This window comes from Caldalkalibacillus salinus, from assembly GCF_016745835.1.
GTDB classification, from domain to species: Bacteria; Bacillota; Bacilli; order Caldalkalibacillales; family JCM-10596; genus Caldalkalibacillus_A; species Caldalkalibacillus_A salinus.
In genome coordinates this window covers 1-42,601 of sequence record NZ_JAERVL010000022.1, presented here as the reverse complement: position 1 = coordinate 42,601, position 42,601 = coordinate 1, and the positions used below count along the sequence as shown (strand labels likewise).

The 42,601-nt window shown below is 44.7% G+C and carries 42 protein-coding genes; 26 read left to right on the top strand and 16 right to left on the bottom strand.

The features are described 5' to 3' along the window. Positions 1-42: 42 nt before the first annotated feature. Positions 43-1,041, top strand: coding sequence for an MFS transporter (locus tag JKM87_RS13450; protein ID WP_202080891.1), 999 nt, complete (start codon positions 43-45; stop codon positions 1,039-1,041). A gap of 281 nt (positions 1,042-1,322) precedes the next feature. After that, a complete protein-coding gene (locus tag JKM87_RS13445; RefSeq protein WP_202080890.1) occupies positions 1,323-1,505 on the top strand; it encodes a helix-turn-helix domain-containing protein in 183 nt (60 codons plus the stop codon). Between the two features lie 246 nt (positions 1,506-1,751). Here JKM87_RS13445 and JKM87_RS13440 read toward each other — a convergent pair whose 3' ends face one another. Then, positions 1,752-2,270, bottom strand: coding sequence for a DJ-1/PfpI family protein (locus JKM87_RS13440; RefSeq protein WP_202080889.1), 519 nt, complete (start codon positions 2,268-2,270; stop codon positions 1,752-1,754). Between the two features lie 244 nt (positions 2,271-2,514). On the opposite strand from JKM87_RS13440, the gene JKM87_RS13435 reads away from it, so the two are divergent. Then, positions 2,515-2,907, top strand: a complete 393-nt coding sequence (locus tag JKM87_RS13435) for a winged helix-turn-helix transcriptional regulator (protein WP_202080888.1) — start codon at positions 2,515-2,517, stop codon at positions 2,905-2,907. A 108-nt stretch (positions 2,908-3,015) separates the two neighbouring features. Here JKM87_RS13435 and JKM87_RS13430 read toward each other — a convergent pair whose 3' ends face one another. Further along, a complete protein-coding gene (locus tag JKM87_RS13430) occupies positions 3,016-3,846 on the bottom strand; it encodes a cytochrome c oxidase assembly protein (RefSeq protein ID WP_202080887.1) in 831 nt (276 codons plus the stop codon). Further along, the gene (locus JKM87_RS13425) at positions 3,827-4,342 is read right to left on the bottom strand and encodes a DUF2243 domain-containing protein (RefSeq protein WP_202080886.1); all 516 of its coding nucleotides are present in this window, start codon (positions 4,340-4,342) and stop codon (positions 3,827-3,829) included. The genes JKM87_RS13430 and JKM87_RS13425 overlap by 20 nt, the downstream gene beginning before the upstream one ends. 246 nt (positions 4,343-4,588) lie before the next feature. On the opposite strand from JKM87_RS13425, the gene JKM87_RS13420 reads away from it, so the two are divergent. Next, positions 4,589-5,254, top strand: a complete 666-nt coding sequence (locus JKM87_RS13420; RefSeq protein WP_202080885.1) for an NAD(P)H-dependent oxidoreductase — start codon at positions 4,589-4,591, stop codon at positions 5,252-5,254. Positions 5,255-5,332: 78 nt separating this feature from the next. On the opposite strand, the gene JKM87_RS13415 is transcribed toward JKM87_RS13420, so the two are convergent. Further along, positions 5,333-5,947 (bottom strand): LysE/ArgO family amino acid transporter, encoded by a 615-nt coding sequence (locus JKM87_RS13415; protein ID WP_202080884.1) that lies wholly within the window; start codon positions 5,945-5,947, stop codon positions 5,333-5,335. Between the two features lie 254 nt (positions 5,948-6,201). Here JKM87_RS13415 and JKM87_RS13410 point away from each other — a divergent pair, with 254 nt between their 5' ends. From JKM87_RS13410 to garD, 10 genes are all read left to right on the top strand, one after another. Further along, positions 6,202-7,215, top strand: a complete 1,014-nt coding sequence (locus JKM87_RS13410) for a DUF3231 family protein (protein ID WP_202080883.1) — start codon at positions 6,202-6,204, stop codon at positions 7,213-7,215. A 110-nt stretch (positions 7,216-7,325) separates the two neighbouring features. Then, a complete protein-coding gene (locus JKM87_RS13405) occupies positions 7,326-8,033 on the top strand; it encodes a FadR/GntR family transcriptional regulator (RefSeq protein WP_336885182.1) in 708 nt (235 codons plus the stop codon). 303 nt (positions 8,034-8,336) lie between these two features. Then, positions 8,337-9,350 (top strand): mannonate dehydratase, encoded by a 1,014-nt coding sequence (locus JKM87_RS13400; RefSeq protein WP_202080882.1) that lies wholly within the window; start codon positions 8,337-8,339, stop codon positions 9,348-9,350. A gap of 32 nt (positions 9,351-9,382) precedes the next feature. Continuing rightward, positions 9,383-9,907, top strand: a complete 525-nt coding sequence (locus JKM87_RS13395; RefSeq protein ID WP_202080881.1) for a tripartite tricarboxylate transporter TctB family protein — start codon at positions 9,383-9,385, stop codon at positions 9,905-9,907. A gap of 13 nt (positions 9,908-9,920) precedes the next feature. After that, positions 9,921-11,432: a tripartite tricarboxylate transporter permease gene (locus JKM87_RS13390; RefSeq protein ID WP_202080880.1), complete on the top strand. Its 1,512-nt coding sequence runs from the start codon at positions 9,921-9,923 to the stop codon at positions 11,430-11,432. 60 nt (positions 11,433-11,492) lie between these two features. Next, positions 11,493-12,500: a tripartite tricarboxylate transporter substrate binding protein gene (locus JKM87_RS13385; RefSeq protein WP_202080879.1), complete on the top strand. Its 1,008-nt coding sequence runs from the start codon at positions 11,493-11,495 to the stop codon at positions 12,498-12,500. A gap of 172 nt (positions 12,501-12,672) precedes the next feature. Next, positions 12,673-13,611: a 5-dehydro-4-deoxyglucarate dehydratase gene (gene kdgD, locus JKM87_RS13380; protein ID WP_202080878.1), complete on the top strand. Its 939-nt coding sequence runs from the start codon at positions 12,673-12,675 to the stop codon at positions 13,609-13,611. Positions 13,612-13,720: 109 nt separating this feature from the next. Next, a complete protein-coding gene (gene gucD / locus JKM87_RS13375; protein WP_202080877.1) occupies positions 13,721-15,184 on the top strand; it encodes an alpha-ketoglutaric semialdehyde dehydrogenase GucD in 1,464 nt (487 codons plus the stop codon). Between the two features lie 99 nt (positions 15,185-15,283). Continuing rightward, positions 15,284-16,654 carry a glucarate dehydratase gene (gene gudD / locus JKM87_RS13370; protein ID WP_419761865.1) on the top strand — a complete coding sequence of 457 codons (1,371 nt, stop codon included), beginning with the start codon at positions 15,284-15,286 and terminating at the stop codon, positions 16,652-16,654. 43 nt (positions 16,655-16,697) lie between these two features. Then, positions 16,698-18,230, top strand: a complete 1,533-nt coding sequence (gene garD / locus JKM87_RS13365; RefSeq protein WP_202080875.1) for a galactarate dehydratase — start codon at positions 16,698-16,700, stop codon at positions 18,228-18,230. A gap of 198 nt (positions 18,231-18,428) precedes the next feature. On the opposite strand, the gene JKM87_RS13360 is transcribed toward garD, so the two are convergent. Continuing rightward, positions 18,429-18,746 carry a winged helix-turn-helix transcriptional regulator gene (locus JKM87_RS13360; protein WP_202080874.1) on the bottom strand — a complete coding sequence of 106 codons (318 nt, stop codon included), beginning with the start codon at positions 18,744-18,746 and terminating at the stop codon, positions 18,429-18,431. A gap of 207 nt (positions 18,747-18,953) precedes the next feature. On the opposite strand from JKM87_RS13360, the gene JKM87_RS13355 reads away from it, so the two are divergent. The 6 genes from JKM87_RS13355 to JKM87_RS13330 all read left to right on the top strand — a co-directional run bounded on the left by JKM87_RS13355 (position 18,954) and on the right by JKM87_RS13330 (position 25,168). Beyond that, positions 18,954-19,808: a VOC family protein gene (locus tag JKM87_RS13355; protein WP_202080873.1), complete on the top strand. Its 855-nt coding sequence runs from the start codon at positions 18,954-18,956 to the stop codon at positions 19,806-19,808. A gap of 140 nt (positions 19,809-19,948) precedes the next feature. Next, on the top strand, positions 19,949-20,365 hold the full coding sequence (locus JKM87_RS13350) for a DoxX family protein (protein ID WP_202080872.1): 417 nt from the start codon (positions 19,949-19,951) through the stop codon (positions 20,363-20,365). 237 nt (positions 20,366-20,602) lie between these two features. Beyond that, positions 20,603-21,586 carry a galactose-1-phosphate uridylyltransferase gene (gene galT / locus JKM87_RS13345; protein WP_202080871.1) on the top strand — a complete coding sequence of 328 codons (984 nt, stop codon included), beginning with the start codon at positions 20,603-20,605 and terminating at the stop codon, positions 21,584-21,586. Further along, positions 21,583-22,788 carry a galactokinase gene (locus JKM87_RS13340; protein WP_202080870.1) on the top strand — a complete coding sequence of 402 codons (1,206 nt, stop codon included), beginning with the start codon at positions 21,583-21,585 and terminating at the stop codon, positions 22,786-22,788. The genes galT and JKM87_RS13340 overlap by 4 nt, the downstream gene beginning before the upstream one ends. After that, the gene (gene galE / locus JKM87_RS13335) at positions 22,776-23,774 is read left to right on the top strand and encodes a UDP-glucose 4-epimerase GalE (RefSeq protein WP_202080869.1); all 999 of its coding nucleotides are present in this window, start codon (positions 22,776-22,778) and stop codon (positions 23,772-23,774) included. Before JKM87_RS13340 ends, galE begins: the two co-directional genes overlap by 13 nt. Before the next feature lie 176 nt (positions 23,775-23,950). After that, positions 23,951-25,168 (top strand): ROK family transcriptional regulator, encoded by a 1,218-nt coding sequence (locus tag JKM87_RS13330; protein WP_202080868.1) that lies wholly within the window; start codon positions 23,951-23,953, stop codon positions 25,166-25,168. 272 nt (positions 25,169-25,440) lie between these two features. Here JKM87_RS13330 and JKM87_RS17935 read toward each other — a convergent pair whose 3' ends face one another. The 7 genes from JKM87_RS17935 to JKM87_RS13300 form a co-directional block, all read right to left on the bottom strand. Beyond that, positions 25,441-25,581 carry a S4 domain-containing protein gene (locus tag JKM87_RS17935; RefSeq protein WP_336885181.1) on the bottom strand — a complete coding sequence of 47 codons (141 nt, stop codon included), beginning with the start codon at positions 25,579-25,581 and terminating at the stop codon, positions 25,441-25,443. A gap of 63 nt (positions 25,582-25,644) precedes the next feature. Further along, a complete protein-coding gene (locus JKM87_RS17930; protein WP_236838827.1) occupies positions 25,645-25,938 on the bottom strand; it encodes a DUF1062 domain-containing protein in 294 nt (97 codons plus the stop codon). 632 nt (positions 25,939-26,570) lie between these two features. Beyond that, positions 26,571-26,954 (bottom strand): Rieske (2Fe-2S) protein, encoded by a 384-nt coding sequence (locus tag JKM87_RS13320; RefSeq protein ID WP_202080867.1) that lies wholly within the window; start codon positions 26,952-26,954, stop codon positions 26,571-26,573. Further along, complete coding sequence (locus JKM87_RS13315; RefSeq protein ID WP_202080866.1) at positions 26,947-28,065, bottom strand: amidohydrolase family protein; 1,119 nt, start codon at positions 28,063-28,065, stop codon at positions 26,947-26,949. Before JKM87_RS13315 ends, JKM87_RS13320 begins: the two co-directional genes overlap by 8 nt. A 177-nt stretch (positions 28,066-28,242) precedes the next feature. Next, on the bottom strand, positions 28,243-28,620 hold the full coding sequence (locus JKM87_RS13310; protein ID WP_202080865.1) for a VOC family protein: 378 nt from the start codon (positions 28,618-28,620) through the stop codon (positions 28,243-28,245). 221 nt (positions 28,621-28,841) lie between these two features. Continuing rightward, complete coding sequence (locus tag JKM87_RS13305; protein ID WP_202080864.1) at positions 28,842-29,393, bottom strand: hypothetical protein; 552 nt, start codon at positions 29,391-29,393, stop codon at positions 28,842-28,844. A gap of 172 nt (positions 29,394-29,565) precedes the next feature. Continuing rightward, positions 29,566-30,003, bottom strand: coding sequence for a helix-turn-helix transcriptional regulator (locus tag JKM87_RS13300; RefSeq protein ID WP_202080863.1), 438 nt, complete (start codon positions 30,001-30,003; stop codon positions 29,566-29,568). Between the two features lie 366 nt (positions 30,004-30,369). On the opposite strand from JKM87_RS13300, the gene JKM87_RS13295 reads away from it, so the two are divergent. From JKM87_RS13295 to JKM87_RS13275, 5 genes are all read left to right on the top strand, one after another. Continuing rightward, the gene (locus JKM87_RS13295; RefSeq protein ID WP_202080862.1) at positions 30,370-31,296 is read left to right on the top strand and encodes an EamA family transporter; all 927 of its coding nucleotides are present in this window, start codon (positions 30,370-30,372) and stop codon (positions 31,294-31,296) included. 314 nt (positions 31,297-31,610) lie between these two features. After that, positions 31,611-33,113: a PTS mannitol transporter subunit IIBC gene (locus JKM87_RS13290; RefSeq protein ID WP_202080861.1), complete on the top strand. Its 1,503-nt coding sequence runs from the start codon at positions 31,611-31,613 to the stop codon at positions 33,111-33,113. Between the two features lie 73 nt (positions 33,114-33,186). Next, positions 33,187-35,274, top strand: coding sequence for a BglG family transcription antiterminator (locus tag JKM87_RS13285; RefSeq protein WP_202080860.1), 2,088 nt, complete (start codon positions 33,187-33,189; stop codon positions 35,272-35,274). A 116-nt stretch (positions 35,275-35,390) separates the two neighbouring features. Next, on the top strand, positions 35,391-35,828 hold the full coding sequence (locus JKM87_RS13280; RefSeq protein ID WP_202080859.1) for a PTS mannitol transporter subunit IIA: 438 nt from the start codon (positions 35,391-35,393) through the stop codon (positions 35,826-35,828). A gap of 1 nt (position 35,829) precedes the next feature. After that, positions 35,830-36,990 carry a mannitol-1-phosphate 5-dehydrogenase gene (locus tag JKM87_RS13275; RefSeq protein ID WP_202080858.1) on the top strand — a complete coding sequence of 387 codons (1,161 nt, stop codon included), beginning with the start codon at positions 35,830-35,832 and terminating at the stop codon, positions 36,988-36,990. Between the two features lie 298 nt (positions 36,991-37,288). On the opposite strand, the gene fhuF is transcribed toward JKM87_RS13275, so the two are convergent. From fhuF to JKM87_RS13255, 4 genes are read right to left on the bottom strand one after another with little or no spacing between them, the layout of a single operon-like run. After that, positions 37,289-38,095, bottom strand: a complete 807-nt coding sequence (gene fhuF / locus JKM87_RS13270) for a siderophore-iron reductase FhuF (protein WP_202080857.1) — start codon at positions 38,093-38,095, stop codon at positions 37,289-37,291. 39 nt (positions 38,096-38,134) lie between these two features. After that, entirely contained in the window at positions 38,135-38,920 is a 786-nt protein-coding gene (locus tag JKM87_RS13265) for an ABC transporter ATP-binding protein (RefSeq protein ID WP_202080856.1), read from the bottom strand. A 19-nt stretch (positions 38,921-38,939) separates the two neighbouring features. Then, positions 38,940-39,995: a FecCD family ABC transporter permease gene (locus JKM87_RS13260; protein ID WP_202080855.1), complete on the bottom strand. Its 1,056-nt coding sequence runs from the start codon at positions 39,993-39,995 to the stop codon at positions 38,940-38,942. After that, a complete protein-coding gene (locus tag JKM87_RS13255) occupies positions 39,992-41,002 on the bottom strand; it encodes a FecCD family ABC transporter permease (protein WP_202080854.1) in 1,011 nt (336 codons plus the stop codon). Before JKM87_RS13255 ends, JKM87_RS13260 begins: the two co-directional genes overlap by 4 nt. Positions 41,003-41,203: 201 nt before the next feature. Between JKM87_RS13255 and JKM87_RS13250 the strand changes: the two genes are divergently transcribed. Next, the gene (locus tag JKM87_RS13250; protein WP_202080853.1) at positions 41,204-42,196 is read left to right on the top strand and encodes an ABC transporter substrate-binding protein; all 993 of its coding nucleotides are present in this window, start codon (positions 41,204-41,206) and stop codon (positions 42,194-42,196) included. Positions 42,197-42,601 lie beyond the last annotated feature (405 nt).

Below are 42,601 nucleotides of genomic sequence, written 5' to 3'. Positions count from 1 at the left end.
TGGGCTTTTTTACACTGTCTACTCTAAGGGGATAATACCAAATTGACTAGAGCCTTAGCCTTTGTTTTTTTATTGTTCGTGTACCCGAGTGGCTGGCTAGCACTGTGGCATGTGTTTGCGGTGACGATGATCATAGGAGCTGTTGAACCGCTTTTCAGACCTACAAGTATGGCTTATATTGCCCATATCCTGCCTAAAGATTTGCTACAAAAAGCCAATGCCTTGCTCGAGGGTACGTTACAAACATTAATGTTATTAGGGCCAGGTTTAGGTGGTTTATTGATCTCTACTTTTGATGTCTCCGTCGTCGTAATGATTTTAGTTGTTGCACTGGGGAGTTCTAGTATTATACTGTTGCTTATACCGAGTCATTATGGGCATAAAGAGGATGAAAGAAAAACATGGCTAAGGGATTTTACCGAAGGCCTACATTTCTTTAAAGAGTATCGTGTGTTACTATGGCTCGGACTATTACTTCTGGTCATTAATTTTGCAGTGGGTGCAGCAATGCCATTGTTTTTACCCTATGTCATCGAAAATTTAGGTGGAACAGAGACAAATTATGGCTTATTTGTTTCCGCTTTTTCAATAGGCATGGTTTTAGGTTCTTTCATCACCGGGCTCACGGGCACGCCGAAAGACCTCAGACTGACTTTTTTAAGCTGTATGTTTGCTAACGGGACCCTGTTTGTCTTTTTAGGATACACGAGTGTGTTTGCTGTTGCTTTTATCATTAGCGTCCTCCAAGGTCTAGCGGCCTCTTTGATTAACATTAATAACACAACCTACTACCAGAAACGTGTGCCTGAGTATATTAGAGGGCGTGTCTTTAGCGTCCGTTTTTTGTTAGCCCAAATCGGCATTCCAATAGGAGCAGGCTTAGGTGGGTTTTTAGCGGAGACCTTTAGTATTAAGCTATTGTTTATATCCATTGGGTGTCTCATTGTCACGACGAGTTTAATGGCATTAAGTCTGCGTGCGTTGCACGATCTTAACGACAAAACCCTAGATAAACCTGTTGAAATGAGTCACAACCTCTAATGCCTCAATCACTAAACCTTATACCCATTTTTTGTCCTTTTAAAGGAATAATTTGAATGTGGAACTCATTAACTTTTGAGCTACACCTTTGGTCCCCGTTATTTGTATTTTGTTTTTTTAGATCAAATTTTCAAAAAAAGTTGCACGTAACAATACCTTTAGATATGATTATTTAAAGAGGTTTGGCAAAAAGACTTTTGACAAACGCTTAGAAAAAAGTGAATAGTCTACATATATAACGAAGGGTACTATGGGTTTAATAAGTCCAGGGGGTGACAACGTTGTCTGAAGATAAAGATATACTGACTGCAAATGAAGTAGCCGAGGCGCTTGAAATCAGCCCAGATAAAGTGAAAGAGTGGGCTAAGAATGGCGATATACCAGGGGCTAAGATTGGCAAGGAGTGGCGTTTTTCTAAGAGAAAACTCGTTGAATGGTTTGAACAACATCAAAGTGAAGAGTAAGTAATAGGAACTCATATATTTTTCTTTAGTGATGAGGCGTCAGTACAGTGACGTCTTTTTTCTGTTCCAATGATAACGGATACGCGCTAGTTGTTACTCTATCATTACTTTGTGGTAAGGTAAAAAAGAAGAGTGATGTGATGAATCATGATCAGTCATGACAACGTTAGCCTTAGCTTTCCTAAGAAAAAAAAAGAAGCCAAGATGAGTGTGACTTGATCTTGACTTCACTTCTTTTCTACAGCTTTATTTTAATGCCTCAACAAGCGCATTCCCGAATGCTTTTGCGCCATCTGGTCCGTTACTTGTGATGATATCGCTGTGAACAACAACCTCTTCAACCACATAATTGACGTCATTCTCTTTCAGTTGATTAATCATGACGTCAACAGGGAAACATGTGGCTTGGCGTTCCGTGAGTAACCCTGTTTTGGCCACGGAGACGGAACCTGCACAGATGCCTGTGAGTAGAACTTTTTGATTATGCGTTTGCTTCAAGAATTGGTTTAACTCATTGTTTTCCCATAGATGGTCGATTGTACCGGAACCACCAATAACGGCCACCACGTCAAAGTCAGTGGCAGAAATATCAGAGAAGGCAACATCAACATTGATTTTACCCTGATAGTCTCCTGTTACTTCACCTGTTTTGGTACTGGCAATCGTAACCTCTACGCCTGCCTCTTCTAACGCTAGCTTTGGATGAAAGAGCTCAACTTCATTGAACCGTTCAGGTGGTATAATGAATAAAGCCTTTTTGCTCATAATAGGTGACCTCCTAAAAATATATTTCAATATCTCAGTATCGTACATGTCATATTCTAACTGAGGTCCTATACACTTGAGAAGTATGCACTTTTTTGTACGCAGGTTACCCATAGGTTACTTTTTATAGAGGAGCAGGGCATATAAAAGCTAATGTTTAGCACCAATATCAACGCTGGATAAAATACTGAGGGTATATGCCCCTTCACCTCGTTTAGACATTAGCTATAGGGAGGTCGACAACATGTCCGAAACACTACGAGAAGATATTAAGCAGAAGATACAAAATGGTGACTTTAATTGTGAGAAAGAATTGACACTGTCCATAATAAGTGGAAAGTGGAAGGTCGTTATTCTATGGCACTTAGGCGTAGAGGGGCCCCATCGATTTAGTGACCTACAGAGACTTTTTCCTAAGATTTCACATAAAATATTAACCAATCAGCTGCGGGAGCTAATAGAAGACGGGATTGTGCATCGAGAGGTGTACCCTGAAGTGCCGCCTAAGGTAGAGTACTCCATGACGGAGCTTGGTATGACCTTGTTACCAATCATAGACATGATGTACGACTGGGGAAAAATGCGCATCAACCAAATCAAACAAAACAATGAAGAGTGGTCGAATGAAAAGAATTAATGACCCTCGTTCAGCAGGGGCGCTTAGTAAAATATGTTACGGACACGTGTTGTGTCTAAACGTCTTGTCGCTCCTTTTTACTTTTAAACGAGCTGCGATGGCCACATGTTATAAGGGCCTCGGCCCATTTGTGGTAGGGGTAAGGGAGTCCAGAGCTGTTCTAGGACGCACGGACCGATACCATTGATAACAAAAAATATAGAGGAGCCACGCATCGATCAAATCACCACCGTAGTACATGACTTTTGCCCCTAACTCTGCTTGCGATGCTGAAACACCAGCTGGGGGATAGGCGTAGATATACTTTGCTAGTATGCCGTGTCCTGTCAGAGCGAGGAGGAAGACAATGGCGCGGTACACGTTGTTTGGCTTATGCGGCTTAGGATCGATATCGATCATGGCCACTGTAAAAAGATACCCCGCTAGAAACACGTGGACGTGCACCACGACATGTAAAAACGTGTACGTCTGCATCGCTGAATATAAGGGTGTGGCATAGAGCACCCACAAACCGCCGATGTTAAGGACAGAAGCGACAAGCGGATCTTGTAAACGATGAGCCAGCTGGCTCTTCAAAATGGACGTGAGATGGCGAGCCGTCTGCACCTCTACATATCTTAAGGTAAGGGTCATCGGAGCTGCAAGAGCTAGGAGTAAAGGGCCGAGCATACCGATGAGCAAATGCCCGACCATATGAAAAGTAAAATCATGGTGGGCGCGCGTGGCCATCGGACCAACGAGAGCACTAGCCACACAAAGCACACCCGTATACCAAGACATATAACGAACAAAGGGCCACTGCTTATACTTTTCGTTCGTACGGTAAGCCATGACCGGATAGCCCAAGATTGCACCAACAACGATACATAAAGCGAGTACATCTACGTGTGATGCGTTTGCAAGCACATCAGTGCCGAGGCTAGTATGATGATTCGCCATTGGCCAACATCCCTTCTTGCTGGGCTTCATCACGTTTGGAGCGGGTTATAAGAACCAGGCCAGCGACAATTATTGCGAGGGCAGTCGCATTCCATACGACATCGTAGATGAAGACATCCTCGACATAGCGAACCTGGTGGACGCCCATTAGTTTATGATGTATGATGCCGTCGTACAGCTGGAACCCTCCAGCCCCTAAGAGTACGCCGCCCAACCATCGCTTGGGTAACCATGCTTGTCGCCGTCGCAAGTCAGCAAATATGAACAGCCCGCCAATCGTGGCAAACCAACTGAGGGCGTGGAACAGACCATCAGATACAAGGCCCACTTCCGTTGTCGATCGATCGTAAAAATGATGCCAATGTAGAAGCTGGTGGAAGACCGCTTCATCGATAAAAGCGATCAAACCGATACCAAATAGGACACCTGACCATAAATTGCGTTTACGCCACAGCAATGTGTGGTTGAGATGAGACTTTAATGGTTGACTAGACATAACGTTCTCCTTCTTATAACATTTCATAACATCGCTACTTTACCTATCTTTTGTTTTAACCCAAACTTGCCCTCGATATAAGCCCATCATAAAATTTGACACTGCAATAGGGCCATGATACTTTTAAAAATATAGTAACTTTATCTTGCTAATCTACAGCCAATATCGTTGGTGTTGGTCCCACACCTCGTCTATTGAGCACACGATGTACACCATACAAGTGAAATAAAAGGAGTGCGGAGAGAAATGGATAGAGAACAATTAAAACAAGACATTATCAGTGCTTATGAGTTTAGACACGCAACAAAGGCATTCGATCCAGATAAAAAAATCGCGCAAGAAGATATTGATTTCATCCTAGAAACTGGAAGACTATCACCAAGTTCTGTCGGACTCGAACCGTGGAAGTTTGTCGTTGTTCAAAACTCTGATTTGAGAGAGAAACTTCGTAACGTTTCATGGGGCGCCCAAGGGCAGCTACCGACCGCTAGTCACTTCGTTCTCATATTAGCGCGGAAGAACGTGAAGTATGATTCAGATTATGTGATTAATCATCTGAGACACGTGAAGAAGATGCCAGAGGATGTGATTGAAGGTTTCTTCGACCGTTATAAGAGCTTCCAAGAGGAATTCCAAATTCTAGAGAATGAAAAAACAATGTTTGATTGGTCCTGTAAGCAAACCTACATCGCTTTAGGTAACATGATGACTGCTGCTGCCCAAATCGGGATCGACTCTTGTCCTATCGAAGGCTTTGATATCACAGCAGTTGATCAGATCTTAGAAGAAGAAGGATTAACAGAAGACGGCGAGTATGGTATCTCTGTGATGGTTGCCTTTGGCCACCGCGTAGAAGAGCCACGTCCAAAAACGAGAAAGACGAAAGAAGAAGTTGTTCAGTGGATTAAGTAGTCTTGTCGTATGATCAGTTTGATTCGGGTGCTTAAAAGGAATTTGTCCTTTTGAGCACCCTTTTTTTGTACGGAGATTTTACATATGGAGTAATTGTCTAATCATATAAAAGGCCACACCCCAAATGATGATGGCCGACAAGACATTAATCCTCCGCATCCATTGCCCGGTAGCATCGAGCTTTCCTATATTCCGACCCGCCACTGCGAGGAGTAAGAACCATATCCAAGAGACCAGTATGGTCATGATGCTAAACATCACTTTTTCTTCCCCTGTATAGGAGAGGGAGTTCGTGCCTATGACCCCGATCGTATCCATGATAGCGTGTGGATTTAATAGGGATACCGAAGCCGCGAAAGCCACTTGCTTTTTAATCGACATCCCTTCATCCGTCCGACTTTGCACCGATGGATCCGTCCGCCATATGACCCAGCCCATATAACCTAAGAATAGCACGCCAATGATATAGATCGTCACCTTTAACCAAGCAAAAGTCAACACAATAACGGATACACCTAGAACGGCAAGTAAGATCAGTAGCGTGTCACAGAGTGAAGCCGTGATGACGGCAGGAAGCGCTCTGAAAAACGTTTTTTGTGTCGCCCCCTGATTAAATATAAATACATTCTGCACGCCTAAGGGGAGTATCAGCCCCAATGCAAGAATGGCGCCATGTATACTCGCTTGTAACAATAGATGTTCCTCCTTTCCCTTCATGACGTCACTATTGTATACCGAGCAAATGTGCATGTCTTCAACCATTCGTTTAATTTCAACCCAACCACATTGATCATACGTTCACCAACTGAACCTGTTGACACATTTATCTCACAACATGACTTGCCATGACGGCAGAAGAGGGCAGAATGCTTCCAGTTAACATGCATGTTCTCCATGACTATTGGCAAAATAAAAGTAACACTTTTCTGCAAGGAGCGACCACAAATATGGCTAAAACAGAGCATAACATTCGCTTAACGTCATCGGAAATAGGAACGTTATGGACAACTTATATGATGGAAACTATGTCGGTCTGTACACTCACGTATTTTTTAGAGAAGGTAGAAGATGTACAGATCGAAGAAAACCTCAAACAGGCTTTAAGTATGTCCAAGGATCACGTACAGACCATCGCAGATATATTCCATCATGAGAACCATCCTCTACCGCACGGGTTCACAGAGGATGATGTCATTCCCACTGCCCCCCGACTTTTTTCTGATACGTATTTCTTATACTATATCCATCACATGACCAAAATTGCACTACACAATTATGGCATGATACTGCCCAATATGGCTCGTTCAGACGTGGCCAATTTTATTAGTACATGTATCGCCGATTCCACACAACTCTATAACACAGTAAGAAAGCTGTTATTAAACAAAGGCTTATATATTCGTCCGCCGTATATTTCAACGCCTGAAGACATTGACTTTGTGCAAAAGCCAGGTTTCTTAACAGGCTGGCTAGGAGACCGTCGACCTTTACATGCCATAGAGATTAACCATTTATTCACCAATATACAAACGAATGTCATTGGTCGTATGACACTGATTGGGTTTAGCCAGGTGTGTCAATCCGAAGATGTGCGAGAATATTTCATTAGAGGGCGGGACATATCAGGTAAACATGCAGAAGTGATGAGTTCTATTTTGATTGAAGACAAACTACCCGCTCCAAAGCTGTGGGATGATTCGGTGATGGATTCTAGATCCGCACCTTTTTCAGATAAGCTGATGGCTGTCCACACAGGCATTTTAACTTATGGTGGCATTGGAAATTACGGAGATGGTATGGCCGGGAGTACGCGCCGTGACATTATAGCACAGTATACACGGTTAATGGGGGAAGTTATGAAATATGCAGAGGATGGTGCTAACCTGCTTATTCAACATGCCTGGATGGAGCAGGTGCCCCAAGCGGACGATCGAGACGAACTGGCACGCAAGAAGGACTGATTACCCATTACTGTGTCAGTCCCTCACCTTGACAAATGCGTCCGAATGCATTAAAATTTTCTGCAAATTGTCCTACAAATTGATTTGTATGATATAGAGTGTAGGGAGGCATATTTGTGGGGAACAAAGAAGTCGAAATAAAATCCGTAAGCCGAAAAACATTATCAAATCAGGTCATGGATGAAATTATAAATCTGCTTCTAACGGGGCAGTTTAAATCCGGTGATCGCCTACCTTCAGAATTGGAGTTAATGGAGATATGCAATGTCAGCCGTCCCGTCATACGTGAAGCGATGACTTCCCTTGAAGTATTAGGTATTGTCAACCGTAGAACACGTAACGGCACCTTCTTTTCTGAGAAGATTGGCAGCAAGCCTTTTGCTATGATGCTAGCTTTATCAGCAACAGATATTCCTTCAATTATAGAAACGAGAGTGGCTCTAGAACTGGGGTTGGTCACGTTGGCGGCTGAGAAGATTACAGAGAAAGATTTGGCGAAATTAAGGGAAACAATGGACGTGATGAGAGCGTTACCGACGAATGATTCCTCCGAACAAGATAAAGAGTTCCACAAAATTATTGCTTTAAGTGCTAAGAATCCACTTTTTGAAGGCATTATCGAACCTCTTCAGGACTTTCATAACAAAGTACTAGAACAGATTCCTCTTGAAGATCGCGATCTTGGAACAACGCTAAATCACCATGTGGACATATATGAAGCATTGGAACAACGCGATCCTATTGCAGCCTACAACAGGATGTTTCATCATCTCGATTATGTACGTAAAAAAGCCATGCGCCATTACGAAGGTCAATAAGATCTCGGTTTGTTTTAACCCGATTGTTGGAAGTTATGAATCCGACGTCGGGTTTTTTACTTTGGAGAATATTTTCAATTTTTATTATTGACCTACTATTTATATTGTCTTACAATTATAAAAAATAAATGTAACACGAGTCATATTGATAAAGCATAAGTGGACACACCTCACTAAGATATTATGAAAGCGGATACTTAAGTGGTGAGAGGTTAAATACACCACGAGAATATCGTTACATTTGAACGAAACGCTACTAATCTATTACTTCGTTACAACTTAAAGATATGGGAGGGAGTCATGATGATGAAGGTATCAATTACGACCACAACGTGTGATTTAACGGATGGTGATTTAAAGCAATTATGTCAGCTTGGGGTAGATTGTATTGATTTTGGCTCAGGATCTTCTTTCCCTGGGGTGAAAGAACAGGGTTATCCGGATCTGGACGCGTTATTGAAGTTGAAAAAGAGAATCCGTTCATTTGGACTAGATGTGAATAGAGTGACCTTACCCGATTTGTCTATGAATTATATGCAACGTGCTGAAGGCAGTGAAGAGGAAATTGAACACGCAGTAAAGGCAGCCAAAGTTTTCGGTGAAGCGGGTATTCCGATCGTGAGACAAAGGTTTGCAGGAGATACGTTTAATGAGATGACTAAGAGTTATCAAGCTCGACAGAGAGGAGGGGCCATCGCCCGGGGTGAAAGTCTTGGTTTTAACAAACAAAAACATGAAACGCCAACTTTAGAAGAGCATGAACGCTGGTGGGCACGTTTTCGAGAAGCGTATGCGCAATTGGTCCCCGTTTGTGAGGAGTATGGTGTCAAGCTTGGCATGCATCCGTCTGATTCACCTCTTCATGATACGCCGTTTGGGGGATTGGGTTATCGGAGGATCATGGATGAATTTCCGAATCAGAACGTCGGGTATATATACTGTGTCGGCACCCGTGCGGAGGAAGGTGGAAGTCCGTTAGTCCTTAACGAGATCAACCATTATGGCAGAAAGGATCGTCTTTTCCTTATACATTTCCGTAATGTACGAGGAAGTTTACCAACAGCAGGCGCTTTTGAAGAAGCGTTACTTGATGATGGCGACATGAACATGTTTAAGGTCCTGCTGGAACTGAGGAAGGTTGGGTTTAACGGTTGCTTGAACCCTGATCATGTCCCTGTGATGGAGGGAGATACACCAGATTTAGACGGAAACTGGGCACACTCTAATATCGCTTGGCGTTACGGTAGTATTGGCTTTGCCTATTCTATCGGCTATATCAAAGCCTTACTCGCTGCCTTAGTAGAGTTTGAAGGGTAATGAACAGAGGATGGAAAGGAGGTTATGAGCTGGTGACAAAATATCAAGATGTGGTGGCGAGTATCAGTTTACTTCTATTTTCAATCGTTTTATTCTCGGCTACATTTCATATCCAACAGCTAACAGTGTCTGAAATTGGCGCTGATTTTGTCCCTAGATTGGTGTCAATCGGCATTTTTATTCTAAGCCTTATTCTACTGATACAAACCTTAAAAAAGCCGGAGGCAAACGAGGGTCACAAGGTAAACGACTATCACCAAGAGACAACACCCGTAGGGGAGAAAGCAGACGAAGATACGACCTCTGACACTCAAGGGAGTCCGTGGTCTGTTGTCCCCACCTTGGTACTGCTGTTGGGTTACGTCTATCTGTTACCTTACGTCGGATTTCTCATCATGACGACGGTTTACTTGTTTCTGCAAATGTTAGTCATGGCAGAAAAGACACAACGTAGGCTCCCGCTTTTTTTAATGACGTCGATTATCGCCTCTGTCTCAATTTACTACTGCTTCAAATCAGTTTTTCACTTAAGGTTACCATCTGGGATATTAGGTTAAAGGGGGTGAACAAGTGTTAGAACTATTCGTTGAAGGGTTGTCAGCTGTCCTGAATGTAAAAAGCATACTGTTAATACTAAGTGGCGTCGCACTCGGTCTCATATTCGGTTCTATTCCGGGTCTGACAGCAACGATGGGCATGGCCATCGTTTTACCGATGACCTTCGGGATGAGCCCAATGGAAGGGATGGCGCTCTTGATGGGCTTATACATAGGGGGAATATCAGGTGGGATGGTCCCTGCTATTCTACTTAAACTACCAGGAACACCTTCTTCTATTGCCACCACTTTTGATGGATATCCTATGGCCCAAAAAGGTCAGGCAGGTCAGGCGTTTGGTTATGCTATTGTTTTCTCTTTCTTAGGAGGTTTACTTAGTATTGTCATCCTTATGCTACTAGCACCGCCGTTAGCTCAGGTCGCATTGCAATTCGGTCCTTATGAATACTTTGCCGTAACCGTGTTTGCTTTGACCATGATCTCGAGTCTCGCTGGTGATTCCCTAGTGAAAGGGATGTTAAGTGGGTTATTGGGAATGACGATGGCCCTTGTTGGATCAGCCCCAATCGATGCTTTTCCTCGATTTACTTTTGGTTATGATGCACTAGATGCGGGATTCAATTTGCTCCCGGTTCTGATTGGACTGTTTGCTGTTTCAGAGATGATTAGAGTATCAGAGCAAAAGATCGGACAGGGACAATCCGTTCGACACACGATGAAAGGGTTCGGGTTCACATTGCGCGATTTTTTCAAGCAAGGCAGGAATTGGTTCAGGTCTAGTCTATTTGGTACTGGTATTGGTATTTTGCCTGGTATAGGCGCAGGTACAGCTAATATCATCGCTTATGTTACAGCTAAGAATAAATCAAAACATCCTCAAGAATTTGGTAAGGGGACACCGGACGGCGTTGTTGCTTCAGAGTCTGCGAATAACGCTGCCGTAGGGGGTGCCTTAGTCCCTTTAATTTCCTTAGGTATCCCTGGAGATACTGTAACGGCTTTACTTCTTGGTGGGCTAATGATACATGGCTTAACCCCAGGTCCTCTTTTATTCGAGAATAATGGAGACATCGTATATGGCATTTTTATAGCCTTAATCATTGCTAATTTCGCTATGATTGCTTTCTTATATTGGGGGATGAGATGGTTTACAAGGGTTTTGAGTATCCCTCAATACATTTTACTCCCCGTTATATTAGTCCTTTGTGTCGTAGGGGCTATTGGTGTCAATAATCGGATCTTTGACGCGGGCGCATTATTATTCTTCGGACTATTAGGTTACATCATGATAAAGTTTAGATTTCCGATTGCCCCAGTCATTTTAGGATTCATTCTTGGCCCGCTATTGGAAACAAATTTACGTCGGGGGCTCATGTATAGCCAAGGGGATTTTACGCCATTTTTTACTGAACCTATCGCTGCAACGTTTCTGGCGTTGGCGCTTATATCCGTTGTTGTTAAAGTAAGTAATATTTTCAGAAATAAGAATAAAAGTGGTCCAAAAGGGATTAACACGGGTGTTTAAGGCGACAGTCCAATGAACCCCAACCAACATTCATTTAAGAATAATTTAGGAGGGATTTTAATGAAAGCGCTTTTAAAGAGAGGGATGACGACTTTAACTTTACTACTGATGATTGCTGTATTTGCAGGGTGTGCAAGTGAAGGGACGACACAAGGGGCCAATGAGGAAAATAACTCACAGTCTAATGGACAAGTGGGGGACTATCCTGAAAAACCGATACAAGTCATTGTGCCAGCGGGTGCTGGAGGTGACACGGATGCCAACGCTAGATTACTAGGCAAATATTTAGAAGAGGAACTAGGACAGTCTGTTGTTATCTCTAATGTAACAGGAGCTGGAGGCACTGTTGGGGCACGGGAAGTCCTCGATGCGGACGCAGACGGGTATACGGTGCTTTTTTTCCATAATTCGTTATTACTCAATAGGATACTTGGTCTTGTGGACTTTAGCTACGATTCATTCAAACTGGCAGGTATCCCTGTACTCGATCACGGCAATACATTCGTCGTGAGTGGTGATTCGCCATTTGAAGACCTTCAGGATCTGATAGATTATGCACGGGAACATCCAGGAGAGGTATCTATTGCAACAGAAGTAGGTGGCTTTACGCACTTACAATTACTTGCGTTGGAGCAAGATCAAGACATTGAATTAAACATAGTGGATGTCGGTGGAGCATCGGATAAAGTGGCTGCTTTACTTGGGGGACATATCGATATCATACCCACTTCTCTAGGGCTAGTTAAGGATTATATTGAATCAGGGGAAATGCGTACACTTGGGATTATGTCACGAGAGCGCGTAGACATTATGTCTGATGTGCCCACTTTTACAGAGCAAGGTGTTAACAGCTCGTTTGAAAAATTCTTCTTCTACGGTTTTCACCCGGATACACCCGACGAAATCGTAGAGACCTTCTCTCAGGCTGTGGAACGAGTGGTGCAAACAGAGGAGTATGTCGCCGAGGCTGAAGAGTTTTTGGTCACGCCAACTTTCATGTCACCAGAAAAAGCCTTTGAATATATCCAGGAAACTGAAGATTATTATATCGAACTTTCAGAAGAATAATATAGTTCACGTTTGACACAACATTTTAATTGTCTTACAATAATTTTAATTGTAAGACAATTAAAATTAAACCCTTTGTAGGTGTCGTAACGCATTGAGGAACATACATCAAGATATACAACAGGTTGAAACATGCAGCGCCCTTTTTACAAAGGAGAAAAGGAGTGGAAGGATGACAAGTGATAAAAGAACAGCACCAAAGGGGATCTTAGGTTTTCCTGTTGCACCCTACACGACAGACGGTCAATTGGATGAAGCGGCATTAGCCACCAATATTGGGTTTCTCATTGAGGAAGGACTCTCATCGATATTTATTGCCTGCGGCTCTGGTGAGTTTCATGCGCTCAATGCGGATGAATATGAAAGAATGGTTAAGGTTGCGGTAGAGGTTGCGGATGGTCAAGTACCTGTTTACACCGGTGTAGGTGGGAATATCAGTCACGCAGTTGATCTCGTGCAACGTTCGGAGCAGTTAGGGGCCGATGGCTATCTCGTTCTTCCGCCTTATTTAATAGAAGGAGAACAACAAGGACTATACGAGTATTACCAGGCCATTATCGAGGAAAGTAACTTGAATGCCATCTTGTATCAACGAGGAAACGCCATCCTGAAGCGGCCGACCTTAGAACGCCTCGTCGATGCTTATCCACAAATTGTGGGTCTGAAAGACGGTTACGGGGACATGGAGTTAAATCTAGAACTCGTCCATTCACTAGGGGACCGTTTGAACTGGTTAAATGGGATGCCATTCGCGGAGATAACCATGGAGGCCTATGCAGGCATTGGATTTAATTCCTATTCCTCGGCCATCTCAAACTATATCCCACACATATCCAGACTTTTTTATCACGCCTTACAAGAAGGTGACAAGCAAACATTGCACGACATCTATACAGATGTTCTTCTCCCCATCAATCGCATCCGTAAAGCGAGAAAAGGCTATGCCGTTGCTCTTATAAAAGCGGGGATGGACATCATGGGCTTACCAGTCAATAACAGTGTCCGACCACCAGTCGTATCAGTTGAAGCGGAACATTATAGGCAATTAGAAGGCGTTCTGACGAGTGCCTTACAAAAGTACCCACGAGAAATACAACCAAGTCAATCGTAAGTGAATGACCTTATGCTTTGATTGATACTGATGTTTGACATTGAGCAATAGGCTACACGAAAAGAATTCCAACGTGTGCTTCTACGATAAAAGATAAGGAGGAGATCAAATGACAGTGGAGACCAAACAGGACACCTATCTGAATTACATCCATGGGCAATGGGTGGCTTCAAGTAGTGGTGATATTGAAGCGAGCATCAATCCAGCAAACACGACGGACGTTATCGGGTATGTTCAGTTGTCAACGGAAGAGGAGCTTAACGACGCGGTGTCGGCCGCGAGACGGGCCCAATCCCCCTGGAAAAAGCTCGCCGGCAATGCACGAGGAGCGTATCTATACAAAGCTGCAGACGAGTTGGAAAAAAGATTAGAAGAAATCGCAACGTGTATGACACGGGAAATGGGTAAGACGTTACCCGAATCAAAAGGTGAGGTCGCCAGAGGGGTGGCTATATTACGTTATTATGCAGGCGAGGGCATGCGGAAAGTTGGGGATGTGATTCCCTCTACCGATAGCCAGGCACTAATGTTCACAGATCGTGTACCGTTAGGCGTTGTTGGGGTGATTACACCGTGGAATTTTCCCGTAGCAATTCCAATCTGGAAGATGGCTCCTGCGCTTATTTACGGGAATACTGTCGTGATCAAACCAGCTATAGAGACAGCCGTGACTTGTGCTAAAGTCATTGAATGTTTCCAAGCAGCCGGTTTACCCGAAGGAGTTATTAATATGGTCACCGGGGATGGCGCGGTTATTGGAGAAGCACTCACGAATCATCCTGAGGTGAATGGTATTACGTTCACAGGCTCTAATCCCGTCGGTAAAGCGATCGGGCAAAAGGCACTAGCCAGAGGAGCGAAGTATCAACTTGAGATGGGTGGTAAAAACCCTGTTATCGTTGCTGCCGATGCTGATTTAGAGCTCGCTGTTGAAGGTACGATTAGCGGTGCTTTCCGTTCAACAGGTCAAAAATGTACTGCGACAAGCCGTGTCATTGTTGAAGACGACATTTATGAGACTTTCAAAGCTAAACTACTAGAAAAGACGAAAGCTATTACCGTAGGCAACGGGCTAAAAGACGGGAACTGGATGGGACCGTGTGCCAGTGAAAAACAGCTAAACGCCGTTCTCCAATATATTGAAAAAGGCAAAGCCGAAGGCGCTAAGATTCTCACTGGTGGGCATGTCCTGCAGGGAGAGGACTACGACAAGGGGTACTTTATCGCCCCTACTATTTTTGATCACGTCACCTCAGACATGACCATTGCCCAAGAGGAAATATTTGGCCCTGTTATTGCACTCATTAGGGTTGACCATATTGAAGAGGCCTTAGAAGTGGCCAACGACGTGCCATACGGCCTGAGTGCGTCTATTTTTACGACTCAGATACAGAATATGTTGTCCTTTATACAGGACATGGAAGCCGGTTTAGTCCGGATCAATGCTGAGAGTGCAGGGGTTGAACTCCAAGCGCCGTTCGGAGGCATGAAGGCTTCCAGTTCTCACTCTCGTGAGCAAGGGGAAGCGGCTAAGGAATTTTTTACCACCATTAAAACAGTGTTTGTCAAGTAAGGGTGCTGTCTATGAGGGCATTTGAGCAGAAGGCGCCAAAGAATCTCGAAGTAACATGTCTGACATGCTGTCGCAAAAAAGAAAAAGGGGAGGATGGCCATGCCGCTATCGTCGAGAGCGCAACAAATCACGCATGATGAAACCATGATGACGCCTACGATTACTGATATGAAAGTGATCCCTGTGGCGGGTCATGATAGTATGTTATTAAACTTAAGCGGGGCCCATGCCCCTTTTTTTACGCGGAATATTGTCATTTTAGAAGATAACGCAGGTCACACGGGTGTCGGTGAAGTCCCTGGAGGGGAACTCATTCGTCAAACATTAGAGGAAGCTACGCCGTACGTTGTGGGAGAGTCGATAGGCAGATACAATAACATTTTAAATACAATTCGGCAACAGTTTGGAGAGCGCGATCAGAGTGGACGTGGCTTACAAACGTATGACCTAAGGGTTACAATTCATGCGGTAACAGCCTTAGAAGCTGCACTTTTGGATTTAGTAGGGCAATATCTAGAAGTCCCAGTCGCTGCCTTACTCGGTGAAGGCCAGCAACGTGACAGCGTGGCCATGTTAGGCTATCTTTTTTATATCGGAGACCGCAACAAAACTGATCTCCCTTATAGAGAAGCCCCTGATGCAGCCAATGACTGGTTTCGTATACGAAACGAGGAGGCACTGACGCCAGAGGCCATCGTTCGTTTAGCAGAAGCTGCCCATGAACGATACGGATTCAAAGACTTTAAGCTCAAAGGGGGTGTCCTTCCTGGGGAAGAAGAGATAGAAGCAGTCTCAGCCATTGCTCAACGTTTCCCCCAGGCAAAAGTCACATTAGATCCTAACGGTGCTTGGTCACTAGCTGAGGCCATCGATCTGTGTCTTGGCCAACATCAAGTGCTGGCATACGCCGAGGACCCTTGTGGTGCGGAACAAGGCTATTCAGCGCGAGAAGTGATGGCTGAGTTTAGAAGAGCCACAGGTATCCCAACAGCAACGAATATGATCGCAACCGATTGGCGACAAATGGGGCATGCCATCCAGCTGCATGCTGTGGACATCCCATTAGCCGACCCTCATTTTTGGACAATGCAAGGGTCAGTCAGAGTAGCCCAAATGTGCTATGACTGGGGCTTAACATGGGGTTCGCATTCTAATAATCATTTTGATATCTCGCTAGCGATGTTTACACATGTGGCTGCCGCCGCACCAGGGACTATCACGGCAATAGACACCCATTGGATTTGGCAGGACGGGCAACGTTTGACCCAAGAGCCACTGAACATTGTTGACGGTAAAGTTAATGTACCACATAAGCCCGGGTTAGGGATCGACATAGATATGGCCGAAGTAGAGAAAGCACATGAAAGATATCAACAACATGCTTTAGGAAAAAGAGATGACGCCATTGCCATGCAGTATCTCATTCCTGACTGGACGTTTGACCCTAAGAGACCGTGCCTCGTACGATAAGAATTTATCCCTATGCGAGATATTTATCATGAGGAGGAACAGGATGTCTGTAAATAAAAAAATAGAGTCTCCTTTATATATTAAGGTTCATGAAGAAGACAATGTGGCCATTATTGTTAACACAGGAGGTCTGTCCGAAGGGACAATGTTTCCCTGTGGATTACAGTTGCAGGAGTATATCCCTCAAGGTCATAAAGTTAGCCTCAAGTGTATTGAGCAGGGTCAAGCTATTATTCGCTATGGTGAGGTTATCGGATACGCCAAAGAACGGATAGAACAGGGTGTCTGGTGTAAGGAGGCGCTTATGGCGTTGCCAATGCCCCCAGCACTTAATCAGCTCCCGATTGCCAACCAAGTTCCCGAGGAATTACCCCCTTTAGACGGGTACACCTTTGAGGGGTACCGTAACAGTGATGGAAGTGTAGGGATTAAAAATATCCTAGGAATTACCACGAGTGTACAATGTGTGACTGGCGTACTAGAGTATGCAGTTGATCAGATTAAGACTAAGTTACTTCCACAATATCCCAACGTCCATGATGTGGTGGCACTAAATCACTCGTTCGGTTGCGGAGTGGCCATTCAGGCGTATGAAGCCCGGATTCCGATACAAACCCTTCAGAACCTAGCCGTCCACCCTCACTTTGGGGGTGAAGTCATGGTTGTGGGTCTAGGATGTGAAAAGCTCCAACCTGATAGACTTGTTCCCGATGGAGAAAAAGAAGGTATTCTTTCTCTACAAGATCAGCAAGGTTTTACTCAAATGGTGGATACAATAATGGAGATGGCAGAGGCACGATTGGCCAAGCTGAATGCTAGAGAACGGGAAACTTGCCCTGTATCTGAACTCGTCGTTGGCCTTCAGTGCGGAGGGAGTGACGCGTTCTCTGGTGTGACAGCGAATCCAGCAGTAGGCTACGCAGCTGACCTGCTCGTCCGGGCTGGTGCAACGGTTTTATTTTCGGAAGTCACTGAAGTGAGAGATGCGGTTCACCTCTTAACACCAAGGGCGGTTAATGAAGAAGTAGGAAAAGCACTCATACAAGAAATGGCGTGGTATGATGACTATCTAAAGCGGGGAGGAGCGGATCGTAGCGCCAACCCTTCGCCTGGGAACAAGTCTGGGGGATTGTCCAACGTCGTGGAGAAATCATTAGGGTCGATCGTTAAGTCAGGGCGTAGTGCCATTAGAGGTGTTGTGCCTCCAGGAGAAAAAGTGCAGGGGAAAGGCCTTCATTTTTCTGCTACACCAGCAAGTGACTTCGTTTGTGGTACGCTGCAGTTAGCGTCTGGCATGCACTTACAAGTCTTCACCACAGGAAGAGGGACCCCCTATGGTTTATCAATGGCCCCTGTTATTAAGGTAGCCACGCGGCACGCGCTACAGGAACAATGGCCCGACCTAATTGACATTAACGCAGGTAAGATTGCCACTGGGGAAGCGAGTATAGAAGACGTCGGATGGGAACTTTTCCACTATATGCTCGCTGTTGCCAGTGGTCGGGAGCAAACATGGGCTGACAAGTGGCGTATAAGTAATCAGCTCGCTCTATTTAACCCTGCACCTGTGACTTAAAATACGACGTCTAGGTTTTTAGGGAAAAATAAATAATACGATTACCGCTATTTTATAGTACTCAGATTAGGACCACTCATACTAAATAAAAAAGCGTCGCCACCTTTAACGGGGTGGACGACGCTTTTTTTTATCCAAGTCATATGTCAGATTGTAGGTGTGTATAGATGAATGGTGCTAAGGGAGGAGGCGTAATGTTTACGCTTCAGGCTCAACCCATTCCTGCGACCACTTTTCAATCTCTTTCATAATAGGCGCCAGGGATGTGCCTTTCTCTGTTAGTGAATACTCAATGCGTACAGGGGTTTCAGGATAAACCTCCCGCTTCACGATGCCTTCATGTTCAAGGTCTTTCAGCCTTTCAGACAGTAATCGTCCACTGATCCCAATGGCCGACTCAATGTGACAGAACCGCTGTGGTCCTGATAGCAGTTGATATATGATCAATCCTGTCCACCGTTGACTTAAGATCGTCATGGCTTTCTCAAAACGAGGGCATAATAATGACTTTTTCATGACAATCACTCCTTGCTTAATATTATAGCATGTCACTAACCATAATGATATAAATATAAGTTTGCTATTTACTTGACAATAATAATTTACTAAAATATAATAACTTACGTAAAGTAAGTATTTAATTAGGAATTAAAAATAAAAGGTAAACCTACAGCTAAACCTACAACTAAACCTACAACTAAACCTATAGAAAGGAGACACAGCATGTCACAATTTCATCAGGCGCCACACACGTTTGTCTCAGATGTGACCGTCAATGTAGAGGATATAGAACGCAGCTTATCTTTCTACCAAGGTCTGATAGGGTTTAAAGTATTACAGCAAGCGGATAGAGAAGTGCGCCTGTCAGCTGATGGTCAGACGCCCTTACTGACGTTGAAGCAACCCACAGATGTAGAGCCAAAGAAACCTCGTACCACTGGGCTCTACCATATGGCAATGCTCCTCCCACAACGATCTGATTTGGCACAAGTGCTACACCATTTAATTGATCACCGGTACCCAATCGAAGGGGGTTCAGACCATCTCGTCAGTGAAGCCCTATACTTGTCAGATCCGGATGGCAACGGGATAGAATTATACGTCGATCGTTCCCCTGACACATGGGAGTGGGACGGCAACAGAGTAAAAATGACGGTTGATCCTTTAAATGAAGAGCAACTCTTAGCTGAGACCCAGGGAGAGCTCTGGTCCGGCTTACCCGCCGGTACACGCATGGGGCACATCCATCTTCATGTTTCACAATTGGATGAGGCGGAGTCCTTTTACGTACATGGGCTCGGTTTTCAAATTGTTAGCGAGTTTAAGCATGCCCTTTTCCTTTCTACAGGGGGGTACCATCACCATATCGCTGTCAACACTTGGGCCGGTGTAGGAGCTCCGAAACCGGCTGAGAACAGTGTCGGCTTGCATTCCTTTACCATTCGGTACAAATCTGAAGAGAGCAGAGATCAAGTCTTGACACAACTAGACGAGATAGAGGCGCCCATTAAGCAAACAGCAGAGGGGTATCTCACAGAGGACCCGGCAGGTAATCGCATAGTCCTGAAAGTGGTATAACTGCTAAGGGATTAATTAGAATGGAGTTGTCTATACCTATAATAGAATTATGATGGGGGACTCATGACGAGGGAAATGTCGAGAGGATCACGAGTGAAATGACACGCAAGACAGTAAAAATTTCAAGGAGTGAAGAGAAAATGAATAAAACAGACATCAGTTTATTTATTGTAAGAATTGTTTTAGGTTTGACGTTCTTAGTGCACGGAGTGGAAAAATTCCAGATGGGTCTGGGTAATGTAGCCGGATTCTTTGAAAGTTTAGGAGTACCGGGGATGCTCGCTTACATTGTAGGGCCGATTGAAATGATCGGTGGGATTGCCATGCTGCTAGGTCTAGGTACACGAGTAGTCGGAGTCCTGTTTGCGATCATCATGGTTGGGGCGATCACGATCGTGAAGTGGGATGCGGGTCTTTTAGGCAATGAAACAAGCGGGGGATATGAATTAGATCTTCTGCTACTAGCCGTTTCAGTTCAAATGGCCATGACAGGGAGCCGTATGCTTTCACTAGACCATTTCTTTACCCGCGAAAAACAGTCCACAATCTCTAGCTAAATATAGCACCAACCTTACGCAGTCTAACGACGTGATCTAGCTGCGATATAATAGAGAGTCCTGGCCGACCAACGTGCCAGGGCTTTTTTTGTACTTTTAAATAGCCCTTATTAATAGGATGTGATTAAAAATAGGTAAAATGAGTCAAAAGTGTTGCCAATCTTACCCGACTTCTGTAAGATAACAGTAACAATACTTAATTAAATTAAAAAATAAACAAAAAGGTGGAGTGGATTTATGGCAGAGCTTCGATATAATCCTTTGTTACGGGATTGGACAATGGTCGCCTCCAAGCGACAACACCGTCCTCATATGCCCAAGAACTTTTGTCCCTTTTGTCCTGGCTCCGGTAAAGTACCAGAGAACTACACGGTGCACAAATATGATAACGATTTTCCTGCGTTGTCTCCTGAGCCACCACAACCGGATGATGTTGCCACTGAGCTTTACCAGGTGAGAGAGGCGTACGGTAAATGTGAGGTCATCCTATACTCTCCCGAACACACCACGTCGTTACCACAACTGCCCATCAATCATATTGAAGCACTCATTGCGTTATGGACTGAGAGATTTGAAACACTAGGACGCGATCCTAAGAACGAATACGTCATGATATTTGAAAATAGGGGAGAAGAAGTGGGTGTCACGATGCCACATCCGCATGGGCAGATATACGCTTACCCCTATGTGCCTCTCAAGCTAAGAACAGAGCTTGAGTCTTGTACAGCACATCATGAACAAACGGGACGCTGCCTCATCTGTGATATGAACGAGCAAGAGCAACAAGCAGAATCGCGCATCATCATGGAGAATGAGCATTTCATCTGTTACTTACCCTTTTTTACAGACTATCCGTTCGGGGTATTCATCGTCAGCAAAAGTCACAAAACGGCGCTCCCCGACTTTAATGCAGAGGAGAAGAGAAGCTTAGCCCAAATCTTAAAACATACCACTGGCGCCATGGATTGTTTATTCGATGAACCATTTCCATATATGATGTGCTTGCATCAACGTCCTGTCGACGGCAAGAATTATGAGGATGTCTATCATTTCCATATTGAGTTTTACACACCACTAAGAGATAAAGGGAAGATAAAGTACAATGCCTCATCGGAGACGGGGGCCTGGGCGCCTTGTAACCCCACAGCTGTAGAAGACACGGCCCCACAATTACGTGAGGCTTACCACAAGTTTTTGAAAAAGGAAGGGCTTTCCGTATGATCAGTCAAGCAAGGACACATAACACTTATCTACAGAAGTTTATCGAACTTTACGGGGGGCAACCGGAAGAGGTGCGGCTATTTTTTGCGCCTGGGCGAGTCAATGTGATCGGTGAACATACGGATTACAATGGCGGATTCGTTTTTCCCGCAGCCTTAACCTACGGCATTTGGGCATTCGTTCGTCCCAGAAAAGATGAGACGTTTAACTTTGCCTCTCTTAATTTCGAGCAGCGTGTAACGTGTCGGGCCTCAAACATTGCTTATCATCAAGAGGATGATTGGGCTAATTACCCTAAAGGCGTCATCAGTGAACTGCTTAAGGATGGCTGTTCGTTCTCAGGCGTTGATATGTTATTTTACGGCAACCTCCCTAATAGCGCAGGTTTGTCTTCCTCAGCAGCGATAGAAGTGGTCACCGCCCTGGCCATGAATACAATCTACGACTTGAAATATAACAATATTGATTTAGCCCAACTCTCTCAAAGGGCCGAAAATCATTTTGTGGGTGTAAACTGTGGGATTATGGACCAGTTTGCTGTCGCTATGGGTGCTAAGGACCGTGCCATTTTCTTAGACTGTCGCACTTTAGAGTATGAGCATGTCCCCCTTGCGCTTGATGGATATAAGCTCGTCGTGTCTAACACAAATAAAAAGAGAGGATTAGGGGATTCCAAATACAATGAACGACGTCAAGAGTGTGAGGATGGCCTTAAAATCCTTCAACAGCAGTTACCAGGCAAAAAGCATTTAGGAGAAATAGGCATACAGGAATGGAAGAACGTCAAACACGTCATCCATGATGCGACCATTGCCAATCGTGTGGCCCATGTTATTCATGAGAATGAGCGCGTCAAGCAGGCCAAACAGGTCCTGCAAAGTCACCTTATCCCTTCATTTGGAGAGCTGATGTATCAATCTCACGAGTCGCTGAGAGATTTGTATGAAGTCACCGGAGCAGAGTTAGACTCGTTATATCGTGCGGCACGTCAGGTACCGGGCTGTGTAGGAACGAGAATGACAGGGGCCGGTTTTGGCGGTTGTACAGTGAGCCTTGTGGCTGAGGATGCCATAGATGAGTTCAGAGAAACCGTGACGATAGTGTATAATCAGGAGATTGGCTACTCCCCTAGTATATACGCTTTTGATATCGGTGACGGAGCAAGAGAAATCACGAAGGAGGTAGTGCAATGGCCGTCTTAGTGGCAGGAGGAGCAGGTTATATCGGCAGTCATACTGTCGCAGAATTGATCGACCAAGGGGAAGAGGTCGTTATCCTAGATAACCTCTATCAAGGACATCAAGATGCGGTTGTAGGAGGGACTTTTTATCGAGGAGATATGAGAGACGAAGCGTTGCTAGCAGAGATTTTCACAGCACACAACATCGAGGCTGTCGTGCATTTTGCCGCGCACTCTTTGGTGGGGGAGAGCGTGGAGAAGCCCTTAGACTACTATGAGAATAACGTTGTGGCCACACATACACTGGTTCGTAGCATGATCAGACACAACGTAAAAAAGATCGTTTTTTCCTCTACGGCTGCCACATACGGGGTGCCAGAACAAACCCCGATCACGGAAACGGACCCCCAAATCCCAACAAACCCGTACGGCGAAACCAAATTAGCCATTGAGCGCATGTTAGCTTGGTGTGGGCAGGCATACGGACTCCAATCCGTATGCCTCAGATACTTTAATGTGGCCGGAGCGCATCCAAAAGGCCATATCGGGGAGGATCACACACCTGAAAGCCATCTTATTCCGATCATTCTTCAGGTGGCTTTAGGTCAACGGGAACGCATTCATATTTTTGGTGAAGATTATGACACGCGAGACGGCACCTGTATCCGAGACTATATCCACGTGATGGATTTAGCTAACGCCCACTGGCTAGCCTTAAATCATCTCAGAGAAGGAGGCCCGAGTACAGCGTATAACCTAGGTCATGGTCAAGGCTTCACGGTAAAAGAAGTCATTGAACATGCTAGAAAGGTGACAGGACACCCTATCCCGGCAGAAGTGGCCCCAAGGCGGGCTGGGGATCCCCCCGTTTTGATTGCCTCTTCGGATAAAATTAAGCGTGAGCTCGGCTGGCAGCCAAAGTATAACAGCCTCGAAGCGATGCTTGAAACGGCTTGGAAATGGCATCAGGCTCACCCCAACGGTTATCGTCGAGAGGTCCAATCGTAACCTTAACGATCGTCGTAACGGCGCAAATGCAACCTCCTTCCATCCCGAGACATCTATCATCACGCTTGTTTTGTCTGCTTTAGTCATTGATATAAGAGGGCAATCGCTAGGCTTTTGTCGTTCCAATTGATATAATAACGATATTTAAAATGTATGATTAATTGGATGTGAACGCAATGGATAAAATGGTAACGGGCAGTTTCCAGCTCATGAAGCAGATGAACAAAACGCTCATCTTAGATATTATCCGTACACATGGGCCTATCTCCAGAGCTGAGATCGCTAAGATGACGAAATTAACACCACCAACCGTTACAAATTTAGTCAAAGATTTATTAAGCACGGGTATGGTGGTTGAAGGTGAACGGATGAATTCAACCGGTGGTCGTAAAGCGATTAACCTGCAAATAAACCCTACAGCGTATTATGTGATCGGCGTCAATGTGGGGGTTTCAAAGGTATCCGTCGTCGTAACGGACTTGATGGCCAATGTGGTGGTAGAGTCATCTTCAGCATTACAGCATGTGTCCAGTGATCGTATCATGGATGTTGTCGTTGAAACCATCCGTAGATGTATGCAATCATCGCGAGTCAAAGCTGACAAGTTTATGGGGATTGGGGTCGGTATGCATGGGCTCGTGAACGCCGAAGAAGGTGTGGCTGTCTTTGCCCCTAACTTTGGTCTTCGTGATGTCCACGTGAAGGAGATCATAGAGCAAACTTTTGATATTCCCACCTATCTAGATAATGACGTACGCGCGATGGCATTAGGCGAAAGCTGGTTTGGACACGGTCAGAACGTCGATAACTTCATTTTTATTAATGTTGGTATGGGGATTGGCGCGGGTATCGTCTTACAGGAAGAGGTCTACCGTGGCATCAGTGAGAGTGCTGGGGAAATTGGGCACACCACAGTTGTAGAGGATGGTCCGCAATGTAACTGTGGTAACCATGGGTGTTTAGAAGTCATGGCAGCGGGTCCCGCCATTGCCAAACGGGCGGTCAAAGCCATAAACGATGGCGCTCAAACGCGTCTCACTAAACGTGTGAATGATCAGCTAGATGAGATTACGGCTAAGATCATACATGAGGAAGCGGTCGATGGAGATCCGCTTTGTAGACAGATCATTGAGGATACGGGCAAATATCTGGGCATCGGCATAGCGAACTTGATTAACATATTCAATCCTGCAAAGATTATTATTGGTGGTGGCGTCTCCAATGCAGGGCAGATGTTGTTAGAGCCATTGATCCATACCGCTTTGGTAAGAGCAATGGAAGTACCTGCGAGCAAGGTGTCCATTGAAACCACGCCTTTACATGACCGTGTGGGTCCAATCGGGGCCGCTACCCTGGTATTGAAGCACATATTCAAACAACCGAACTTAGGTTAACCCACGGTGGGTTAACCTTTTCTATTGTCTAAAGTCTTATCATTGAAAAGTCGTAAGCCGTATAGTAACATTTATCGGGAAAATTAGGAAATATATGATATTGAATTTATGAAAAAGGCTGTAGATTTATATCATAAAGAAGGTATGGGTTAAAACAATTGCGATAGCATTAGGAACTGACCATTCGATGGTTAGACGATGGGTTCTCGAGGTAGAAGGAATACCATTTTCAAATAAAAAGCTCCTAGCGTCATTGCTAAGAGCTTTCTATCTTACAGAAGAATACAAATTAAATCGGTTTGTTTCAATTTCGTCGATGGCTTCGTCTTTCTGTTATTAACGATGATCTTGCCGTCCAGGATGCGTTTCACGATTTCTGTCCGACTCCACTCATCGATTTGTTCTGAGAGAATCTTATCGAGGCGAAAGCTCCCTGTGACTCCTAAAAGAGTGATTTGAATTTGCTCTATGCCTTCTTATACAAGTTGTTCGATCAGAATTTTAGATATCTTGGTCGGTTGTGAATTCCTTTCTTCCACTACTCTTGCATGACCAGTGTAGGTCCGGTAGATTTCAAGTTTCTTGTTCCAAGTGTGGTTCTTTTCACATTTATAAATTGCAAACCTGTAAATATTTTTTCCGTTGGCGTTGTGGCGGCGGATCATCGTATCTGTAAAAGGTACGGTTTTACCACAATTACTGCAATGGCGTAGTTCGGTTGTGTCGTTATTCGTATCATTAAGATTCCAGGTTATTTGTTTGATCTGCATTTCCTTCACCTCTGTTTTTAGATAAAGGAACATAACAGACTATTTGGATGTCTTGCAGCATGAAGTTTTTGATCAAATAAAAAGAGATCCCCAGAATCATATTAGGGAACCTCTGTGTATACTACAGATGATTGTTACGTTCCTTTGCAATGGTAAATGGGCATACTACCCCCGCTTCAGCTGCTCCATTTTAAAACAGCCTCCTCGGAGTAACTATCCGATTTGTTGTCCATTACAAAGAATATGTTGGCATAAGGGTACCTAGAGTCCTTTCTTTCCAAATAGTACTCTCTTTAGCACATTTACCATTTGTCTGATTGCCCCGAGATGGTATGCAGAATGTGCTAAAGAGCTGAGTGCTTCCTCCAACACCTCATTACTATTATCGTTAAGCAAAACAGGCTTTTCGATCAGTGTGTTGTACTCTCTCCGGAGATCCTCTTGAAACTTTTCCCAAGTTGTTTCATTAATCGAGGCGATTTTCCAGCTTTCACTCTAATTAAACTCCGGCTTTTCTCCTGTCAAAATAATGGTGTTCATAACGAGTAAAATGTCTATTTGTTAGCATCATGGGAGTACGGAGCTTGCGCTCCTTACTCCAAGATTAGACGTAGAACCTTTTATTTATGACACTAACGATAAATGACGACATGTTCATCCTCTACAGTGACCTTGAATGACTTGAGCTTGTACTTAGGCTGAGCGAGCATACAGCCACTGTTCTTAATATCAAATTCTCTTCCGTGCCAAGGGCAGCGAAGGATGTCTCCTTCTTTCTCAAAACGATACTCTCCGATATTCGAGGTCGGAGCTGTGGCCCCACATAACTTACCCTTGGACAACGGTGCGCCCTGGTGTATGCATCGATTGAGGAAAGCGAAGAATCGGCCATCCTCAGCACGACACACCACGACGGGATGCCGGCCGAACGTATACTCTAGCATCTGACCCGGTTGCAGATCATCCTGATGGCACACGACCTCTCTTTTTGTATCTGCGAGTGCGTTCTTATTCATGAGACACACCTCCCGCCAACCCTTTGAGCTTAGGGTAGAATCGTAGGGCGTTCTCGTAAAATAGTTTGCGTTGCAAATTAGCGTCTAGATTAGGAGGCAACGCTTCAAATGGAGAATCGTAGTCCCAATGAGGGTAATCCGTTGAGAAAGAAACAATGTCATCTGTTCCCATTTGATCTAAGACCTCTAGAAACGTTTTCTTGTTCATTTCTTCAAGGGGTTGAGTGGTAAAGCAAATATGCTCTCGAATGGTGTCACTTGGCATTCGTTTAACCCACGGAACCTCATGACGTAAATCCTTATACTGCTGGTCCATTTTACGCATGAGAAAAGGCACATACGTGAAGCCACCTTCAATCATCATCAGTTTTAGACCCTCAAACTTCTCAAACACCCCGTTAAACACCATATTAGTTACTTGGTTCATGTGAGCCGTTGGTATCAACGTATGCCACTCGATGAAATATCTCGGCCACTTGCCATAATACACGGGAGGTTCATTGTGGTGCATCCCGATCATCAAATCATGTCGCTGAGCCGCTTCGAAAATGGGATGATAATACGGGTCGCCCCACATGATATCATCGATGGGTAACAAGACTTGTACCATTTTAGGGTGTGACCCCACACGTTCTATTTCCCGTACGGCCGCTTGAGGGTCTTGAGCTGCGATATGAACGGAGCCGTATAAGCGTTCATCCTTTTCCAGCCAGTTTTCGATCTGCCAGTCATTATACGCCGTGGCCAATGCTGTAGCCATTTCATACCAGCCATGCATGGAGGACGGAGAAGGGTCCAAAGCACCTGTTAAGATGCCTGCTTGGTGCCCACAAGCATCTAAGAGTTGCTCCTGCATGAAGCTTAGGTCACTTCCAGCCGGTCGACCGTCAGGGACGATAGCATCGGCCCGATCCACACCAGCGACAGCCGGTTGGGTATAGGGCATGTGTTTTTCCTGTAGCCAGTGACAGTCCGTAATATACCGGCGATAGGGTTGATCTAAGTAAGCGAGTAGATCTTCATACATGACCCGTTCGTGTATGTCGGTATCGATGAGATTGAGCTTCTTTTGGTTAGATTTCTGTTCCGCTTGATAAGATGTAACTGCCATGACGTCAAACCTCCTTTATATCACTATCTGTCATTTTTATGATCAGTGTCATTAGCCGTTTTAACCACATCTTACCATGCACTTTTAATCAGAGCCAAAGTCCGTGAGAGGCGAGCAACTGAACTCAGCCCGTTCAGTGAAAGTCAGTGAAACCCAGTGAGCGTCAGTGGCAATTTTTCATTTTACGGCATTAAACTCAATGAGGTTGCCATCAGGATCAGTGACAAACACTTGGTGCCACTCAGTCGCATTATCTGGTTTGTCTAGCAGCTCAACGTTGTGTGATTTTAATGTCGTAATCAGCGCCTCTATGTCATTGACACGTATCGCCAAATGACCATCTCGAGTATCGAGCTCAGTGGTGCCACGTAACGTTTTACCTTTCTCATGCACAATAAGATGAATTTGAGTATGACCGAGATCATACCAAGCCCCTGGAAAATCGAAGTCAGGTCGTGCAGGACTCTCCTTCATCCCCAGTATATGTCCGTAGAAATGCTTAGCCCGTTTGATGTCTGTGACCAGCAACGAAACGTGATGGATGCCTTCGTACATAAATGTACAACTCCTCTCTGTTCATCGTATCTATTTACCAACATTTAATCATGATTAAGGCAACATTAAAAGCTCGATTGGTTTTAATGTACGGATACTTTAAGTCTTAGCCACTGAGCAGACCTATCTCCTATATGGATAGAACCCCTCTGTAAATATTTTAAACCTAAACAAGGACACCGCATGGGGTGCCCTTTGTTGACAAGTGAGTGATTGTTTGTTTATAGCGTTGAGGTGAATGAGGATATGATTTGGGAGAAAGTGATTAATAAGCCCACCAAGATGGGCGCACCGATGACCTGTAATAATCCTTTTAGAATATCTTGCGTCCAGACGTCCGCTTGACCATGCATGCCAAACATTCGAAATGCGCCTGCGAGCATGAGACACAGTATGGCTAATGAAGATGTGAGAGAGAGCCCTAACATTTGCATATCACCAAACCTTGTGTGTAACTCCGCTGGCAGGATGTCTCCAGCCTTCTGATCTGTAGCGGAAGGGACCCATTGCTCAGTGGCATGAGCGGGCATTGTCATACTTATCGTCGCAGCGATCATCACAAACAGTGAAATGATGATAGTCAAGGCCTGCATGAATGTGCTAAATCTGGGACGTTGAGGCGATGTATGGCACTCCCGTCCCTTGGAGAAGCTAGAAATGAATCGACGTTGGATGTTAAACAGACGTTGGATGTGATAAGAACGTTTATCTTCTGGACCATTCCTAACCCTTAAAAAACGCCTTAAACTGATGGTCTTCGTTCGGTTAAGCATCACGTTCACCTACTTTCTGGGCTGAAGTTGCTTTCTTAAGACCAATATATGTCAGGGGAAGTTTGTCCTATGACCAACGTTTTGAACAAAAAAGTGATCAAAACTCCGAACAGTTTGTCCCTAATCTTAAGCAGCCTTACGATACCTATGGGCTTACCGACACGATCGATCATCATTCTGTCTCCCCCTCGCGATATAATATATCGTTAAAATCTGGACAACCTAGGAGTATATAAAGCTTAATGAACACATCCAATGAAGGTTGGTGTTTGTTGGACAAGATCCCACTTAAAGTGCCTTTACTGATGCCCAATTGTTTCGCCAAGCGATTCCGCGATATTCCCAGTTGATCAACGTAGGTTGCAAAACGATTCTTGAGAGGAAGATCACTGGTCAGGGGCAGGTACTGTTGGACATGCTGTTTTATTTCAGGCGTAGGGCTATTAAGTAAAATTTTTAACAAATGACTGATCGACGCCTTGCAAAAATCCTCCGGTGTCACATTGTCATCCGTTTTTAAGATATATGATTGGACATGGAGTAATTTCAGGATTTTATGGTATGTGTCCTGTTGCAGTTCAATTTGTAACGTGACCTTCTCTGATGCCATTTGGATTCACCCCGCACACATTTTTGTTAGATACAACATATTATGCGGAAATACGTTCAATTATTCGAACACGAAAGGAGGGCTTTTTCGTGGTACTGTGGAGAGATAGAGACATCACAAAAGATGAAGCTGAACAACTACAGAAAGAAATTGAAGAGGGAAGAAGACTATAGTAAAACATGTCGGTAACCTCTCTCATTTATGATATAATCCTTAGAAAGTGTCAGACATGATCAACAATAAAAGTGGTAAATAGGACGTCATTGTGATCTCATCGGTATTGAGTCTGTCGTTTTGCTGCGGATTGTCTATAAGGGGTTGTCATAAGCGGAAAGAAATGAACCGTACAGGGGGGAGAGGGGTAAAGTGAAACATTATCTATCTGTATTACTCGTTTTATTTGCCGCCATGTTGTGGGGGACGACAGGTACGGCTCAGACGTTTGTGCCAGAAGCACATCCTGTAGCCGTCGGCGCCATGCGTTTGGCTGTCGGTGGCCTCGTCTTGCTCGTACTCGTGTACATACAGGGACATTTAAATTTAAAGGGCTGGCCCCTCTCGGCCACGGGCATAGCGGCGATCAGTATGGCTGCTTACCAGCCGTTCTTTTTTTCAGCGGTGGCTGTGACAGGTGTCGCTATTGGTACCGTTGTAGGGATTGGCAGTGCTCCGATACTGGCTGGCGTACTAGAGTGGTTGTTTAAGGGACGGGTGCCCGATAAAAAATGGTGGTTAGCGACGGTGCTAGCCATTATAGGGTGTCTATTGTTATTCACCACTGAACAGGACGTGAGTGTCTCTCCTCTAGGCGTACTATTGGCATTAGGCGCTGGGTTGTCTTTTGCCGTATATACTTTTATGAACAAGCAACTGATTGAACACCATCCACCGGAGGCAGCCGTAGCCGTGGTATTTACACTTAGTGCCATCATACTCTCCCCTTTATTATTCTTGTTTGACCTTAGCTGGGTGCTGCAAGGACAGGGTATTGCGGTAGCCTTACACTTGGGCGTTTTCGCTACTGCTGTGGCTTATCTTCTGTTTTCAAAAGGTTTGTTAGGCGTTCCGGCTTCTACGGCAGTGACGCTGGCCTTGGCTGAGCCATTAACGGCCGCCATGCTTGGGGTGTTCATTGTTGGGGAAGTCCTCACCCTTCTAGCCTGGGGTGGCATTTTTCTTCTCTTTTTAGGATTAGGTTTGTTGTCTTTTGAACGTACGCCTAAGACGGGAACAAACACGAATAAAGCTGATAGCAGGGCCGATACGCATGCTAAAAGCGATTGTGAAGCATAATCCGTGTAGGATTGTGCTTTTTTAGATGCTAGACCTGCAATGTTTGAGCCCCCTTTCCTTCCTAATCGCTGCGAATCAATGCGTTTATTCTAATACCCTTGACTAACCCATACCCATTCGACACAGAAAACTTTTTCCATATTAACAAATGTCAGTGAGCGCTCTGACGAGAATGCGTTTTCATTTCCTTGAGATATGGCCGTTCCCCTTTTACTATGGAATTAAGGGCAAGATGGGCAAGATGGTGCACAAACATGCACACGATGCGTCATACTTGCAGAAGTTGATTTAGAGAGAAAAAAGGGGGAGCTATAATGGCACAAACGCAGCAGCAAAACAATAAAGAATGGAAAGCTAAGATACAGCGTTTTGGCAGTTATCTAAGCGGTATGATTATGCCCAACATTGGGGCTTTTATCGCTTGGGGACTTATTACGGCTCTGTTTATACCAACAGGGTGGTGGCCCAATGAAGGCTTAGCAGAACTCGTTGGTCCGATGATCACGTATTTATTACCATTGCTCATCGGCTTTACGGGTGGACGACTCGTTTATGACCTTCGAGGCGGCGTCGTTGGGGCCACGGCTACGATGGGTGTGATTGTAGGGGCAGATATACCGATGTTTCTCGGTGCTATGATCATGGGTCCCATCGGTGGGTTTGTCATAAAAGCCTTTGACAAACGCGTGGAAGGAAAGATTCGTTCAGGCTTTGAAATGCTAGTGAATAACTTTTCTGCGGGTATTTTAGGAGCCGCCCTAGCCATCCTTGCCTATATTGGGGTGGGACCGGTTGTCGTGGCGCTTACACAGAGTCTCGCTGCAGGAGTAGAAGCAATTATTAGTGTAGGACTTCTACCTTTAACAAGTATTTTCATTGAACCAGCCAAAGTATTATTCCTGAACAATGCGATTAACCACGGGATTTTAAGCCCCTTAGGCGTAAAACAAGCGGCTGAAACAGGCAAGTCCATCCTGTTCTTACTTGAATCAAACCCAGGACCAGGATTAGGTGTGTTACTCGCGTTCATGCTATTCGGAAAGGGCATGTCCAAACAATCTGCACCTGGGGCAACGATTATTCATTTCTTCGGAGGCATTCATGAAATTTACTTCCCTTATGTTCTAATGAAGCCTTTATTGATCGTGGCTGTCATTGCAGGGGGCATGAGTGGGGTCTTCACGTTCTCCATGTTCCAAGCTGGACTTGTGGCCACGCCTTCACCAGGAAGTATCTTCGCTTTAATGGCGATGACGCCTCGAGGTGGCTATATCGGTGTACTAGCTGGAGTATTAGTGGCGACCGCTGTGTCCTTCGTTATCTCTGCACTCATTTTAAAACGAAGCCAATTTGAGGACGACGATATGACAAGTGCCACGCAAAAGATGGAAGAAATGAAAGGGAAGAAGAGTCGAGTGTCCCAAGCGCTGACGAAAGAAGAGCAGAACGGGACAACAGCACAACAGGATCTGAATGAAGCTCAAGACGCTCAGAATCAAGACAGTGATGATGCTCAGGTACAAGTCAAAGCGAAAGAAGATGTGAATAAAGTGATCTTTGCTTGTGATGCAGGGATGGGTTCTAGTGCGATGGGAGCCGGTATCTTGAAGGATAAGATGAAAAAAGCTGGCTTAGGCATTGAGGTCACGAACACCTCCGTTAGCCAAATACCGGCGGATGCCGATATTGTTGTGACGCACAAAGACCTAACAGATCGTGCCAAACAACGCGTACCACAAGCTGAGCATATCTCTGTTCAAAACTTCTTAAATAGCCCAGAGTATGACAAGCTTGTACAAAGATTACAGTCAGAGTAATCATGGATGACATGAATGGAGACACCCTAGGCATCCTATAATATAAAGCCGGTAAAAGAGGTGGATGAACACCATGACCATGTACTTGTCTTCAAGAGAAAGACTCATACTCGACCACTTGCTCACGAAAGATCACCCTAGCACAGTAAGTGAACTGTCCAACGCTTTGGAGGTCAGTGAACGCACCGTTCACAGAGACCTCCCTAGTGTGGAGCAACGGTTACATGCATATAACTTGAATCTTGACAGACAGGCAGGGGTTGGTCTCAGCATCAAGGGGGCAAATCAGGACAAACGAAGGCTACATGAGGCGATCAGGAGCTCAACCCACCAAGACTATACGCCTCATGAACGTCAGGAGCTTTTACTATTAACCCTGTTAGACAGGCAGGAGCCCGTCAAACTAATAGGACTGGCCCATGAACTAGGTGTCACGACGGCCACAGTGAGTCATGACTTAGATCATGTGGCCTCATGGTTACACCCGTACAACCTACAGATTATCCGACGTAGGGGATTTGGAATTGCGCTCCAAGGAGAGGAATTATCTAAACGGAGAGCACTAGAAAGTTTGTACGTCCAGCACTTTGAAGAGCCAGTTCTATTCGATCTCTTGCACAGCAAAGACATTCCCAATTTCACAAGTGAAACGGCCAAACGTTTAATAGGCGTGCTGAATTTGTATGAAATGCAGGAAGTCAAAGGTGTTTTTGACCATAGTCTAAAGCAGCTCCCTTATTCATTGGCGGATAGTGCTTATCTGAGTCTCATCGTTCAAACAACCCTTAGTCTTAGGCGACAAGCGCAAGACCAGCATTTGCATTTGCCTGAAACTGAGAAAGACACCGTTATGGAGTCAATGGAGTATCAGGTGGCCTCAACCATTTTTGGAGAATTAGACAAAAGTCTAGAGGCTATGACCCCCCTTGAAGATGAACGTATCTTCTTAGCTATGCAGTTAAGAGGGGCCAAACCTGGCACTGAGCGGTATACAAGAATAACGGAAGATGTCACCATCCATCTAAAATTAGAACAACTCATTCGCTATGTCAGTGAACGCGTCAATATCGACCTGACCCAGAATGAGTCTCTGTACCAAGGTCTATTAGCCCATATTGAACCAGCGTTGTACCGAATTCGGCAGGGCATGCGTATTCACAACCCATTACTGACAAGTGTGCAACAGCGATACACAGATTTGTACGATATTCTAAAAGAAGGGGTCATACACGCTTTCGACCCTCTTGTCATTCCTGAAGAAGAGATTGGATATCTCGTCATGCACTTTGGCTCTGCGATAGAGCAAGAAAAGCTTAAACAAAAGCTTCATGTCCTCTTGATCTGTTCAAGTGGCATCGGGTCATCCAAAATGCTCGCCATGCGCTTGCAAAAAGAGATACCCGGTATACAGCATATCGATAATGTGTCCATGTTTGAGTTACAGGATTTGGATACCACATCGTATGATCTCATGATTTCCACTGTGGAGATATCCGATAAAGGAGATGACATCATTCTTGTGAATCCATTTCTCACAGATCGAGATGTACACAAGCTCAAAACGGCGATTCAGACCAAAACAAAGGTAGAACCAAGTAAGGCACTCCCAAATCCAAAAGAGACACAGGATCAATCAGAAAATAACGTGTTAAGGATGTCCATCTACTCGACAACGATCGTCGATTTGCTTAAAAGATTTGAATATATCCAAGGGATTAAGGGAGAAACCGTAGATGAAGTGCTAAGGACAGCTTGTCATTATGTGCAACAAAAAGGATTCGTGACTGACGCTCAACGTTTACACAAACGCCTGCTACAGCGGCAGGGAGTAGGTGGACTGGGTATTCCGTCCTCAACGATCGGTCTTTATCATACGCGGGATGATACAGTCACCGATCCAACGATTGTGATGTTTGAGTTGGAGAATGAGATCTCCATCAAAGCGATGGATGATACAAGGATTATTTTAAAACATCTTGTCCTGCTCCTTTCTCCTAGGCAGGTAACCAAGGAACAGATGGAGGTTCTAAGTTATTTCTCTACGTTATTCATTGAACCGGAGGAACGCGAAATTTTTCAGGCAGGGACCTACGAAGAGATAAAACGCTTTATGGCTCATCAATTTGAGGGATTTCTGCAGCAAAAACTTAAGTCCAAATGATGATCCATTTTACCCATTAAGTGAGTGGGTTAATCTTTTAAAGACATAATAGATAAGTCGATCGAAATAAGAACCATTCAACAAAGAAACCATACACAATCATGGAGGGGAACCATATGTTAACAGATAGGCTAAACAAGGATTTAATCGTGATAAATGGAAAGGTGCAAACGAAAGAAGAAGCGATTCGTCAAGCGGGTGACCTGTTAAGCCAACACGATTATGTGAACAGCAGTTATGTTGACGCCATGCTTGAGCGAGAAGAGATTTCCTCTACTTTTATGGGAAATGGTATTGCGATTCCACACGGAACGGAAGAAGCGAAGAAAGACGTCCTGTCAACAGGCATTTCTATTTTACAATTACCTGAAGGAGTAGACTTTGGGGATGGAAATATCGTCAAACTTATTTTTGGTATCGCCGGTAAAGATAACGAACACTTAGAATTGTTACAGAAAATCGCCATCCTATGCTCAGACGAGGAAAACGTCAATAAACTCGTATCGGCTCCTTCTGTTGAAGCGTTACTGTCCCTTTTAAGTGAGGAGGGGTAACATGTTAGCCGTACAGTTTGGCGCTGGTAATATAGGACGAGGCTTTATCGGGAGCTTGTTATATCAATCCGGGTTTACTTTTTCCTTCGTCGATGTGAATGACACGTTAATCAACGCCTTGAGAGAGAAGACAGCATATCAAGTTACACTTGCCAATGATGATCAAGAGACGCATCAGGTTAGTGGATTTGATGTGTTGCACAGTGTAGACGATCAACCACTGGTGATGGAACAGATTGCAAAAGCCGACCTTTTGACAACAGCTGTCGGTCCTAACGTTCTGCCCATCATCGCCAAGACGGTGGCAGAGGGGCTTCGACATAGAAAAGCGCAAAACAACCTGAAGCCCTTAACCGTTGTGGCATGTGAGAATATGATCGGCGGTACGGCCAAATTAAAGGAAGAGGTCTATGCAGCCTTGCAGGATGAACCAAACACGATATCTTTTATCGACCAGTACGTATCCTTTCCTAATGCAGCTGTAGACCGCATTGTACCTAATCAGCCAGAAGGCCAGCTAAGTCCAGTAGATGTCTATGTTGAGCCTTACTTTGAGTGGGTCATCGATCGCTCCGCTCTGAAGAATGAAGCCCCCACGATCGAAGGGGTCAAATGGGTTGAGGATTTAGAGGCCTATATCGAGCGAAAATTATTTACCGTCAACACTGGGCATGCTGTGGCCGCTTATCTGGGTTATGTACAAGGGCTACCAACCATTCAAGATGTGATGCAGCATGGTGACGTGAGATCAGTAGTGGAAAAGGCGCTACAAGAAACGGCATCACTGTTGGTCACCAAGCATGGCTTCTCTTCTACCGAACAGCAAGCGTATAGAACGAATATATTACAGCGCTTTGAAAATCCGTTCCTGCATGATGAAGTCCAACGAGTGGGACGAGGCCCTATACGAAAATTAGGTGCTCATGACCGTCTTATCTCACCGGCCAAACAGCTGATCGAGCAAGGACAAAGCCCTGACGCTCTTATACAAGGGATTGCCGCAGTGTTACGCTTTGATGTTCAACAGGATGACGAAGCCCAACGATTACAACACATGATAGCACAACACGGTGTGGAGGAAACCCTGTGTGATGTCAGTGATTTAGACCCTTACCATCCGCTCGTTCAGGAAGTCTTAGAAGTTTATACAGCCTCGCATTAGTGGATAAACAAGATGAAACTAAACAAAGATGAAACTAAGCAAGACGAGAAGCGCCACAACGCTATAAACACTTATGTGCAATGGCAATAACAAAAGCCTGCTTCATTTTTGGTTCATGCAGGCCTGCAGGGAAAGAGACTGTAGATGTGCTGAAAGGTACAACTACAGTCTTTTTTTTTGTAGATGAACCCTCGTCTCGTCAAAAGAATATATAACATCTCTCAAGACATGAATGTCAGATTGGCAAAAGCAAAATAAATCGTGCTTAGTTATATCATCCACATTAAAAAGCATAACCTTACTGGCTATGCAGTCTTTTCCGTTCTTCTTCACTTATATTAGGGCAGGTAAGGCAACGCTGTCCTTGCGGGAAGCTATATCTTAAACAGCATTGTTTACGGAGCTTCAACTGTTCGTTTTCGTTTTGGGGGTGGGGGACTGTACGACATGAGATGGCTAACGGATTTATTTCAGATTCCGGTAAACCGAATAGTGTGGGCGATTCACTTGTCAATCGTTCGTAGGCTCTACTGATAACGGTACGTTGGGCGACCGTGTGTGCGTCGTTGACCCATGTCTCAAACGCCCATTGGATACTGAAAGCAATATTATCCCATAATAGACGCTGTTTAACACCATACGTGTCACTCAGAAAGTGGAAAACAGGCGCCATATTTTGGCCGAATATTTGTCTTATGACCTTATATAGTAAAGCGTCCTCGCCATGAACATGTTCATGGTCATCGTTTATATCGTCTAGTGATCGCAAGACAATGCGGGGCTTCCAAGTCTCGTAAGGTGTCTGCAAGACTATGTTACGGAGACGGAAGTCTATGACAACACCATGGTGAAGGGCCATATACAAAGGTGGGAGACTAATCAGGTTACCATAGTATTTAGAGAACAAGGAGGCAGAGTTCACCCTTGGGGATTGTTGTCCCATGGTACGGTCCAGTATGCCGATGAGATCGTCAAAGTGTTCAGAAGCTATAAGGGAAGGACCGGCAACGGAATGTTCACCTTGAGCATGGTCTGTGATCGTTGTACCCGAGGCGACCGTTGTATGAAACTTTGTGTGTAGTATCTGCCTGATGTTTGAACTCATATACTTTCACCTCAGTAAACGTCATCATGTGCCTGACTTTTATCGTTTTTTTCCGTACGGTATACACAGCGGGCTACCAAAAATAGGACAGTGTGTGACCTGCGAGTCCATACCAAAAACATGATGAATTAATTCTTGGGAAATAATCTCATTCGGCTCACCTTGAGCATAAATGCCTTTGTTATGCACGGCAACGATATGGTCAGCATAACGGCAAGCGAGATTAATATCATGAAGCACCATGACAATCGTTTTGTTTTCCTCGTGGTTAAGGTCATACAGTAGATCTAGTATGTCGATCTGGTGAGCAATATCGAGATAAGTTGTAGGTTCATCTAGTAGAATAGTGTCCGTATCTTGAGCTAACGTCATGGCAATCCATGCACGTTGCCTCTGGCCACCGGAGAGGCTATCCACCGGTCTATCAGCCAAATCTTGTAGGTGGGTGGCAGCTAGGGCGTCTGTGACCACTTTTTCATCGTGATCCGTCCATTGTTTTAGCCAGCTCTGATGGGGATAGCGTCCTTGTTTAACAAGTTGGAGAACGGTCAATCCTTCGGGAGCAACGGGATTTTGCGGAAGTATGGCCATACGCTTGGCGATGTCTCTCGTTGGAAGCTTGGCGATCTCCAGGCCGTCCAAGACAATGGACCCTTTCTCAGGTTTAAGCAAACGCGCCAGTGAACGTAATAAAGTGGATTTACCGCAACCATTACTTCCTATGAGCACTGTGACTTTGCCCTTAGGAATGCTGATATTGAGATCATCTATAATCGTATTTTGCCCGTACCCCAAAGTTAAAGATGTGCCTTTTAATGCTTCCATTCAAAACGCCTCCCCCAAATTAAAGATTTTTATGTCTAAATAATAGAAAGATAAAGTACGGTGCCCCGATGGCTGCGGTGAAAATCCCAGCCGGTAAATCTAAAGGCAAAAATGCTGTTCGAGCGACTAAGTCAGCCATAATGACGATCAGACCACCAATCATGGCTGAAACGGGAATTAAGGCCCCAAATGAAGAACCGATGAGTCTCCTAGCTATATGTGGAGCCATGAGACCAACGAAACCTATGCCTCCAGCAACTGACACCGCAGCACCAGCTAAAGCGGTGCTTAGTAGCAAAAGTAACAAACGGTTACGTTGAACATGACTGCCGACACTACTGGCGATGTCTTCTCCCATTTCAAGTACATTTAATCGTCTGGCAGCAATTAAGGCGATAAATAAGCAAATGAGTAACCAAGGCAACAGCACCTGTACATCCTGCCACGTTGAAGCATAAACACTACCTGTTTGCCAAAGTGTTGCCTGAGTGGCTAAGTATAAAGGCCCCTCAATGATCATGAGTGTCGTTAAAGCATCAGTAGCGAACGCTAAACCAATACCTATGAGGACCAAACGAATGGGGGTAACCCCACTATGCCACGATAAAGTATATACGAGAGCTGCTGCGATGAGTGCCCCGACGAAAGCGGCAACAGGAAGCCAATGAATACTAATGGTGAGCGTGTTACCTGAATCACTATAGAGCGTGAGAAATGTAACGGCCGCGACGGAAGCGCCTCCCGTAATCCCAATGACATCGGGTGAAGCGAGTGGATTACGAATCATCCCTTGCAAAATGGCACCCGCAATAGCGAGGGCAGCCCCGACGAGAAAAGCGACGACGATACGTGGTAACCGATGAATTTGAACAACGAAAGTGTGTATATCAGAGCCTTGGCCTATCACAGCTTTCACGACGTCAACAGGTCCTATCTTCATGTCGCCCATACCAGTGCTAATGACCATGACCAGCAGCGTCACCAACGACAGAATCGGCAATATGAGGATTAATCTTTTACTAATAAGGAAAGACAATGTGCCCTTCATGAGTCTCAGGGGGATGTATTTCTTCATAGCTGTTTCGCCCCCTTACGTGCAATATAGACGAAGAAAGGCACGCCTATGAGGGCAGTCATCACCCCAACGGGGACTTCCTTAGGCATGATAATAAATCGTGACCCCACATCGGCAACGATCAGCAGAATGGCGCCAAATAGAGCACTATAAGGAATAACCCATCTGTAATCAATGCCACTGACATAGCGGGCAAAATGAGGGACAACTAGGCCAATAAAAGCGATAGGGCCCGTAACAGCGACAGAACCCCCAGCAGCGATAATGATAATCATTGCTGATAATACTTTGATCAGCCACGTTCTTTGCCCTAATCCTCTAGCCATGTCTTCTCCCATTGAGAGCACATTGATGTGTTTGCCTATAAGTAAGGCTGCGATCCAAGCGACCAACAAATAGGGCATCACCATTTGTAGATGGTCTAAACTACGTCCCTCGATAGAGCCCGCCAACCAAAATAAAATTTGGTCTAAGGCTTGCTCATTCATGACTAATACGCCTTGGGTTAGACTAGAAAACATGGCCGCAATGGCTGCACCTGCTAGCGTCAACCTAACAGGGGTGAGTCCTTCACGTCCCATAGATCCTAAGACATACACCACTGAAGCGGCAATGGCGGCCCCGAGAAAGGCCATCCACGTGAATTCTGCGAGTGACGTCATAGAAAAAAAAGAAATAGCACAGACGACAAAGAATCCAGCCCCAGCGTTAATCCCAAAAATGCCAGGGGATGCTAATGGATTACGAGTGAGCGCCTGCATTAGCGCCCCAGCTAGGCCCAAGCTTGCACCGACCACAGCTGCAATGAGGGCACGAGGGACCCTCGTATCTTTAATAATAATATGTTCATTAGAATGGTCGAATTGAGTGTACGCTTCAACCGCCATTTTCCAAGTAATATCGGTATATCCTAATACAACGCTACTAAGCATAGCGACTAATAATAAAACAATCGTTAGAACGAATCCTAAAGTACGAAGTAAATTGTTATTTAATAAAGATGACATATCATGTGTCCTTCCAACAGAACTGTTATCTTTCGTTCATCTAAGAAAATTTTAAGCCCAAGGCGCCATAATGTCAATGACTTTGAGAATCATTATCAAATAATAATTGACAGATAACGAAAACTCTATTACTATTATCATTGTAATTGATAATCATTATCACTTATCTCATCAGATAAAAAAATAAAGGAGCGATGAATCATGAACTTTAAGCGTACATACACGCTGAAACGAAACAGGTCAGTATTGACAATACTCACCTTAGGTCTGCTATTGCTGTTAGCGGCTGGGTGTGGTCAGGGCGCTAGTGATGAAGACGGAGAGACCCATACGCCAGATGCAGGTAGCCAAGAAGAGACGCGAGTGGTTGAACATGCCATGGGAGAGACAGAAGTGCCAACTGAGCCAAAAAGAGTGGTTATTCTTACCAATGAGGGTACAGAGGCACTATTGGCAATGGGTGTCACACCAGTCGGGGCCGTTCGTTCTTGGACAGGTGACCCGTGGTATGAGCATATTGAAGAGCAAATGGAAGGTGTACAGGATGTGGGCCTTGAGAGTCAGGTCAATATTGAAGCTATCGCGGCTTTGCAACCGGACCTTATTATTGGAAATAAAATGAGACAAGAAAACATTTATAGTCAATTATCTGAGTTGGCGCCTACTGTATTTTCTGATCGTTTGCGTGGTGATTGGAAAATCAATTTTGAGCTTTATGCTGATGCCCTTAATAAGGTAGAGAAAGGCAACGAAGTGCTGAATGAGTTTGACCAACGTATCGAGACATTACGTGAACAAGCGGCCGATCAGTTAGACACTGAAATTTCAATTGTACGTTTTATGGCTGGTCAATCAAGGATTTACTATAATGATACATTCTCTGGCATTATTCTAGATCAAATTGGCTTTGCAAGGCCGGAAGCACAGGATAAAGATGAGTTTGCAGATGAAGTAACCAAAGAGCGGATTCCGGAAATGGAGGGGGATGTTCTCTTCTACTTCACTTATGAAACGGGTGAGGGAGAGGCTACTAGTACAGAAGAGGAGTGGACAAGTGATCCTTTATGGCAGAACCTCGAGGTTGTTCAAGAAGGAAACGTTCATAAAGTGAGCGATACGATTTGGAATACAGCTGGTGGTGTATTGGCAGCCAACTTGTTATTAGATGATCTCAATGCATTTTTTCTCGAATAATAGATCAGTGTAATGAAATAAAGCTTTTGCCCTATTGGCAGAAGCTTTATTTTTACGACTATGCAACTAATGAACCACATCCAAATTTTCTGTATTTTGAGCAAAAATAGGACCTATGCACGAAATGTATGGTGTTCACATTTGTGTCACACAACGATAATATTTAGATCATAATTTGGGCATATGATGTTATTGCAACACAAAAAAACATGAACCAAATTTTAGGGGGTATTTCACATGTTAAAACTAAAAAGATTTGCTTTACTCGCAGCACTAGTAGGTGCTTTCGCATTCGCAACAGGGTGTGCTGCTGATCAAGAAGAGCCAGCAGACGCAGATGTGAACAACGAAGAAGAGGCTGACGTAAACAACGAAGAAGAAACTGACGCAAACAACGAAGAAGAA

Coding starts and splice junctions, on each gene's coding strand:
- JKM87_RS13315 (WP_202080866.1), bottom strand. CDS start 28,065: ATGGCAGTTACATCTTATCAAGCGGAACAGAAATCTAACCAAAAGAAG.
- JKM87_RS13350 (WP_202080872.1), top strand. CDS start 19,949: ATGAATAAAACAGACATCAGTTTATTTATTGTAAGAATTGTTTTAGGT.
- JKM87_RS13290 (WP_202080861.1), top strand. CDS start 31,611: ATGGCACAAACGCAGCAGCAAAACAATAAAGAATGGAAAGCTAAGATA.
- JKM87_RS13275 (WP_202080858.1), top strand. CDS start 35,830: ATGTTAGCCGTACAGTTTGGCGCTGGTAATATAGGACGAGGCTTTATC.
- JKM87_RS13285 (WP_202080860.1), top strand. CDS start 33,187: ATGACCATGTACTTGTCTTCAAGAGAAAGACTCATACTCGACCACTTG.
- JKM87_RS13310 (WP_202080865.1), bottom strand. CDS start 28,620: ATGTACGAAGGCATCCATCACGTTTCGTTGCTGGTCACAGACATCAAA.
- JKM87_RS13400 (WP_202080882.1), top strand. CDS start 8,337: ATGATGAAGGTATCAATTACGACCACAACGTGTGATTTAACGGATGGT.
- JKM87_RS13260 (WP_202080855.1), bottom strand. CDS start 39,995: ATGAAGAAATACATCCCCCTGAGACTCATGAAGGGCACATTGTCTTTC.
- JKM87_RS13430 (WP_202080887.1), bottom strand. CDS start 3,846: ATGGCGAATCATCATACTAGCCTCGGCACTGATGTGCTTGCAAACGCA.
- JKM87_RS13250 (WP_202080853.1), top strand. CDS start 41,204: ATGAACTTTAAGCGTACATACACGCTGAAACGAAACAGGTCAGTATTG.
- garD (WP_202080875.1), top strand. CDS start 16,698: ATGTCTGTAAATAAAAAAATAGAGTCTCCTTTATATATTAAGGTTCAT.
- JKM87_RS13300 (WP_202080863.1), bottom strand. CDS start 30,003: ATGGCATCAGAGAAGGTCACGTTACAAATTGAACTGCAACAGGACACA.
- JKM87_RS13420 (WP_202080885.1), top strand. CDS start 4,589: ATGGATAGAGAACAATTAAAACAAGACATTATCAGTGCTTATGAGTTT.
- kdgD (WP_202080878.1), top strand. CDS start 12,673: ATGACAAGTGATAAAAGAACAGCACCAAAGGGGATCTTAGGTTTTCCT.
- JKM87_RS13410 (WP_202080883.1), top strand. CDS start 6,202: ATGGCTAAAACAGAGCATAACATTCGCTTAACGTCATCGGAAATAGGA.
- JKM87_RS13340 (WP_202080870.1), top strand. CDS start 21,583: ATGATCAGTCAAGCAAGGACACATAACACTTATCTACAGAAGTTTATC.
- JKM87_RS13330 (WP_202080868.1), top strand. CDS start 23,951: ATGGATAAAATGGTAACGGGCAGTTTCCAGCTCATGAAGCAGATGAAC.
- JKM87_RS13280 (WP_202080859.1), top strand. CDS start 35,391: ATGTTAACAGATAGGCTAAACAAGGATTTAATCGTGATAAATGGAAAG.
- galT (WP_202080871.1), top strand. CDS start 20,603: ATGGCAGAGCTTCGATATAATCCTTTGTTACGGGATTGGACAATGGTC.
- gudD (WP_419761865.1), top strand. CDS start 15,284: ATGCCGCTATCGTCGAGAGCGCAACAAATCACGCATGATGAAACCATG.
- JKM87_RS13360 (WP_202080874.1), bottom strand. CDS start 18,746: ATGAAAAAGTCATTATTATGCCCTCGTTTTGAGAAAGCCATGACGATC.
- JKM87_RS13440 (WP_202080889.1), bottom strand. CDS start 2,270: ATGAGCAAAAAGGCTTTATTCATTATACCACCTGAACGGTTCAATGAA.
- JKM87_RS13255 (WP_202080854.1), bottom strand. CDS start 41,002: ATGTCATCTTTATTAAATAACAATTTACTTCGTACTTTAGGATTCGTT.
- galE (WP_202080869.1), top strand. CDS start 22,776: ATGGCCGTCTTAGTGGCAGGAGGAGCAGGTTATATCGGCAGTCATACT.
- JKM87_RS13265 (WP_202080856.1), bottom strand. CDS start 38,920: ATGGAAGCATTAAAAGGCACATCTTTAACTTTGGGGTACGGGCAAAAT.
- fhuF (WP_202080857.1), bottom strand. CDS start 38,095: ATGAGTTCAAACATCAGGCAGATACTACACACAAAGTTTCATACAACG.
- JKM87_RS13425 (WP_202080886.1), bottom strand. CDS start 4,342: ATGTCTAGTCAACCATTAAAGTCTCATCTCAACCACACATTGCTGTGG.
- gucD (WP_202080877.1), top strand. CDS start 13,721: ATGACAGTGGAGACCAAACAGGACACCTATCTGAATTACATCCATGGG.
- JKM87_RS13435 (WP_202080888.1), top strand. CDS start 2,515: ATGTCCGAAACACTACGAGAAGATATTAAGCAGAAGATACAAAATGGT.
- JKM87_RS13305 (WP_202080864.1), bottom strand. CDS start 29,393: ATGCTTAACCGAACGAAGACCATCAGTTTAAGGCGTTTTTTAAGGGTT.
- JKM87_RS13385 (WP_202080879.1), top strand. CDS start 11,493: ATGAAAGCGCTTTTAAAGAGAGGGATGACGACTTTAACTTTACTACTG.
- JKM87_RS13355 (WP_202080873.1), top strand. CDS start 18,954: ATGTCACAATTTCATCAGGCGCCACACACGTTTGTCTCAGATGTGACC.
- JKM87_RS17930 (WP_236838827.1), bottom strand. CDS start 25,938: ATGCAGATCAAACAAATAACCTGGAATCTTAATGATACGAATAACGAC.
- JKM87_RS13320 (WP_202080867.1), bottom strand. CDS start 26,954: ATGAATAAGAACGCACTCGCAGATACAAAAAGAGAGGTCGTGTGCCAT.